Consider the following 57671-nt stretch of genomic DNA (forward strand, 5'->3'; position numbering starts at 1 on the left):
AACAGGAAGGTACTTATCCGCTTCCCGAAGCGCAGGTAGACCGTTTTATGCTGAAGGTGGTGATCTCCTATCCGTCGAAAGAAGAAGAAAAACAGATTATTCAACAGAATATTTTTGAACCGGTGACCATCGATAAGGCAGTGATCTCTACCAACGCAATTTTAGAAGCACGCAAGGTAGTACGTGAAGTGTATATCGATGAAAAAATCGGTAAATACATCGTGGACATTGTGTTTGCTACCCGTTTTCCCGATCAGTATGGAATGGGCAACCTCAAGGAGATGATCGGTTTCGGGGGGTCACCGCGCGCGTCCATTAACCTGGCGCTGGCTGCACGCGCTTTTGCATTTATCAAACGACGCGGTTATGTGATTCCGGAGGATATCCGGGCTGTGTGCCACGATGTCCTCAGGCATCGTATCGGGCTCACGTATGAAGCAGAGGCCAACAATCTCACCTCCGAAGAGATCATCAGTGAGATTCTGAATAAAGTAGAGGTGCCTTAAACGCTCGAGTCGGGTGATTCAGTATAACAAGTGCAGTTCAAATGAAAAATCCTCATGAAGAGGGTAAGATTCAAATGGAGACGACCGATCTATTAAAAAAAGTACGACACATCGAAATAAAAGCGCGTGGCCTCTCCCGTAACATATTTGCCGGCGAGTATCATTCCGCTTTTAAGGGGCGTGGTATGGCTTTTTCTGAAGTGCGGGAGTATCAGTACGGAGATGATCTGCGTGATATCGACTGGAATGTGACCGCGCGATACAATCGCCCTTATGTAAAGATATTCGAAGAGGAGCGGGAGCTCACCGTGATGTTGATGATTGACGTGTCGGAGAGCCTGGGCTTTGGTTCCCGCAAGGTGCTTAAGCGGGATATGGTGGCGGAGATTGCTGCCACACTGGCCTTTTCAGCCATACAGAACAACGACAAGATAGGAGTCCTCTTTTTTACCGACAAGGTGGAGAAATTTATTCCCCCCAAAAAAGGAAAAAAACATATCCTGTTCATCATCCGCGAGATACTGGGATTCACTCCAGAGAGCAGTGGCACAGATTTGAATATGGCGCTTCGTTATATGACCAATGCTATCAAGAAGCGGTGCACAACCTTCCTGATTTCGGATTTCATCGATTCCGATGATTACAAAAAAGCACTGCAGATAGCCAATCGAAAACACGATGTGGTTGCCATTCAGGTCTATGACCAGTTGAGTACGGAGCTTCTTCCTGTTGGGCTAATGAAAGTGAGAGACCCCGAAACGGGAGAAGAGCGGTGGATAAACACTTCGTCGCGAAAGGTAAGAGAAAGCTATCAAAACTGGTGGAACGGTTTGCGAAACAACATGAATTATGCATTCAGGCAGAGTGGCGTGGACAGCGTATCTGTTTCCACCGAAAGTGATTATGTGAGGGCATTATTGCAATTATTCCAGCAAAGAAAGTAAAAGTGAAGAGGATAAGATATCATATCTGTTTTATGCTGAAAACTGCCTTGATGGTGTGTGGTATTTCACTGTCGCTTTCGGTGACTGCGCAACGTGCCTCGGTACAGGCTACAGTGCAACCGACGGAGATTCTAATAGGTGAGCAGGCGTTGATTAATCTGAAGGTGATTACGCCTAAAGACCAAACCATACTTTTTCCTGTGTTCGAGAAAGAGATTGTTCCCGGCATTGAAGTGATTGCTATGCTTCCTCCCGACACCACGGTGGAGAATAATGTAATGACACTGAATTTCAAGTATGTCGTTACCTCTTTTGATTCTACCTTGTATCATATTCCCCACATGTCGGTTTTCGATGGTACGGACACCATCTATTCAAACTCGTTCGGACTGAAAGTGACCTCACCCCAGCTATTGGATTCCACGCTGGCGTATCTGGAGAAAATAAATAAGGGAGAGACTGATTCCATCGATTTTGAACAGTTGAAGCTACACGACATAAAACCTGTACGGAAAACGCCTTTCGTGTGGACCGATTATCTGTGGATCCTCTGGATCGTGCTGGGTATCATGTTGCTTGTTGCATTTATCGGACTTGTTATCTGGTTGATACTAAAGAAGAAACGCAAAGGTTATATTTTCAAGCCACCGGTGATTCTACCGGCACATGTGCGGGCTATCAGGGAGCTGGACAAGCTGAAGGAGGAGAAAATATGGCAACAGGGAAGGGAAAAGGAATTTTACAGCAGACTTACCGATATTCTTCGTAGCTATCTGTTTGAGCGGGAAGGAATCAATGCCATGGAGATGACTTCCGGTGAAATTTTGAATGAGATGCGCAAGCTGTTGGAGGGAGAATCAGTTTACAACAACTTGAAACAGATTCTTTCTACTGCCGATCTGGTGAAATTTGCCAGGTACAAACCCTATCCAGATGAGAACGACCTTAGTATGGTGAATGCCTATTTCTTCGTGAACCAGACCAGAGAGCCTGATCCGGTTCCAGAAAAAGAGGAACTACAAAAAGAAAACAATGAGGTGCCGGAACAGGGTACCGCAAAGAGTAAGTAAAAAGCATGGAATTTCTGCATCCTGAATATCTCTATCTATTGCTGCTGCTCGTACCGCTGATTGTGTGGTATATGATACGGCTGTCGAAGACACAGGCTTCCTTTAAGCTGGCATCTACAAATGCTTTTAAAGGGATGAAGGCCGATTTCAGGGTCTACATGCGACATCTGCCGTTTGTATTGCGGTTGATTTCCATCGCACTGGTCATTATCGTGATTGCCAGACCACAATCGGTCAGCAGCTGGGAAGAGACCGAAACACAGGGAATAGACATTGTAATGGCACTGGACGTGTCAGGATCTATGCTCTCTCAGGATCTGAAACCCGACAGGCTACAGGCTGCCAAAAAGGTGGCGGCTGAGTTTATAACAGACAGGAAGAATGATAACATCGGCTTGGTGATATTCGCCGGTGAAAGTTTCACGCAGTGTCCGCTTACCACTGATCATAAAGTGCTGTTGAACCTGCTGAACGAGATTAATTTTGGAATGATTGAAGATGGAACTGCCATCGGACTTGGATTGGCAACTTCCGTGAACAGGCTGAAAGAGAGTGATTCCGACTCGCGTGTGGTGATCTTGCTCACCGACGGGACAAACAATAGCGGACAAATAGCGCCGCTTACAGCAGCCGATCTGGCCCGTTCATACGGGATCCGTGTCTATACGGTAGGTGTGGGCACCAAGGGGATGGCTCCCACGCCGGTGAATACGCCGTATGGTATCAGAATGCAGAATATGCCGGTGGATATCGATGAGAAAACACTCACTGAGATCGCTGCCATGACCGGGGGGCAATACTTCAGGGCGCAGGATACAGAAGGGCTCCGTCAGGTATATGAAGAGATTGATGAAATGGAAAAATATCTGATCAGCGTCCAGAATGTGACCCGGCGCCAGGAATTATTCCTTCCCTTTGCATTGTTTGCCATGGGGTTGATATTGATTGAGTTATTGTTGAGAAGAACCTGGTTGAGAAGTATCCCATAAATACCCGGGGAAATAGAAGGGTAAAAAGTTAAAGTAGAGACATGTTTAGATTCGGAAATCCGGAATATTTATGGTTGTTCATTGCCATGCCTTTGTTGCTGGCGGTTTACATCTACCTGAACATCAAAAAGCGTAAAGCAGTACAAAAGATGGGTATCCTTTCCACGCTCAAGATGATGATGCCTGAATTATCGCTAAAACGTTCTTACCTCAAATTCTGGCTCATTTTTGCAGTGCTTTGTACGGGCATTTTCATGATTGCACGCCCTCAGTTTGGTACCAAAGTGGAAAAAGTGGAGAAGGAGGGCATAGAGCTGGTGATTGCTATGGATGTCTCCAACTCTATGCTTGCCAAAGATGTCTCACCCGACAGGTTGTCGCGTGCAAAACAAATCCTGTCGCGCCTTATTGATGTGCGGAGAAATGACAGGGTGGCTTTGATTGTCTTCGCCGGAGAAGCATTCGTACAGATGCCACTCACGTCGGATACCCAATCGGCAAAAATATTCCTGAATACTATTGACCCGAGCCTTGTTCCTATTCAGGGAACGGCCATCGGTGAGGCGATCCGTCTTGGAGTGAGTTCCTTCTCGAGCGACAAAGATATCAGCAAGGCCATGGTGATTATTACTGATGGGGAGGATCACGAGGGTGATGCGGCGTCAGCGGCCGCCGATGCGGCAAAGGCCGGTGTGATGGTAAATGTGCTTGGAATAGGTTCTCCCGACGGTTCTCCCGTGCCCTCACTTGAATATGGAAGTAATTTCATGACTGACAATGAGGGTAATGTAGTAGTCTCACGCCTGAATGAACAAATGGGGATGGAGATAGCACAAAATGGAGAAGGATTTTATGTGCGCGCCGATAACTCTAACACGGCGATCCGTGCACTTGAAACACAACTCGATGAGCTTGAAACAGGAAAGTCAACCAGTCTCTCCTATTCGGAGTACGATGAGAAATTTCCCTTTCTCGCCTGGATGATGCTGATTATCCTGTTGATTGAGATTCTTGTATATGATAAGAAAAACCGCTTGTTCAGAAATGTGAAACTCTTTAAATAAGCCGTCAGTACTCAGCTTAAGAACCGGCGAGTGATTGACCGGAGCCGGAGAGGAATATGACCGTAAAAAAATGAAAAGAAAATGAACAGACTGTTTGTAAAATATGGATTATTATTGTTGCTGATGCTCTTTCCCTTGTCCGTTTCCGCGCAAAAGGAAGTGCGTAAAAATATCCGTAAAGGAAACAAGGAATATAGTCAGCAGAAATATTCGGAAGCCACTGCCTCTTATGAAAATGCGGTGAAGGGAAATCCCTCGTCCCGGGAGGCAAACTACAATCTTGGAAACACATTGTATAAGCGGAAAGAGTGGGATAAATCCATTGAACAGTATAACCATTTCATCTCATTGGAACAGGAAAATCCTACGGAGGCTTCTGCTGGTTGGTATAACACCGGAAATGCCATGTTGCAAAAGAAAGAACTGCAAAAATCAATGGAAGCTTACAAAATGGCATTGAGACTGAATCCGGAGGACGATGAAGCACGCTACAACCTGGCTGTCGTACAGAAAATGATACAGGATAAGGAGCAACAGGATCAGGGCGAGGGAGAGCAGGAGCAGCAGAAACAGGAACAACAACAAAATAATAATCAGCAAAACCAAACTCCACAGAATCAGAATGATAAGGAGAAGAAAGCAGAGCAGTCGGAACAGCCGGAACAGATGTCGCGTGACAATGCGCGTCAGTTACTTCAGGCCATAGAACAGGATGAGAAGCAGACTCAGGATAAGGTTCAGCAGATTAAAGCCCAGGAGAGGGAGGAACAGGCTGAGAATAACAGAAGAAACAATAAAAACTGGTAGTAGTGTGATACAAATGAATCAGAAACAACACGGCATGATTTTCCTTTTTTTCGTGACACTCTTGTTCACGGGCAAGGTAACCGTGTCGGAAGCGCAGGTGACATTCAAGGCTGCGGCACCTGCGACGGTTGTACAGGGAGAGCAATTCAGGTTAAGTTATGTGTTGAATAAGGAGGGAAGAGATCTGCGTATGCCCGATATGCCCGACTTCGACCTTCTCTTCGGACCCAGTACTTCCACCAGCTACAGTCAGCGTACTGTCAACGGAAAGACTACTTCCGAGAGCTCGGTAACTTATACATATATTCTTGCGGCGAAGAAAACGGGGTCATTCACCATTCCTGCAGCGTCAATTACTGTGGATGGAAGCCACTATCAATCTAATACGCTTCAGATCACCGTGCTTCCGCCCGATAAAGCATCATCTCGGGGTGCCGTGCCGGGCGAAAGACAACAGGGTGAGCGTGCTACTGCAGGTACCGTCTCTGCCCGTGATGCATTTATAAGGGCTATTGTTTCCAAAAACAGTCTCTATGAACAGGAAGGATTCACCGTTACCTTCCGTCTATACACTACATTGAACATTGTGAATTTCGGAAAAATACAATTCCCCGAATTTGAAGGATTCATGGTTGAAGAGATACCCTTGCCGGTGAATCAGCAGCTCCAGATGGAGCGTTACAACGACAGGAACTATTATACGGCAGATCTTAGAAAAACGTTGCTCTTCCCGCAGCGTTCGGGTCAGATAACCATCCCTGCCGGCAATATTGAAATGGTCTTCTCCGTTCCTTCGGGAAAGAGCGTTTCCACTTTTTTTGGTTCACAGGAGGTAATGGCAGATGTGAAGAAAAATCTGACGACGAATCCCTTGACAATTAATGTGAAACCATTGCCCCCTAACAAACCGGCCGGTTTTGCCAATGCGGTAGGGACCTTCACGCTGAATTCATCCATCAGCTCTGAAAAAATCAAAGCCAACGAGGCGCTTACTCTTACACTTGAGATCTCCGGTACAGGTAACATAAAGCTTATACGCAACCCCGAGATTGCTTTTCCCGATAATTTTGAATTGTATGACCCCGCCGTTGATAACGCGTTGAATGCAACTACAAACGGGCTTACCGGCATCCGGAAGATTTCCTATATGGCTATCCCACGGTATGAGGGAAGTTATTCAATACCATCTGTGGAATTTACCTATTTTGACCCCGGGACAAGCAGCTATAAAACGCTGACCACACCCCAATACAATTTACAGATAGCCAAAGGAGATCCCGGAAGTGCCGCCGGTAACTTTGTAAACCGGCAGGATGTAGAGGTAGAGCAGGATATACGCTTTCTGAAGACTGGTGATCCGATCTATCTCTCACGCACAGAATTTTTTGCAGGGTCTTTTGCATACTGGTTGTGGTATCTGGTTCCTCTGATATTGCTGGTTTTATTTTTCGTGATCAACCGGAAGCAGGCGCGGGAAAATGCAAATGTTGCGCTGATGCGTACAAAGAAGGCCAACAAGATGGCCATAAAACGATTGAAAATGGCAGGAAAATACCTCAGGGAGCACGACAAGGAGAAGTTCTATGATGAAGTGTTGCGAGCACTATGGGGGTATTTCAGTGACAAGCTCTCCATTCCTGTGGCACGGCTTTCTAAACACAATATTGAGTCGGAATTATCAAAACAGGGTGTCAGCGAAGAGCTTGCAGGCAGGTTCTTGCAGATTCTCGATACCTGTGAGTTTGCCCGTTATGCCCCTGCAGAGAGTGATGCCGGCATGGACCGGATTTATCAGGCTACTGTGGAGACAATAGGTGAGATGGAGAATAAGTTGAAAAAAAGAGTAAGATAATTGTGAAAGTAAAGAGTGAAAAAATCGTATGAAACCATTCCAATTTATACTTATACTACTGTTTGTTTTTCCTGCAAGCATCAGGGTGTGGGGGCAGGAAAGCGAGGCTGCTCAGGCATACAGGAATCAGGACTACAAAAAAAGTATTGAATTGTACGAACAGCTCGTAACACAAGGTATCCGCGAAAATAAGGAGTCGGCGCAACTTTATTTTAATCTTGGCAATGCTTATTTCAGAGACAATAAAACAGGTAAGGCTATTTTGAACTATGAAAGGGCTCTCCTGCTGGATCCCGGCGACGGCGATATACGACACAATCTTCGTTTTGCCAGAAACAGGACTGTAGATCGTATTAACACAGCAGGTGACTTGTTTATCACAAACTGGTTTCACGCTGTACGTAACCTATACAACTCCAATGCATGGGCAAATATTGGCATCATGTTTTTTATTCTTTTTTTAATAACAGTGGGAGTTTTTCTTTTTATTCGCATTCTGTGGATCAGGAAAAGTGCCTTTTATACAGGCATTGTGCTTTTTGTTCTGATGATTATGACAAATATATTTGCCTTCAGTCAAAAAAGCGAACGTATTCACAGAAATTATGCGATTGTCATGACGGGAGCAGCCCGGGTAAATGCATCACCCGACGAAAACAGCAACGCTCTTTTTGAACTGCATGAAGGAACAAAAGTGAAGGTCAGGAGTAGCGATGCCAACTGGTACGAAATTGAGATTGCAAACGGCAGCGTGGGTTGGACATCAAAACAAAACGTGGAGATTATATGAATGAGGCCATAGACAGACTGTTGCCGTTGGAACGAAACTTGTTCTTTGCACTAAACGGCAGCGATTCGCAATTTATTGACAATGTGATGTGGATGCTGAGTGGCAGGCTGGTATGGATACCTCTTTTTTTGTTCATTATTTTTCTCTTCTTTTATAAAACCAACTGGAAAGATGGTTTGCTGGTAACCCTGTTTTTTATCTTGCTATTTGCCGCATGCGATCAGTTGGCGTCTTCATTCTTCAAACCATTGTTCGAGCGTTTTCGACCCACACATCATCCCGACTTCAAGGAACTGGTCGACATTGTGAACGGTTACCGGGGAGGCCGCTTTGGTTTTATTTCCAGCCATGCGACAAACAGTTTCGGACTGGCTGTCTTCCTGAGTCTGCTCTTCAGGTATCGCCGGACAACAATCGTTGTATTATTATGGGCCTTGCTGAACAGTTATACCCGTATTTATCTTGGCGTACATTTTGTTTCTGACATTCTGGCCGGTATGATAGCAGGCTCAGTACTGGGTTATCTGTTTTATGAGCTGCTTCGTTTAACGAGGTCTTTTCTGCTACATCTTCCAGAATCGAAAAATATCCCTCTATATAGTCGTCCGCACGCTCACCTTTTATCCATTTTTATTCCCTCCTATCTTCTTGTCTTGATTATTTTTAGTTCATTTTTAGCAACTTTACCTCATTGAATATGTTCTATTGACAGATACGAAACATTTTCGTAAATATTTTTAGAAATAGTTTGGGATATCTTTTTTTTTGTGTAAGTTTAGGGCACGAAATGAATCCTGAATGTATTATCAACATAAAAATAAAAAGCCATGGCAAGAACAATTACTTTTAATGAGTTGCGAGAACTGAAAGACAAACTCCCTGATGGTAGTATCCACCAAATAGCTGCGGAATTGGATATGAAACCTGAAACAGTCCGGAATTATTTTGGTGGATACAACTACAAGGAAGGGAAAAGTGTGGGAATACACATTGAACCCGGACCAAATGGTGGTATTGTTGTGCTCGACGATACCACAATTTTTGATAAAGCGTTGAGAATACTCGGACTTGAAGATTATCCTCAACCCGATGCTGTTGAAACGACAGAAGTAGATTAAAAATAGGAGGTAACCCGGTATTTTATGCAGAGACAGCCGGATGTGGGGTTACCTGGTCTTTGTCCCAACCCGTTGTTTATGGTTACAATCCATGGACACGCAAAGAATATACAAGTATGGAAAAAGATGGTAAAAAGAAAAATTCGCACGATGAAAAACTGGTTACTGTGGCCATTCATTCCTATGAAAAAGCCCACATCTTAAAATCTATCCTTGAGTCGGAAGGTATTCCGGCAGTGATACATGGAATTAAGATGATTGATCCAGTTATTCCCGGTAACGTGCGTGTACGCATAAATGAAACCGACCTTTCTGAGGCACTCCGTATAATTGAAAAGGTTGATTTTACATCCCAGGCAGATAAAGAACTGGAACGGGAGATAAGAAAAGAAATTCTTGTGCCGGTAGATTTTTCCGAATACTCTCTTGCGGCATGTGAATTTGGCTTTCGTCTGGCACAGGACTTGGATTGTAAGGTGAAACTCCTGCACGCTTTTTTTACACCTTTTTACCCGGGTGCAATACCTTTTGGCGACTCTTTTACCTTACAGGCAACCGACAAAGAAATTTACCAGGATATTAAAAGCAAAACGGAGAGCGAGATGCAGAACCTGGTTAAAAAAATAGAAATGGAAATAACAGCAGGAACACTTCCGAGAGTCTCCTATCAGACGGTGCTATTGGAAGGTCTTCCTGAAGAAGAGATTATTTCCTACTCTAAAAAGATGCGACCTACGGCCATTGTAATGGGCACAAGGGGAAAGAATGCCAAAGAGCTCGATCTGATCGGCAGTGTGACTGCAGAGGTAATGGAAGGCTGCAGGACACCAATATTTGCCATTCCCGAGGGTGCAAAGGCCAGAGATCTTTCAGCAATGAAGAACATTGTTTTTCTGACCAATTTTCAGGAGCGTGAATTCAAGGCTTTCGATATTATGATGCGTTTCCTGAAGAAATATCCGGTAAAAGTATATCTCACCCATATTGCAAAAAAGGAAGATGTATGGAATGAAATAAAACTATCGGGTATTCAGAAACGTTTTTCTGATTTATACCCTCAATTGCAGACCGAATACAGGCTGATTGAGCATAATGAAGGGATGGAGGAGTCTATCGATAAATTTGTGAAAGAGCAAAATATTGACATAATCTCTTTATCGAGTTCCCGTAGAAACATCTTTGCGAGAATGTTCAACCCCGGTATTGCCCGCAGGATGTTATTTCATTCCGATACGCCGCTGCTGGTGATTAAAGGGATGTAGTGTTATTATGCAAAACCCGAAAAAGGCAGCGAAGAGCTGCCTTTTTCGGGTTTTGTACGTGGGTCAGTTTTACTTCAGACCCAGTTTGGTCTTTACATTGGATGTAATATTTGTAGCTGTGGGGCTCACATACACAATAGGTGATTGCATGGTGGAGACATCGAAAACAAAAGTATATTTGTTTTCATCTCCCACTGCTTTGATAGCATCGGCAATTTTTTTGTTGACCGGTTCCAGCAATTTTTGCTGTAATTGTTGCATCTCCTGCTGGCTGTTTTGCAGGTAAACCTGATATCTTTCCTGAATCTGGGCAAGTTGCTTTTGCTGATCTTGCTGTATCGCCTCAGACGAAGCTGGAGTTTTATTGAATTCTTCTGATTTTTTGTTGAACTCATCAACCAATGCTTGTCCGTTTTTGGAAATTTCCTCCTGCTTGGTATTGAGTTGCGTCTCAATGCCGGCCAATTCGGGCATTGCCGAGAAAATCTCCTGTGCATTAAGGTATGCCAGTTTCACATCTTGTGCCACAGCTGCTATGGGAGCCAGTGAAATAAAAAAGATCAATAATTTTTTTAACATGATTTCTATTTGTAATTTATTATTAAAAATTCCTGGTTAAAACGTCACAAAGATAAACTATTTATTATTAATAGCCCAGCCTCGAAAGCACCTGATCACTAATATCTATAGATGGTGAGGCGAAGATGATAGATGTAGCAGAAGCCCTGTCGACCACTACCGCGTAACCCTGCTCCGCCGCAATCTCTTTTACCGCGTCGTAGATATTATCCTGTATGGGTTTGATCAATGATTCCTGCTGTTTGAACAACTCTCCCTGAGGACCGAAATACTGGTTTCTCAGTTCCTGAATTGCATTTTCCTTTGTGACGATTTCGTTTTCACGTTTGGTCTTTTCCGCTCCCGAAAGTAATGCAATATCCGCCTGATATTTTTTATACATGGCATTTACAGCTTCAACCTGTTCGTCCACCTTGCTTTGCCACTGGGTGGTTAAGCTCTCAAGCTGTTTGTTGGCACTTTCATAGGCAGGTATCCTGTCGAGAATGTATTCCATGTCAATAAGCGCATATCGCTGAGCATAAGTACTGCTTATTGCAAATGATATAAACAATCCAATTATTAACAGAGTCTTTTTCATTATGTTTTCTCCTTTCATTTTGGTTGGTTGATCACAGGATTTTGTATGCTGTTGCTTGTTGTTATGTAAGACGATCTTATAGTACAAACGTTTACAACAGTCTCCCTAAAAATAATTAAAAAAGAGATGGGCCATTTCTTCCAGTTAAAATTCCTGTCCGATAATAAAGTGGAACTGGCTTCCTCCTCTTTGTCTGCTTCCGTTTCCAAAGACAGTGTCAAACCCGTAAGCCCAGTCTATACCCATCAATCCAATCATCGGCAGGAATATACGTGCTCCTACACCGGCTGAACGTTTTAAATCGAATGGATTCAAATCCTTCACATTATACCATGCGTTGCCGGCTTCCAGAAAAGCCACTCCGTAAATTGTAGAGTTTGGTTCCAAGATGAAGGGATAACGCAATTCAAGCCCTAAACGGGTATAGGCGCGAGCCTGGGTGGCAATGGAGTTATTTTCATAACCTCTCAGTGCAATATTTTCGGTAGCGAACGAACTGGTATAACCACTCATGCCGTCACCTCCCACATCGAAAGTTTCAAAGGGTGTCAGTTTGTTTTTGTTGTAATGTCCAAGGACACCAAACTCCACACGCGTGGCCATCACTGGAGTGCGGGTCACCGTGGAGGGTGTGAGCGGCGTAAAAGTACGAATTTTCAATTTCCACTTGTGGTATTCGTTCCACTTGTATTTATTCGGGTCACTGTATGCCATGGCTTTATAATCATTTCCGTCCCACAAAGAGAAGGGAGGAGTGGCATTCACGCTTAACGTAAACTGGGAACCTGTCCGTGTGTAGATAGGGTTATCAGTGGATATGCGCGACAGAGTGAGTCCGAAGGTGATGCTGTTGCTCACACCGGTCTGGAATGGAAATTGATTGTAGGACCAGTTTTTAAGACCATAACGTTGATAACCCAGTTCAGCCATGAACTGAAAGTAATCGTCGGGCCACTCGAGTCGTTTGCCGTAACCCAGCGAAAGACCTACCATGCTGAAGACCTGATCAGGGTCATAAGCATATTCTGCCATATCCTGATATCCGTAACCGCCGTAACCGCCGTAACCGCCGTAACCACCATAACCGCCGTAACCGCCATATCCAGGATATCCGCCATATCCACCGTATCCGTACATGTAAGGATCGTAATAGCTGTTTTGGGAATAATAATTGGTGTTCAGACCTGTGTATCTGGAATAATAGGCGCTCACCGACAGGTTGTTGGGCCTTTTTCCCCCAAACCAGGGTTCCATAAACTGGAACTGATATGACTGATAATAACGGCCATTCGTCTGGGCGCTCAACACAAGGGTCTGCCCTTCTCCCTGGGGGATAATACCTCTGTGCATGGAGGGATTTAGCATGTTCTTCAGGGAGAAGTTATTTAGCTTCAAGCTGAGTTTGCCCACCAGCCCGGTCACACCCCAGCCGGCAGAAAATTCTATCTGGTCGTTTCCTTTCGAAGTGAGAGGATAGGTAATGTCTACAGTTCCATCTTCGGGGTTAGGATTTATTCCCTGTCCGATATTGGCAGAGAGTGCTTCCGGGTCGAAGTGTCCTGTCTGGGCAATTTCACGCACAGAACGCAGCAGGTCCTCCTTGCTGAATATCGCTCCAGGTTTGGTCCTCAATTCTCTTCTGATCACATCTTCATATAACCGGTCATTTCCCTGAATAATAACCCGCTTGATAGTCGCTTTGGGTCCCTCAACCACGCGAAGTTCCAGATCTACGGAATCGTTCTCAATGTTTATCTCCACAGGATCTATGTTTGAAAAGAGATATCCGTTATTTTGGTACAGGTTCACTGCCGCATCTTCATCGGAGACCAATCTTTCCTGCAGTTTCTTTTGGTTGTATACGTCGCCCGGTTCCATATTCAACAGTTGTTCCAAACGAGCCGATGGATACTGCGTGTTACCAACCCAGTTAATGGAGCGGATATGATAAAGGGGACCTTCATCTACCAGCAGTTCAATATTTACCGTCTTTTCATCGTGTTTGTAGACGGTGTCACGTAGAATCTCCGCATCGCGGTATCCCTTTTCCTGATATTTGGTAATAATATTTTTCTTGTCGGCTTCATAAAGATCTTCGACAAATTTCTTTGTGCGAAACAGATTTCTGATTTTTCCCTTTTCGTTGGTCTTCTTCATCGCCCACTTCAGTTGCTTGTCTGAAAGCGCTTCGTTTCCTTCTATTACGATACTGTTGACCTTGAGCTTTTCTTTCTTATCCACATCCACTTCCAACACTACATGATTCTTCTGTGTACTGTCGGGTCGCTGGAAGATTCTCACTTCGGCATCACCGAATCCTTTCTCCTCATAAAAGCTTTTAATGATTGTCTCAGCCCTGTCAATCTGGGGAGGAGTAATCTGGTTCCCTTTTACAAAACCGATCTTTTTCTCGATATCCTCCTGTTCGCTCTTTTTCATACCCAAATAGCGAATGTTGGCAACACGGGGACGATCGGTGAGTCTAATCTCTATCCAGACACTGTCACCTTCAACCTTAGACTGCAGTATTTTTACGTCTGAAAAGAGACCCTGCTTCCAAAAGCGTTTCAGGGCATTGGTAATCTCCTCACCAGGGATCTGAATTTCCTGTCCCTTTGCCAGACCGGAAAAGCCAACCAGCACAAATTTCTGATCTTCATACATGGTGCCTTCCACCCCGGTAATATCGATATCGGCAATATAATATTTTTTTGGGGGAGTAGTGTAGTTGACATTTAATTCACCCAGGGGGGCTGTATGTATACTGTCAGTGGTCTGCGCCACTGACAACGCCTGTGAAAGCAGGGTGAATAATAAAAGTAAATTAAATGTTTTCTTCAACATTGTGATATATCTTTTCTCTGACTGTCTTTGGTTCAGTGTGTAGCGGTTATTTTTCTGATTATATCTGTTCACTTGTTTTACCGTATCTCCTTTCACGGCTCTGGTAGTCTAGAATTGCTTTGTAAAGCGCTTCCTCGCTAAAGTCGGGCCAGAAGGTTTCTGTAAAATAAAATTCAGCGTAAGCACATTGCCACAGCAGAAAGTTGCTGATTCGCTGCTCTCCGCCCGTCCTGATTAAAAGGTCAGGGTCGGGAAATTCGCTGGTGGTGAGATACCTGCTGATGGTATCTTCGGAAATGTCCTCTGCTTTCAAAACACCTTTGATCACATCGCCGGTTATTCTCCGTGTAGCTTCTGTAATTTCCCATTTGGAAGAATAACTTAAAGCGATTACCAGTTTGAGGTTTCGTCCTCCTTCCGTTTCGCGGATACATGATTCGAGTGCTTCCCTTACATTTACGGGAAGGCGACTTAAATCCCCGATGGAAGCAATGCTTACACCGTTTTTTTTCAGGTCTGCTGTCTCTTTGGCAATAGCATATACTATTAAATCCATCAGTCCGTCTATTTCTTCCGTCGGACGATACCAGTTCTCAGTAGAAAAAGCATACAGGGTGAGGGTTTTGACCGATGTCCTGATGGCTGCTTCCACCACTCTCCTGATGGCACTTACGCCTTCCCGGTGTCCTTCGGCTCGTTCCAGCCCTCTGGCTTTAGCCCAACGCCCGTTTCCATCCATGATGATGGCTATGTGGGAGGGAAGACGGTGATGATTAATTTTTTCAAATAGTGACATCTTTTTTGCGGCTAATAAGTTAATTGCCGTGACAGGGATCTTCTCTCAGTCCGAAGTCCCAGGTAAGGCAAATCATTATAATCGAATACCAATCCTGGTTTTTGATGATGCTGCTCCCAATGCCGTAGGGTTTATCCAAACTCCACGTTTGCGCTTTTCGCGTCACATCGAAATCATCAGCAAACAATTTCCGCATTGAGCATTCGAGGGCAACATTCAATCTGTTTTTTAGTTTGACTTTAAATCCCACGCCAAAAGGCATGTTTGGCCCTATATAGTCAGTCTCTCCCGCTGCATATGTGATCCCTGCGCCGACAAACAGGTAAGGAGTATAGGGTTTTGTACCCGTATACCGATACTTGTCACTGTAGGGCAGGAAGTTAAATTCGGTTTGTACACCTGCTTCTGCAAAAGTACGGCGAAAAGCTGCCTTTTGACCTGAAGGGAAGTTATTTCCCGTATTCCAGGTATCTCCGGAGACCCTCCCGGCCAGCAGGTTTGACTTTAACGCCCAATGAAAATTGATATTGTACCGGAAAAGTAAACCTGTAACGATGCCCGGGTGATATGTGAAACTTGTCTTGTTGGCGTCTCCCATGTAGGAAGAAATCCCTGCCGCAGCTCCTGACTCAAACTTATACTCCTGAGCATAAATACCGGAAGCGACGGGTAACATCAAAAAGCCTGTCATCATCACAAAAAGTGGTATTCCCAGAATCTTCATACCTTCATTCCTTTAATCCTGTTTCCAAGAAAACGGATATTGAGGTAATAAATTATCTTACGTTCAACAAAAGTGACAATCCTTTTCAGTGAGAATCATATTTACTGAGTCTGCCTTTCCAAACATCGGCCAGTTGCGTTTGCGTGGCAGATATTCCGCCGAATATCCATATATAATTATCTGCATCAGTCAGGACCGACGCGTTTGTCCGTTCGGCAAAGCCGGAAGGAAAATCCTGATTTTCTGCTGCCTTAATCCAGTCAAGACCCGAGTTGTCAGAATACATCAAACTGTTTTTTCCGGATGATGTAATCATCAGATAGGGTTTATTATCATAAAAAAACAAATTGCTGCCATTGACCGATATCGTGCCCGGAATTCTTGACAGGATATGAGTGATGACGCCGTTGTTTTCAAGTAAAATCCAGATGTTGTTATTGGATTTATTCTCCGAGGTAGTTCCTCCCGACAAAATAAGGTACTTTGAATAGGATGTGGGTATGTCTACTTTTGTAGCAGAAAAATCCTTTAACGGCAAATTTGCCGGGAGTCGATTCAGAGGCTTCAACACGGAAAAATTTTCAGTTTGTACGAAGGTAAGCATACCGTTAATTTCTGCAGCAGCCAGGATATTGCCGGGGGTTGCCTGAGGAAGTTCTCCATAAATGGCTTTTATTGTGTGTGCGGTGACAATCCTACTCCAGTTGGCGCCGTCGGCCGATTGATAAACCGCTCCTGTGGTTGTGTCGAGGCCGTAAGCGGCATTGTTGACAGTTATCAGAGAGGAAAGCTGCAGTGTGGAAGGAAGGCCTGTCAGGGCTACCGTAGCCCAGTCTGCTCCGTTATTGCTGTTGGCAGACTTCGCCTGTATGGCCGTACCGGTATTGAAATAAGTGATGAACCGGTTTTTGAGAGCGATAGTTTTCTGAGACACAACAAGGGCAGGCAGATAACCGGAACTTCTTTGCTCCCATCCAAGAAAATAGGGATCTTCCTGATATATATTCAGTTGAAATTCATATGATTTTTTTGTGATGCCGTCGGGGGCTGTTGTGATGATCTTCTTTAACCGGGCTATCGCCACAGAGTCTGACTGTATCCAATTATATGTACTGTCGGGATCCAGTGTGAGTTGTACCAAGGCATAGGGGCTGTAGGTGCTGACGCCAGTAATATTGAGCAACACACTATCTGCCCTAAACAAATATGGCAGCGGATCCTTGTTGAATATTTTCCCGTTTATCTGATCAATGGTAAATTTAGTGGCAGACAATACGTCGGATGTGTCGGTAGCAGATGAGAGTGAAAAAGCATAAATTTGTGCATCAGGAGAAAATTCCGTCTCCTCAACATCTGAGTTCAGGCAGGAGGAGAGAAGCAACAGGTTAAGAACAAGCAACCATGCCAGGGAAAAATATTTGGATATCATTCGTTTCAAAAATATTGTACAGCACGTTTAAGATATGCAAAAGTAGAAAGATTTTTCGCTTTAACCATATTAAAATGAATATTTAAAGAAAATTTCGAGTTATTTGGCACTTTAAATGAAACTGTACCGAATTTAAATATCTTTTGGCACTTACTTCTTCCCCCTCTATTTCAGGTGCTTTGGTGCCATTATATAGCTTTTTATCCGAGATCTCCACGTAGGCTTCATCCCATATGTTCTTCCTGATGAAAGAGGATAACAAATGGGCCCCGCCTTCCACAATCAAAGAGTAAATTCCTTCCTGGTAGAGGCTTTGAAGGATTTGCCGGTTAGTGTCGCCGCAAAAATCCATCATAATTTGTTTTATCCCCTTATTTGGCAAGTCAGTGCGGACTGTAGCAGTGAACACTATTGTCGCTGTTGTTCCGTCGAACAAGGCCGAGGTAGCCGGTATTTTATTTTCCCTGTCTATTACGATGCGCACCGGGTGTTGCCCGTACCATTTCCTGGCAGTCAGCCGCGGGTTGTCGAGCATTGCCGTCCGGGTACCCACAAGAATACCCTGTGCCTGTGTACGGATCTTATGAACCAGGGTTTGAGTGAGCCTGTTGGAGATAACCGCAGGTGTCTTTTCTTGGAGCGATGTGCGCACATAGTCCATAAAATGATCTTTGCTCTGTGCCCATTTCAATATCACAAATGGTCGTTTATACTGCTGATTTACGAAAAATATCCTGTTCAGCTCTCGCGCCCCGGTCTCTAAAGTCCCAACGGCTACTTCGACACCCTGTTCTTTCAGTATCCCAATTCCTCTGCCGGAGACGATGGGATTAGGATCCTTCACGGCAACAACCACCCGGGGAATATTCCTGGCAATAATCAATCCGGTACATGGAGGTGTTTTTCCCTGATGGGAACAGGGTTCCAGTGAGACATACAGTGTGGAGTCGGTAAGCAGTGCCTTCTCTTTCACAGCCATGATGGCATTCACTTCTGCGTGCGCTTTTCCATATTGCCTGTGATAGCCCTCACCTATGATACGGTTGTGATGTACAATCACTGCTCCCACCATGGGGTTGGGAAGGGTGTAGCCTTCTCCTTTGCGGGCAAGCTGAAGGCATCGTTCCATAAATACGGGATTTATTTCCATTTTTTTTATCTTTGTTCTGTCAAGTGACTTTCAATACAGAATTGTTATTATGCAGCAATACACTCAGCATATCCGCCGTGAATTAAACCGGTTATATACTTCTTCCGAAATCGCAGTACTCACACGCCTCATTGTGGAAGAGCTCCTCGGTGAACAGAATGTCCTTATCACGTACGACAAAATTAATCATTTATCCCGTTTGCAGATCGAAAAGATGGATGATATTCTGTCCCGCTTAAAAAACGGTGAACCTTATCAGTATGTATTCGGCAAGACTGAATTTTATGGAAGAATATTTAGGGTTACGGGCGATGTACTTATTCCACGTCCCGAAACGGAAGAACTGGTCGAGTGGATTGTGTCGGAGCCGTATGACGGTACTCGTCTAATTCTGGATATAGGTACCGGCAGCGGTTGTATTGCAATAACCCTGGCCAGGGAAATTGCACATGCCCGAGTAGATGCGTGGGACATCTCGGAAAAGGCCCTGGAGATTGCTGCAGAGAATGCCGCCTGGAATAGTGCCGAAGTCCGCTTTTTACGCGCAGACATCTTTCAAACGCCTCCCCGGTGTGGAAAATTTAATCTCATTGTGAGTAATCCTCCCTATGTGACAGAATCTGAAAAGAAACAGATGGAGCGGAATGTTGTCGATTTTGAACCACATGAAGCTCTTTTTGTGCCTGATAACCGACCATTGCTTTTTTATGAGCGGATTACATCTCTTGCCGGAGAGCTCCTTGAGGACGAAGGGAGATTGTACTTCGAAATAAACAGGAATATGGCAGAACCAGTGGCTGGATTACTTTATGATGCAGGATTTCATGCTGTGGAAATAAAAAATGATATCTCTGGAAATCCCCGGATGATTCGTGCCATAAAATCTGCAGGACATGGACAAACCTGAAAAAATAACAACCGCGGAGCATGCGTTTTTGCAAATGTCCCGGCTCTGCTCAAGGAAAGAATGCTGCGTGTGGGAAATACAGCAAAAGCTACAACGGATGTGCATCTCCGATGGGAATGCAGAACAGATTATTCTCCGTTTAAAGAAGGGCCGTTATATCGATGAGGCCCGTTATGCCCGGAATTATATCCACGAGAAATTGACTTACAATAGGTGGGGCAAGATAAAGATTGTACTTTCCCTGCGTCAAAAAAAAATACCCGATGAAGTAATCCAGACTGCATTTGCTGAGTTCTCCGACAATGAACTTAACGCTTCGCTTCAGCCACTACTGGAATTCAAAAGAAAAACTGTAAAGGGAAGCTCTCACTTTGAAATAAACGGTAAATTAATCCGTTACGCATTGGGAAGAGGATATCCAATGAAAGAAATTCTGAGCTGTATGCGGAAGATGAACCTTGATGAACTGCCAGATGAGACGGAATGACCTGTTAATGGAATTTTTCCATCTTTTTTTTCCTGCCGTCTGCATGGTGTGTGGTGAAGAGTTAATACAGCCGGAGGAGTGTATCTGTCTGCGTTGTTTATACAAACTGCCCCGAACCCACAACTTCAAATATCCGGACAATGCCGCTGAACGGCTTATGGCCGGGAGAATACCCTTCGAGCGGATCGCTTCATTTTGTGTTTATGCCAAGAAGGGAATGTTGCCACCGTTGATTCATCAACTCAAATATCATCATCATAAGGAAGTGGGCATCCTCCTGGGAAAAATATACGGTGAAGACCTTCAGGGAAGTGATTTTCTGAAACCTGTTGATGTCATTGTCCCTGTGCCCTTGCATCCGAAGAAAGAAAAAATCCGTGGTTATAATCAAGCGGAAATAATTGCCCGTGGCTTGTCGGCGACTACTTCCCTTCCCCTGTCAGTGGGAAACCTCATCAGGGTGGTCTATAATCCCACTCAGACAAAGCGAACCAAAACACAACGCTGGGAGAACGTGAAACATATTTTCCATGTGAAGAATCCCGGTGAATATGCACAAAAACATCTGCTGCTTGTAGACGACGTCATCACAACGGGTTCCACCATGGAAGCATGCGCTACAGCGCTACAAGGGTGCCAGGGAGTAAAAATAAGCGTGGCAACACTGGGTGAAGTTTTTTAAACTCTTTTTTCGTGAATTGAGATGTTATTAACTCCGAAAGCTGTATTTTTGTGATCAATCAGCAAAAAAAAAAGATAAGATGAACTCTGTACATAAATTAACTGCCGAGAAACTTCTCAAGATTAAAGCAATCAAACTCCAGCCGTCAAATCCTTTTACCTGGGCGTCGGGCTGGAAGTCGCCCATATATTGCGATAACCGTAAACTTATGTCGTATCCTGCTATTCGCAATTTTATCAAGGTGGAGTTTGCCAGGATTGTCCTCGAGAAATATCCCCAAACCGATGCAATCGCCGGCGTGGCCACAGGAGCCATCGCTCCCGGAGCGCTGGTAGCCGACCTGCTCGACTTACCTTTTGTATACATCCGTTCCACTCCGAAGGATCACGGACTGGAAAACCTTATTGAAGGAGATCTCAGGCCCGGACAAAAAGTGATCGTGATTGAAGATCTTGTTTCTACCGGAGGAAGCAGCTTGAAGGCAGTGGAAGCCATACGCAGCAACGGATCGGACGTACTCGGCATGTTGGCTGTATTCACTTATGGGTTCCCATATGCACTAAAGAGGATGCAGGATGCAAGGGTGGAACTGACAACTCTCTGTGGCTACGATGCAATTCTGGATGAAGCTCTGCTAACTGATTATATCGATGAATCTGAGCTGAAAACATTGCAGGAGTGGCGCCATGATCCCGAGAACTGGGGACAGCCAGTAAAAAAAGTAAAAAAATGACCGAATTTGTCAGCGATGTAAAAATAATTCCGTACAGCAATACCGAGGTATTTCGTGTCCTTTCTGATCTGAGCAAGCTGGAGTCTCTTAAAAGCAGGATTCCCAATGATACGCTTCGTGACTTCACGTTCGATGCCGATAGAGTTTCTTTTAAGGTAGATCCAATAGGAAAGGTCTCCTTTCTCGTGGAGGAAAGGGAACCGGATAAACTGATAAAATTCAAATCGGAGAAATTGCCTTTCGATATTTTTATCTGGATTCAACTGGTGTCAAAAGCGGAAAATGATACCCGGTTGCGTCTTACGCTGCGTGCCGATCTAAACCCTTTTATCAGGGGAATGGCAGAAAAACCGATACGCGAGGTCGTGGATAAAATCTCTGAAGCGCTGGCCCACTTACCATACGACCGTATGTAAGATATGCCGGCCTTGCCGGATCCAAGCCGTATGAATAAATGAATAACCGGATGATCTCTTCACAGGGACCATCCGGTTTTTGGAAAATCAAAAAGTCATATAAGAAATAGAACTAATTACATTGTGGTTGCTTCATTTAATAGTATTCACTCGATGAGATAACAGGTATTGGCATCTCTGTTACAGCTTGCTGTATTACCTGGTTGTACCTGTAAACCACATCGTAAGTTATTACTCTTGTTTTTTCCTTCACGCGGACTGACAGCTTTACGGAGTCTGAGTTTTCGTCCCGCAACGGTTTCAGGTCGAAGCAAACAAAACCTTCATAAAACTTGTCACGTTGACTGTTGTAGGAGTTGTGGCGAAACTCCAGATCAATAACATCGGACAATGATTCGGACGGCAGTTCCTTCTTCACTAAATTTATTGCATGCGGTTTAACCCCGCCATAGTTGAACATGAATGAGACATTCAGGTAATCTCCGCCTATCCATACGGCATTGGCTTTTACCGGATCATTGCCGATACTGTCTGCATTTTGGGCATTCAGTTCAATGATCTGCTTCGTGAGAATATTCCAGATATCATTTATTTTGATGTAACGGTCATATCCGTTTTGAGCTCCCGAAAGAATGGTGTAGTTGAGAAATACGCGCTGATTGTATGAAGGGTGGTATGTCATGGCAGTGGCAGCAGGCCATAGCCTTTCGCCATTGTCAAGTAAAAGTGAGTATGCATTTTCTCCACCGGGGACTATGGTTGCTATGTTAATGCGAAACTCCCCCAAAGAACTGGAGTTCTCGTCGCATGATAACAGGAATAAGAAGATTCCGATTGATAAAATACTGATTGTAAAAAAGATTTTTCTCATACAATTTGCTTCTTATACCCGTTAGATGCAAAAAATTAAAAAACGCTGCATGAAAAAAAGACAATCCTCTTTTTTTAACAATGGTTAACGAAAATATGATGTCTGCACGGATAATTTATCCCTTCGGATACAGTCTGTAAATGAGATCCGGTCTTTTCATCCGTTTGAGTGCGCGGAGTATGGAATGTTTGTTTTGCGGATCATGCCAGAAGAAAAAAAGACGTTGTCCGTTTTTCTGCTCTTTCGTTCTGGCCGTATATACAGGTTGCAGGGTGTAGGGATGGTATCCGGTGTAATAGATTTCAGTGGCCAGCGTCATGGGTGACGGAGTAAAGTCCTGTACCTGTTCCAGCTTAAAGTTGAGGTTTTTGGTGATGGCTGCCAGTTCGGCCATCTCTTCTTCGGTGCAGCCCGGATGTGACGAAATGAAGTAAGGTATAAGCTGCTGGTTGAGTGCCTCTCTTTCATTCAATTCATCAAAAATTCGTTTGAACTGTGAGAACAACTCAAATGAGGGTTTTCGCATTGTCTGCAACGTCTTTTCGGAAGTATGTTCGGGGGCCACTTTAAGTCGCCCCGATACATGTAGTGTAATGAGCTCGCGAAGATAACTGTGTGCGGAATCATTGGCTTTTTCGTCGTTACTCCTGTACAGGAGCAAGTCATACCGGATACCGCTGCCAATAAACGATTTCTTCACGCCTGGCAGTGCGTCCACCGCGTGATAGATCTCCAGCAATGGGGTATGATCGGTATTCAGATTGAAACATACCTTCGGGAAAATGCAGGAAGGTTTCTTGCATTTTTCGCATATTGTTAGATCTTTTCCCTGCATCCTGTACATGTTTGCCGAGGGACCTCCAAGGTCACTGATATATCCTTTGAAGCCGGGCATGCGGATGATCTTTTCCACCTCCGCCAGGATGGATGCTTTTGAACGGGAAGCAATGAATTTTCCCTGATGTGCCGAGATGGTGCAGAAGGAACAGCCACCGAAGCAACCCCGGTGGAGATTTACCGAAAATTTGATCATCTCATAGGCAGGGATTGTTTTTCCTCTGTATTTGGGATGAGGCAGACGGGTATAGGGCAGATCGAAAGTGGCATCGATCTCGGCTTCTTTCATTGGAGGGTAGGGAGGATTGACCACCAGTATCCTGTTGTCTACCTCCTGCAGGATGCGTGCGGCGCTGAGACGGTTGGACTGTTCCTCTACCACGCGAAAGTTTTTGGCCTGTTTGAGTTTGTCACTTCGACAGGCATCGTGCGAAAAGAGTGTCACTTCTTCGCCGAATGGATTGGGTGTCACTTCTTCCTTTGTACAAAGAAAAGCTGTTTGCGGGATGTCCCGTATTTCTCTGAATTTTTTCCCGCTGCGAAGACTTTGTACCAGTTGTTTCAGCGGCAGCTCCCCCATGCCGTAGATCAACAGGTCGGCGCCCGTATCAGCAAGAATGGTCTTGTGCAGGGTATCGTCCCAGTAATCATAATGGGTGACCCTCCTCAGCGATGCTTCTACTCCTCCGAGCAACAGTGGTACATCGGGATAGAGTTTCTTAAGAATGCGTGAGTAGACTGTCACTGCTCTGTCGGGTCGCATATCTGATCTGCCGTCGGGAGTATATGCATCATTTGAACGCAGGCGCTTGCCGGCAGTGTAATGGTTGATCATGGAATCCATCACGCCGGCGGTAACTGCAAAGAAATAGCGCGGAATCCCCATCTTTTTAAAGTCCCGCAGATCATCCCGCCAGTTGGGTTGCGGCACGATGGCCACTCTGAGACCTTCACTTTCGAGGAGTCTCCCAATGACGGCGGTGCCAAACGATGGATGATCCACATAAGCATCACCCGAGAACAAGACCACATCCATCTCATCCCATCCCCGAAGTTCCGTTTCCTTCTTCGTGGTAGGGAGCCAGTCCGTGAGTTGAAGTGATCTTTCTTCCATCAGTGATGTTTGTGTTTGTGCTCTTTTGCCAGTCCGGCATCTATCTCACGGGCTCTTTCAACGGCCAGGTGGATGTGCGAGCATATATTTTCCTCACCTACAATCCTGGGGATATCAGATTGGTATAAACTCTCGCGTATATTCTCTTTTACACCGGAGAGAATGACATGGATTTTCTCTTTCTTGGAGTTGCGGCACAAGGTTTCCAGGTTGTTTAACCCCGTGGAGTCAATAAACGGGACTTTACGCATTCTGATAATCCGAATGTTAGGGTGGTCTCCTATCTCTCGCATCTTCTCGTCGAATTTGTTGGCCACACCAAAAAAGAAAGGTCCGTCAATCTCGTAAACTTCCACTCCGTCTGGAAGATAAAGTACCTCTTCCTTCATATTCCCCGAGTGGGATTCCATCTCCTTCGAGATATCGATGCTGCCGGTGGTATGAGATATTTGCGTGCTTTCATTCATCCTTTTCAGAAAAGCGAAAACAGCCAGCAGCAATCCTACGGCGATGGCGACAGTAAGATCGAATATCACCGTAAGAAAGAAGGTTGTCAGCAGGATGGCGCGCGTGGCTTTCGCTTGTTTGTTGAGTGATAAAAAGGTGCGCCATTCGCTCATATTATAAGCTACAACCACCAATACGCCGGCAAGGCAGGCCATGGGAATATGTTTTGTGAGATCTCCGAGAAACAGCACGATGAGTAACAGGACAATGGCATGGATGATACCGGCAACAGGGGTACGGCCACCGTTGTTGATGTTGGTCATGGTGCGCGCGATGGCACCGGTGGCAGGAATGCCGCCAAAGAAGGGTACAACGATATTCGCGACTCCCTGTGCCACAAGTTCCATGTTTGAATTATGCTTTTTACCGGTCACCCCGTCGGCCACCGTGGTAGACAGCAACGACTCTATGGCGCCGAGCATGGCGATGGTGAAAGCGGCCGGGAACAACAGGCGTACACTGTCGAGATTCAATGATATGGTCTGCACTGTGGGGAGCTGGCTATTAATGGTAAAGCGGTCACCAATGGTTTCAATTCCCTCTATATGGCCGTATGTTTTCATCAGATAGGCGACAATTGTCATGATGATGATTGCCACGAGTGATCCGGGAATCTTTTTATAAATTTTCGGTGTAAGAATGATGATGGCCACACTTGTCACGCCAATCAGGACAGCCCACCAGTTCACGGTAGAAAAATACTGGAAGTAGACCGCCCATTTTTCCACAAAACCGGATGGTAACTTGGGTAAGGTCAGCCCGAAAAAATCTTTTATCTGCGTGGAGAAAATGGTTAGCGCAATACCGCTGGTGAAACCCACGACAATGGGGTAGGGTATAAAACGGATGACTGCACCCAGCTTTAAAAAGCCCATCATCACCAGCATGATGCCGGCGATGACCGTGGCCATAGCCAATCCCTGTACTCCGTATTGTTCCACAATCCCATATACGATCACAATGAAGGCTCCTGTAGGGCCGCCAATCTGCACGGTGCTGCCGCCCAGGAATGAGATGATGAACCCGGCGATAATAGCAGTGTAGATACCTTTTTCGGGTGTTACGCCTGAAGCAATTCCAAAAGCGATGGCCAGTGGCAATGCCACGACTCCCACGATCAGTCCGGCCATAAGATCGGCCACAAACTTTTCCTTGTTGTAGTTTTTTAAAGATTGAACGAGCGTGGGTTGAAAGTCCTGAAGAAAATTTATTTGCATACGTCTGAAAAAAAACGGTGCAAAGGTAGCAAAAAAATCAGACATTACCTTGTTCCACGAGAACACATACTCTTTCGGTCACACGATCTTCACCATAGGGATTGTATCTTGTTTTCAGGCTGTTCCCGAATAATCCGGCAAACACATTGTAAGTCCAGGCTTTAAAACTGCCCATAAATGCATCAATGATATGATAAGAAGAGGAGTTGGTTTCCCGGTCTACCAGTTTCATAAGCAGCTGTCCTTGTGAACGGGTTAGTTTTTTCATTTTGGGCGTGTAGGTATCCATCAGGTATTTCTCCATCTTATTCAGATGTTTTTGCCGTGCATTGTCATCGGGAAGCGTTTCCATGTACTCATAGGTTTCGGTGATGATTTCGGCAATTTCCTTGGCATAGGGTAGCGTCTTCTTTACATCGCGGATCAGCTTGTAATAAGCCATCTGATCTTTGGTACTGCGAAAGGTAAGGGGTGAATACTTGATGAAGTCAGTGAGCCACATACAGGCAACGGTGTCGCCCTCCAGAATTACGGCCGGATATATATTCGGCATTAAGAAAATGGTGGAGACTGGTCCGTTGTTTCCGGGGGCCACGTTGGCAGCGTAATAACCTTGTGCTTTCACCGCAGGAGATGAAAGCGCCATACAAAGCACCGCAAATATGTGGATAAGTCTTTCCATAACAACACAAAGATAAAATCAATGTTTTATTTTACCATGAAATGACACGTTAAGTGTAGTTAATTAACCCACGCGTTTATAGAAAGTTAACCGAAAATAAATCGTTAAAAACCGCACCAAAAGCGTTCAAAAGTACAAAAAAAAAATAGATTTTGCTAAAAATTTCAGGAAGAAAGTGTACATTTGAGTAAATAACAGGAATTTTATGGATTACTATCATCTGGGTGAACTTGTTCACAAAAAGGCACAGATACTGAAAAACAAGACAGTGCTGAGATACCAGTCGGCAGGCGGAGAGTGGCTCGATCTCACATGGAAGAGTTTTTCCGATAAGATAATGAAGGTTGCCCAGGCAATGGCAGAGATAGGCCTGCAACCAAATGACAATGTGGGCATTTATGCTCAGAATATGGAAAAATATCTGATTACCGATTTCGCCGCCTATGCCAATAAGGCGGTGATGGTGCCCATGTATGCTACCTCTTCGCCGATGCAGATTGGATATATTATCCAAGATGCAGAAATTAAGCTTTTGTTTGTGGGTGAACAGTTTCAGTACAATAATGCCTATAAGGTGCAGCAGGAACTGCCTGTATTGGAGAGGTTGATTATCTTCGATCCAAAAGTAGTACTGCAACCCGATGATAAGACATCGGTTTACTTCGATGATTTCATTGCAACCGGTGACAATTCCGAGTCGGTGGCATTGGTGAACTCAAGGCTGAAACAGTTAAAAGAGAGTGATCTTGCCACCATCATCTACACTTCAGGTACAACAGGCGAGCCCAAGGGTGTGATGCTCACCCATGCCAATTATATTAAAGCATGCCATATCCACGATATGCGATTGACAAACCTCTCGGATAAGGATCTTTCCATGTGCTTTTTGCCTTTAACCCATATTTTTGAAAAGGCATGGACCTATTACTGTCTCCACAAGGGTATTGCCGTGGCCATAAACAGAGATCCGAGCGAGATAAGAAAGACGCTCAAACAGGTTCGTCCTACACTGATGAGCAACGTGCCCCGTTTTTGGGAGAAAGTATACGAAGGCGTCAGGGAAAATATTGACAATGCTTCCGGTATTACAAAATGGTTGTTTAACGATGCAGTGAAGACGGGCAGGCGACATAATCTGGAGTACGTAAACGAGGGTAAAAGGCCTGCGCCGGGTAATCGGGTAAAATTTTTTCTTTATCGGCATACGATCTTTTATCTGATCAAACGGATTATCGGAATTGAAAGAGGAAACTTTTTTCCTGTGGCAGGAGCTCCCCTCTCTGACGCGATCAATGCATTTATGCAGTCGATCGATGTGCACCTCATATATGGTTATGGTCTTACCGAGACGACCGCCACGGTGAGTTGTTTTCTTAACAAGGGTTTTCGTATCGGTACTGTGGGAAAAGTGATGCCCGATATGGAGGTGAAGATCGGTGAGAACAACGAGATTCTGGTGAAAGGGGAAACCGTCATGTCCGGTTATTACAAAAAACCGGAAGCGAACAAAGCTGCCTTTACCGACGACGGTTTTTTCAGAACAGGCGATGCCGGCTCACTGACCGGTGACAATGAGATCATTCTCACAGAACGGATCAAAGATCTTTATAAAACATCCAACGGTAAATATATTGCCCCGCAAATGATTGAAACCCGTATTACTGAAGACAAATTCATTGAACAGGTAGCTGTGATCGGTGATGACCGCAAGTTTGTCAGTGCACTGATTATTCCTGTTTATGAGGCTCTTATGACTTATGCACGGGAACAACACATCGCATTTGAAAACATAGAAGAATTGGTCGGTAACCCACTGATTCACAATTTTATATTTGGCCGTATCGAGCTACTGCAATCCCAGTTCACCTCCTACGAAAAAATAAAGAAAATTACATTGTTGCCTAACCCGTTCAGTGTGGAGAACGGAGAACTGACCAATACTCTCAAGCTGCGCAGGAAGGTGATCCTGGAAAAGTACGCCGATCTGATTGACAGGATGTATAGTGTGTAGTTGTTACGTATGAAGCACTACTCATGATGTAGCCAACAAACGTGTGCAGCACGAATATCATATTAAATCACTATCTTTGCACCGTTTTTAACGGAGTAACGGCATGGATTACAATTTTAGAGAAATAGAAAAACGGTGGCAACAGTACTGGGCCGACCATCACATCTACAAAGTAACAGAAGAGAGTGCTAAACCCAAATATTACGTGCTCGACATGTTTCCCTATCCCTCGGGGGCGGGACTGCATGTGGGACATCCCCTTGGGTATATCGCTTCGGATATCTTTTCGCGATACAAACGACTGCAGGGATTTAACGTGCTCCATCCCATGGGGTACGATGCTTACGGACTGCCTGCAGAACAGTATGCCATTCAAACCGGACAGCATCCTGCCATCACCACTGAGAACAACATCAACCGTTACCGGGAGCAGCTCGATAAAATAGGATTTTCATACGACTGGAGCCGTGAGGTACGTACCTGCGATCCGGATTATTATAAGTGGACCCAGTGGGCATTCATCCGCATGTTCCATTCCTACTATTGCAACCAGGCGCGACAGGCCCGTCCTATCACGGAGCTGGTAGAGGTGTTTTCCCAACAGGGTACTGTCGGACTGGATGTTGCCTGCACCGAGCCGATGACATTTACCGCTGAAGAGTGGAACAGCAAGACAGAAAAAGAACAGCAGGAACTGCTGATGAACTACCGCATAGCCTATCTGGGCGATACCATGGTAAACTGGTGTCCGCAGCTGGGTACCGTACTTGCCAACGACGAAGTGAGCGAAGGCCTCTCCATCCGGGGAGGTTATCCGGTGGAGCAGCGCAAGATGCGTCAATGGTGTTTGCGCGTTTCTGCCTATGCCCAGCGCCTGCTGGAGGGACTCGACACGATTGCCTGGAGCGACTCGCTCAAGGAGACACAGCGCAACTGGATCGGGCGCAGCGAAGGGGCTGTCATGCATTTCAAGACTTCAGAAGAGATCGCTTTCGATATTTTTACTACCCGTGCCGATACCATCTTCGGGGTGACCTTCATGGTGCTGGCTCCCGAGAGTGAGCTGGTGGAACAACTTACTACCGCTGAGCAGCGTGATGCAGTGAATGCCTACATCGCCAAGACAAAGAAAAAGACGGAACGGGAACGCATGGCCGATAAAACAGTGACCGGTGTCTTCTCGGGTTCTCATGCTACCCATCCTTTTACGGGCGAACCACTTCCAATATGGATATCCGATTATGTGCTGGCAGGATATGGTACGGGTGCCATCATGGCCGTGCCGGCGCACGACAGCCGCGACTATGCCTTCGCCCGTCATTTTAATCTGCCCATCATCCCTCTTATAGAAGGCTGCGATGTCTCGGAAGAGAGCTTCGATGCCAAAGAAGGTATCATGATCCACTCCGGCTTCCTGAACGGCATGACGGTGAAACAGGCCATCCCGGCGGCCATCGACGAGGTGGAGAAAAGAGGACTGGGATACCGCAAGATCAATTACCGCCTGCGCGATGCCATCTTCTCGCGGCAGCGCTATTGGGGTGAGCCTTTCCCGGTCTATTACAAGGAAGATATGCCCTACACGCTCGATGAAAGCGAGTTGCCACTGGAACTCCCCGAAGTGGATAAGTTCCTGCCTACCGAAACGGGTGAACCACCGCTGGGAAGGGCCCAAAACTGGCAGACGAAGGAGGGTTACCCCCTCGAGCTGAATACCATGCCAGGCTTTGCCGGCTCGTCTGCCTACTACCTGCGCTACATGGATCCGCACAACAACGCGGCACTGGTTTCGGAGAAGGCGAATACCTACTGGCGCGATGTGGATCTTTACATCGGCGGTACCGAGCATGCCACGGGGCACCTTGTGTACAGCCGCTTCTGGAATAAGTTTCTGTTCGACCTGGGTGTCTCCTGCGAGGAGGAACCTTTCAAGAAGCTGGTGAACCAGGGAATGATTCAAGGACGCAGCAACTTCGTGTACCGCATCAAAGGATCCAATACTTTCGTATCGTATAACCTTCGGGACCAATATGAGGTGACCCCTATCCATGTGGATGTGAATATTGTACACAACGATCTGCTTGACCTGGATGCTTTCAGACAATGGAGCCCGGAATATAATACAGCCGAGTTTTTGCTGGAGGATGGCAAATATGTATGTGGATGGGCCATTGAAAAAATGTCGAAATCGATGTACAACGTGGTCAATCCCGATGATATTGTCGAAAAATATGGAGCGGACACACTTCGCCTCTACGAGATGTTTCTGGGACCGCTGGAACAATCCAAGCCCTGGGATACCAATGGGATAGACGGTGTGCACCGCTTCCTGCGCAAGGTGTGGAACCTGTTTTACAAGGAGGGAGTGCTGGCGGTGAACGATGACGAACCCGCGAAAGAAGCTTTGAAGGCGTTGCACAAACTGATCAAAAAGGTGTCGCACGACATTGAAAATTTCTCTTTCAACACCTCGGTTTCCGCGTTCATGATTTGCCTGAATGAGCTCACGGCACTTTCATGCCGCGAGAGAGTTATATTGAGTGACCTGACGGTCTGCCTGGCACCTTTTGCGCCGCATCTTGCGGAAGAGTTGTGGCATACACTGGGGAATGAAACCTCGGTCTGTGATGCGGCATGGCCTCTGTGTAACGAGGAATATCTGAAGGAAGATGCCTTCCCGTATGCCATCTCCTTCAACGGGAAATCACGCTTTATTATCGAATTCGCTGCCGATGCGGCCAATGAGGAGATTGAAAAAGCGGTGCTGGAACATCCCCAGTCACAGAAATGGCTGGAGGGCAAAACGCCGAAAAAGGTGATTATCGTACCGAAAAAAATCGTCAATGTGGTGATATAACCCATGGACCGGTGACTTAATAATAATTTGGTGATTTCCGAAAGTTCACTTGCAGCCACTGCATGTGTAAAATTTGTTTCTGAAAAGCCAGATGCCGACCACTAAAATTTTAATATAGATGGATAAATTGCCAGAATTTAGCCTGAAGAAGTTCTACTGGAAAGATTATCTGACAATTTTTCTGGGGACCTTCATGTATGCATTGGGGGTAACGCAGTTTATCATGCCCCATCAGTTTGTCATAGGCGGCCTTACCGGTGTGGCAGTACTGATCAATTATGCGTTGGAGTGGCCCGTGTCAGTCATGGTTTTTGTGATGAACGCGATATTGCTGTTGATTGCATTCAGGATACTGGGTTCGGAGTTTCTTGTAAAAACCATTGTAGGTGTGGCCTCACTGACTGCTTTTATTGGCATGTTCGAGAGTTTTCAATGGCCGCCGATTATGACAGAGGAGCCGCTGATGGCGGGACTCATTGGCTCCATCGTGGCAGGCGCAGGCGTGGGGTTGGTGATGTCAGTGAACGGTAGTAGCGGCGGCACCGATATCATTGTGCTGGTGATCAATAAATACCGTAATATCACTCCCGGACGTACCATGCTTTTGGTAGATCTGTTTATCGTCGCTTCCTCTTACATGATTTTCCAGAGCGTGGAAACCATTGTTTTCGGCGTCATCATCATTGCGGTCATGGCTACTTCTGTCGATTGGGTGTTGAACGGTATCCGCCAGTCTGTCCAGTTTTTCATTGTCTCCCAGAAATACGAGGAGATCGCCACACAGATCAACCTTCAGCTCCACCGTGGATGTACGGTGCTCGATGGTACGGGATGGTATACGAAGAAGGTACAAAAGGTGTTGCTTGTTATGGCGCGGCGAAATGAATCCACGTCCATCTTCCGGCTGGTGAAAAGCATCGATGAAAATGCCTTTATCTCTCAAAGTAACGTTATTGGCATCTACGGACAGGGATTCGACCGGATGAAATAAAAACAGTTTTAGGATATGCCGTTGTTCAGCGGGTTGCTTTATCAACAAGGTAGATGGCCGACTGGTAGGTTATGCCACTGTTGAGGGAGAGCCCGATTTCACAGGTGCGGCTATTGGAATATCCCTCTTCTGCATCCTGGATACCTTCTTTCAGCGCCGACAGTGCCGAGTTATTCAACCCGGGATAGAAGAATCCCCTGTCACCGGCCCACCCACAACAAGCCACATTTTCAGGAACAATAACCTTTTCCGCACACCGGGATGCCACAGCGAAGAATTTATCAGCTAGTTGCATTTTCGTGGAACTACAGGTGGTATGTATTGTTATTGTTACCGGACGAGGAACGAAATGCAGACGATCCAAAAGAAAATCAAGGATAAACTCCACCTGGTCATACAGCTTTAAGCGTTTGTCGAGTGTTTCCCGCATGTGCAGAAGGCATGGACTCATGTCGCAGACGACCGGCAGTTCTCCGTTGCGCGTTATTTCCAGCAAGGCTGCATTTAATTCCTGCTCCTTCCTTTTTGCTTCCTCGCGAAACCCTTTGCTGGCAAACGCCATTCCGCAGCATAACCTGTCTGCCTTATTGGGAAGCAGGACGTCATAACCTGCTTTGTGCAACACCGATAACATCTTGGAAGGCAGATCCTCCCTTTCTTCGTATCCGAATGAAGGTCCTCCCATTGAGCGGGTGATACATGCCGGAAAATAAACGACCACGGGAGCACCGGAGACACTTGCCGGGTAAAACCGCTTGCTAATCTTTCTGCTGCCAGAAGGCGTATATCGTGTCCACAACGGAAAGATGCCGGCGCCCACACGGTAAAGCCCCCGCGTCACGCTCTCCGTTGCTCCATAGCCAACTATTCCAGCCACTATATGCGGTACACGCAGTAGGCTGCGCAGCAACGCGACGGTTACACCCGTGTGATTTGCAATGAACCCCGCCATATATTTTGTAAAACGGCCGTTTTGCTGCCAGCGGAGCTCCTTCACGAGTTTTCCCGTGTCGATGCCAACAGGGCAGGCTATACCACACAAACCATCGGTGGCACAGGTCTGCACGAGCGGATATGAGATGGCTTTTACCTGTTTCAGAATGGAAAGGTTGCGCTTTTTACCCGACGCCATGCTTTCGGCAAGGTAGCGATAAGCCACGATGCGTTGCCGCGGGGTCAGCGTAAGGTTTTTGGAGGGACAGACCACCTCACAGAAGCCGCACTCAATACATTTATCGATAATGGGATGGGCTTCGGGGATTTGTTTCAGGTTTCTGATGAACACATCCATGTTGTCGTTGATCACTACACCCGGGTTCAGGATGCCATCGGGATCAAATGCCTTCTTTATCCTTTTCATGAGCGCATATATGTCGGTTCCCCATTCTTTTTCCACGAATGGAGCCATATTGCGTCCGGTGCCGTGTTCAGCCTTCAGACTTCCTTCATACTTCACCGTTACCAGATCACACAGGTCATTCATGAAAGAGGCGTATTTCTGTATTCCTGCGGGAGTATTCATATCGGGAAATATGGTGAAATGTACATTTCCGTCCAGCAGGTGGCCCCACATTACCGCATCATCATATCCACTTTTCACGAGAAGTGTCCGGACATCTGTCAGCGCATCGCCCAGTACCTCTCCCCTGAAGGCGATATCCTCAATGATGCAGGCCGTATGGGGTGGGCGGGTGGCAGCTGCTGAGGTAAACAGCCCGTTTCGCACGTTCCAGTAGAGGTCGTAAAGATGTTTGTCGGTGGTGAATTTGACAGGCCTGAGGGCATGGAGGTGTGCCAGTTTTTCTTCAATCTCCTTTATTTGAGACAGCAAGGTTGTCTCATCGTCGGCAGAGGTATCGATCAGCAATGCGGCCGCCCCCGCGGGCAGCGACTTCAGCTCCTCCGGCATGCCGGGCTGGTCCTCCACAGCCTGCAGGGCGTTTCTGTCCATGAGCTCTGCCGCGCTCACCTGGCATTGACGGAGAGGTATGATGGCCTGGCTCACGTCGCGCAGGTTGGCAAAGTATGCCATGGAGGTGGCTTTGAGGGGTGCGTCGTGCACGGTTTCGAAAGTGGCCTGCGACACAAAGCCGAGTGTTCCTTCGGAACCGATCATCAGGTGCTGAATGATCTCCAACGGATCATCGAAGTCAATCAGCGCATTGACCCCATAGCCGCAGGTGTTTTTTAATTGAAACTTGCGGGTAATCCTGTCATTGATAGCTTTATTTTCCGTAGCCTCATGATGAAGCCGGGTGATCTCGCTGATAAGTGCCGGATGGGCGGAAATAAATGCGCGGCGGCTTTCACCGTCGCCCGTATCGAGTAGGGAGCCGTCGGCAAAAACAATGCGCATCGACTTTACGGTATTGTAGCTGTTGTGTCGGATGCCGTAGCTCGATCCGCTGGCATTGTTTGCAATGATGCCGCCAATCTTTGCCGAATTAATCGATGCAGGCTTTGGACCCAGTTTTCGCTGATACTGCATCAGCATGCGATTTGCCGTGCTGCCTGTTAGCCCACATCCAAAAGTGGCGGTGGCGCCGTGGTTGGTGATGGCTGAAAAAGAGAAGCCCTCGCCTGTCTCCATCAGTACGGAGTCCGATATGGTCTGCCCGCTAAGGCTGGTACCGGCGGCTTTGAAGGTGACCGGAACTTTTTTACTGCGACAGAATTGCAGCAGGCGCATCACCTCTGCCTCGGTGTTTACTTTTACTACAGCTTTGGGAATGAGCCGGTACAATCCTGCATCGGTGCCTTTGGTAAGACGCGATAGTTCATCTGTAAATAACTGTTCTTTTGGGAACAGCCGTGCCAGTTGCAGGTGTAATTTTTTGTCATCGGGCATGGTATTGAAGAAGTGTCATGGCGACCTCTTTCTATATTCATTCCTCTCAAGAATGTAGTTTTCTGTTAGTTCAACGAAATATAAAGTTCTTTTTCTACTTCTTCCAGCGAAATTTTTCCTTCCCTGGCAAGCCAGCCGATTGCTGCGTAGAGGTCCTTATCCGTCAATTTCGTCGTTTTTTTGACTTCCTTCACATTCTGGCGACCTGCTTCATCGAGCACGGTCCACACTTTTCCGGCGTTAAATCCGATTTTTTCAATCATAGATTTGATATTTAAATATATAAACTTAGTTTAACCCTCGGCAAATTTACAGGAAAATTCTTAAGAAACAATATTTTCGGATAACTCCTTCATTATTTTTGCTACCTGCAGGATCAATGAATGGTGATTGTCGTTGCAAATAGTAAAATCTGATCGTCTGATCTTTTCGTCTTCGGCCAGCTGGGCATTCATACGCTCTTCTACCTCGTCTGCAGATGCCAGGTCACGGGCGATGGTCCGTTGCAGACGGAGATCTTTTGGTGCATACACCGTGATTATTTTATCGAGCCATCTGTGAAACCCCGCTTCAAAAAGCAGAGCGGCATCAATTATTACCATGGGATAATGCTGCTCCTGTCTGCTGCACCATTTCAGAAAATCCTTTGCCAGTTCCGGATGAATGATTGCATTGGCTACTGCGAGTTTCTTTTTATCCTGAAAGATGATTGATGCGAACATCCGACGGTCGAGTCTGCCTTCCCGGTATAATTCTTCACCGAAATGACTGATGAGTTGGGAGCGAATCACGAGAGAAGTATCGTTGAGTTCTTTGGCTTCACTGTCGGCATCATAAACAGGAATACCATGCAGGCGGAAGATGTCGCAGACTACCGACTTGCCGCTCCCTATGCCTCCCGTGATACCTATTGTAATCATTCAAAATGAAATTAAAGAGTGATGTACCTTCGACAGCTTTACAAAATCAATGTCTGGCCTTGTTTTCAAACAGGAACTCCACTGAAGAGGGCGAAATCCGTGTGTTGTGAGCTGATGACGGGCTCTTTGTAAGTTCCAGTTCCACCCGTCCTCCTTCGTTCTCGTGAAAATCCCGGTAGTTGAGCTCAATTTCAAAATCTTCCTGTGTAATCTTTTTGTAGTCTTCCAATGTTACAGAGAAGGATATTTTTGCGCGGGAAGGAAAAAACTTCACGTCGAGGTCCGACGGCAAATGTGTGGCAGTAACGGGAATCTCAAATGTACGTTCTGTGAATTCCTCCACTGGAATATAGATTTCGACCTCTGCCGGTACAAACTTGACATCCTTCACAGGATTAATTCTTATTGGAAGCTGGGAGGTGGCTCTGATGTTTTTAAACAGGGTATATTCGGTAACTGCTGTCTTTAGCTGTTTGAGCGACTCACCCGAACCATAGGCCATCACCGTTTCGGGAAAAAACCAGGCACTGTCGGCCACCAGGTTGGCCCTGCTGGTGGTTATCTCGCCATCAAATACTACCCGTAATTCCTTGCGTTCCAATTTGGAGGTGGCCAAAGAGATACTCATGGGATAATAACCCCGTATGTTCGTGCTTGGAGCCAATCGGGAGCGGATGAGCTGGCGATACTGATCGCCCTGAAGCTCGGAGGTACCCCCAGCGGTTAGTTCCTTGACGTCAATCTCCAATGAATCTTTTTTTCTTACATCGAGCAGAAACACTTCCACGCCGTTGTCGGCGACACTGATTTCTATGAATTCAGGCAGGGCATTGTCAAATACTACATCCTCCGGAATATTCGTGTATTTTAACGGAATACGGTAAGTGCCCTCCACATTTTCCTTTTGGAAAAAAAGCATCAACCAGAAAATAAAGGCCAGCATGAGGAAAAATAAAAAGAAGAGCAGGTTTTTCCACGGAAATGTGGAAAAATATGCTTCTGCTTTGGGTGCCCATTTCCTGATGAAAGCCTTTATTCCCATGGCAAAAAGGTTAGTTCGTAGTCACGTCGGCTGAAGAGGCAAAGACCGATGCTTTTTCGAATTTTATTTTCACACCGTCGGCTACTTCTACCAGGAACCAGCTGTCGCCCACTTCCCTGATTCTACCATGGATACCGCCTGAGGTAACCACTTTATCACCCACCTTCATCGCTTCGCGGCTTTTCTGCAGTTCTTTTTGTTTTTTCTGCTGCGGACGGATCATGAAGAAATAAAATACGGCGATAATGGCCACCATCATAAACAGTGTACTGCCCATACCACCCATTCCACCGGCCGGAGCTGCCTGTAATAAAATATTCATAAATTGATGATTAAAGTTGATAATTGAAAAATTAATTTTTAAAGATACGATTTTCTTCTTTTATTTCCTGCACAATGGCATCCAATATTCCGTTAATAAATGTACTGCTTTTGGGAGTACTGTATGATTTGGCGATCTCGATATATTCGTTCAGCGAGACGCTCGTGGGAATAGATTCGAATGTAAATATTTCTGATAGAGCGACCTGCATTATGATAAGATCCATGAAGGCAATGCGTTCAAAATCCCATTTGTCGGTATGCTTGTCGATCAGTTCCCTGTATTTTTTTTCATTCAGGATAGAGTCATGCAACAGTCTGAGGGCAAACGTCCTGTCTTCCTCGTCTTTAAACATCGGAAGCAGCGGCTGATTTGTGCCTTTCTCTTCGGAAAACCTTTTGATTGTTTTCAGGACAAAGCTCTGCACAATCTCTACATCGTCGTTCCAGTATATACATTCATCCTCGAGAATATCATCCAGTTCCTCATTCATATAGATAAACTGTTTGAAGGTCTTTCTCCAGAACTCGCGATCCTCATCGTAGGTGGGAGAAGCGTTTTCTGTGTATTCTCTGTAGGTGTCAGATGCCAGGATGGTATCCAGCAGATTTTTCACGAATGCCTCGTTGGCTTCCCACATCATGGGGCGTTCCGTAAGCTGCTTCTGAAACTGTGCGTTCTCCCTGAGTTGAAGTATGAATTTGTTGTCGAGCAGGTGGGTATTGGGATGCAGATCTTCTTCCGAAGGCAAATACTTGTTTCGTTTCATCTCCACCCTGTTTTCATATGCCCTGGTCAGTTCCACCATTAACAGCAGTAGATAAAAATAAAGATCGTAAGATTTTTGCAAGCCGAATAAAAGCTCTTTTTCGGTGTTCCGCAAATCCCTATTCGTATTTTGGTACCAGGAGTAAACAATCTGAACAATCCTTATACGAATTAAATTTCTGTTTATCATTGTTTAAATGAACTTGTTTTGAAACTGCAAAAGTAGTGTTTTTTTTCGGTATTTCGCATAGGTTTAAATTGAAAAGGCACATTAAATATCTCATTAAAATCGATAAATCTTATTGTATTGCTCCCTTTCCCTTCCCCCTTCTCACTTTTTTTTGTTTTACTGAGCAGCTTTTCTCAGAAAAAGAAGGTTTTGACCCTATAGGCTCATGCAAGAATTCCGAAGAAGTTTCGCAGTGGTCGCCCGCAGAGGAGAAAGACTGGAACTGGTTCGTCGCAAAAACCGAAAGCCATTTTGTGCGGTTCAGCTATACAAAAACCAAATACTCGCCCGCCATGTACAATCCTGTTGTCTCTGTAAACAAAGAATGAGACGCCTACTATGTGTGTCTTGCATCGGAGATTAAGGGACTGGATATATATATATATATACCGGTTTTGATGATTCCGTGTCAGACAACTTCTATCCGGAACACGGCGGAGTGCTGAGAGTGTCCAAAGATGCCTGTATTGTGTGGATTATTTCTTGCCACGGTGACAGGCCTATTATACGTTCGATGAGTATAACGGGAGAGGATTTGAAAAAAAAGAGTGGGATAAAAAAAGAAATGAATGGTTGTGCAATAAAAAGAAAATCACTATCTTTGCGCCGCTTTTTTGAAAGCTCCCGTGTGATGGGAAATAAAGAAAGCAACTTTATTTTGAGTAACACAAACAACAATTAAAAATGAAGACATTTACATTAAAAGGCGAGATCAGGGATGATTTCGGGAAGAAGGCGGCAAGGGCCTACCGCAGTGAGAACCTGATCCCTTGTGTAGTATACGGTGGTCACAACGAAGAAAACCTGAATTTTGTCGTAAAGAGCGGTGATGTACGCAATCTGATATACACACCTGAGGTATTCTTGGTGGATCTTGATCTCGGAAAGACAAAATTGCAGGCCGTTGTAAAGGATGTACAGTTTCATCCGGTGAAAGATACCATCCTGCATATCGACTTCCTGCATGTATTCGAAAAAGTACCTGTGGTAATTGAGATTCCGGTACGCCTGGAGGGACTTGCGGCCGGTGTGAGAGCCGGTGGTAAGCTGTCGCTCGATATACGTAAGCTGAAAGTAAAAGCGGTGCCCGCTAAATTACCCGAAGTTTTGGTGGTGAATGTGGAGAAGCTGGAGTTGGGTAAGTCAATACAAGTTGGACAGCTGAGCTTCGAAGGTCTGGAGATACTGAATGCCAAAAATGCCGTGATTTGCCGCGTTCAATTGACGCGCGCAGCCAGAGGTGCGGCCGCCAAAGCGGAATAATAAATGAGTTAGTCGATGAAATATTTGATTGCGGGGTTGGGAAATATCGGACCCGATTATGAACAAACCCGCCACAATATAGGCTTTATGGTGTTGGACGCTTTGGCAAAAGCGTCCAATGCTATTTTTGAGGATAAGCGGTACGGTTTTGTGACCGAAATGCGACTCCGGAATAAATCGCTTCTGCTACTCAAGCCCTCTACATTTATGAACTTGAGTGGCAATGCCATCCGGTATTGGATGCAGAAGGAGAAAATTGAGACGGAAAACCTGTTGGTGGTGGTAGACGACCTGGCACTACCGTTTGGAACACTACGGCTCAAATCGAAGGGAAGTGATGCCGGACACAACGGACTGAAGCATATTCAGGAGCTGATCGGACAGAGCTATCCCCGGCTTAGATTTGGTATAGGCAATGATTTCCCGCGCGGAGCGCAGGTCAATTACGTGCTTGAAGAATTCTCTCCGGAGGAGAAACTGCTCCTGCCGGATCGTATTGAAAAAGCAGTAGATATTATTCGCAGTTTTTGTCTTGCCGGGATCAATATCACAATGAACCAATACAATAACAGGTAAACGATTGCGCGATGGATGAAGTGCGGATTGACAAATGGTTGTGGGCCGTACGCATTTTTAAAACACGTACGGTGGCTGCCGAGGCATGCAGAAAAGGGCGTGTTCTGATTGGTAATGCACCGGTGAAACCTTCCCGGAACATTCGCACGGGAGAGATCATTCAGGTGCGCAAGACACCAGTAACCTATTCCTTTATGGTGCTTGCACTGGCCGACAAGCGCATGGGCGCCAAGATGGTGCTGCAATATATGGAAAATGTGACACCTCCCGACCAGTATGAATTGCTGGAGTTGAATAAGATCAGTGGATTCGTAGACCGGCAACGCGGCACGGGGCGTCCCACCAAGAAGGAACGGCGTGACCTGGATCAGTTTGCTGGGTCAATTGATTTCGGTGAGTTTGATTGGGATGAGTGAGGGCCCATTATAATATCCTGAGCTTGTTGTCTTCTTTGTGGTAACAAGGTACCACCGGCACGGTGTTCTTCTGCAGGCAGTAGGCTACATCCCCTTCCGCACCATTGTCGATAAGCCGTTGATAATGGTCACTCTGTCGCAGATAACCCTGAGGATTGCCTTTTGCCTGTTGCCACAGTGTCAGGGCAATTCTTATGGCATCAGAACCGAAGATCACCTCATTTTTTTTCAGCAGATGCTCTGCAAAAGCGCCCCCGAAGAGGGTATCCTCCATATTTATCCGGCTGTTCCATCCGGCGCAGATAATAACAATCCGATCTGACGAATTCATACATCTGTCGGCCAGCGCATCAATATTGGAGAAGGTTCCGATAAATAAATGCTTGCTGTCCCTTCCCATTTCTATGGCCATTGTGCCGTTGGTGGTGGTAAATACCACCTCTTTTCCGGTTACGATTTCACGGATATAGTCGAACGGCGAATTACCAAAATCGGCAAAATCGCATTTGCGTGTTTTTCTTTCCGCACCAACCAGAAACCCTTCCTGTTTGTACCGTCTTGCCTCTTCAATATCCGCCACAGGAATAACAGCTGCTGCGCCGTTATGCAGCATGGCACACATGGTGGCCGAAGCCCTGAAGACATCGACCACGACCACGGTGTCGTTTTCCTTCTTATAATGGGGATAAAGAACAGGAGAGGGACAGAGATCGAGTATCATCTTTTTTTTGCAAAGATAGCAATAACAAACATTTGTCAAAAATACGGTTATTCCTGACGCATCATTTTGCCCTCTTTTTCATATTCCTTCCGGATTCCTTTTAACAAATCATCCGCCGATATGGTGGCCGATTTTTTTTCCAGCGTTTGCAGTCCCGCAAACTGAATGACATTCACAATATTTGCTCCTGTAAGATGATATTTGCGGGCAATCTCTTCCAGATCAATTTTTGTTTTTCTTTCGGGCGTAGTCGGAAAATAGTTTTTCCAGAGCTGTAACCTTTCCGTGGCATCAGGATGATCGAATTCGATGATCGAGTTAAACCTCCGCGTGAAGGAGGAGTCGAGATTTGATTTCATGTTAGAGGCGAGGATTATCAGTCCTGCATGCGACTCAACTCGCTGAAGGAGATAGGAAACCTCCTGGTTGGCATACTTGTCATGGGCATCGTTCACATTTGTCCGTTTGCCGAAAAGGGCATCTGCCTCATCGAAGAACAGGATCCATTCTTTATTTTCTGCTTTGTCGAAAAGCCTGGAAAGGTTTTTTTCGGTCTCTCCGATATATTTGGAAACCACCATGGAGAGATCAATCCGGTATACATCACGGTGGGTATATTTACCCAGCAGGGAGGCTGTCAGTGTCTTGCCGGTGCCCGAGGGACCATGGAAAAGTACACGGTAACCGGGTTTGATTTTACCCTTCATTTTCCAGCCATAAAGTAACTCATCGTTGTAGCGGAGCCATGTCTCAATCTCCTTGATCTCACTCAGTGTTTTCTCCCGGAGTACCAGATCATCCCAATACATCTCCGTCGTAATCCGTTCTGCCGGAAAATCGCTGCTAAGTTTTGGTTTGGATATTTTTCCGGTGGTAAACAACTGTACATATTCTTCGTCCATTAGTAGTCGGCCACTCATACGGGGTTCGTGATGTTCCGGTAGCTCAATGGAAAGTATATTCTTTTTAGCAAACAGGTGATCTTCCTCAAAATAGCGGTAAAGCGCTATCCGTTTCGCGGGATCATTCCCTGCCAGAACGAACAATACTGTCTCGCCTGTCGGCAGTATTCCCCGGTGATTTTTGCCTTTTGTCCCGCCAAACTCCGGAAAATCGCCGCCATTTGGAAGAAAAGGGGCGATGACCGATTGGAAAAAACCGGGATCCAGATGTGGCACCAAGGCCAGCAACAGAATAATTGTTTCCTCGACATTCATACTCTGTAGATTGATGAAACGGCCCAGTTCCGAATGCATATCCGATGGAGGATATAACGAAAGAGGGGTATCATTCCCTTTGAATATCTTTTCAAGTCGGCTTTCAATCACATTTCTCAAAAAATCCAGGTAATTTGCATTGTACATCATTAGAAACGGGTTGTTTATTCCATTGATTCAACTTAGGTCGTATTCCTGCACTGAATATCTATTTACACGCTTATCTTGTTTGTGCAAATTCTTCATACATCCTCAGATGAAGTAATGCCTGTATTGTCCGGTCTTCCGTAGATTTCTACCTGAAAAGGGATGTCAACGTAGGGCAGCTGCATGCTCCGGACCAAAGAACTCGAGGGTGCATCCCCCATGTACCATAGCACTGTATCCTGATCGACAGATGAAATGACTACTCTCTCAATCATGTAAACAATCTCATGATTTGGATCCGGATGTTGTTGCAGTCGGATAGTCTGACCGATAGGAAACCGCTCTGCAGCAAGTTTGATAATCCCTTCCATTCCATCAGAACCATATATTGTCTCAAGTTCGTCCAGAAAAGTGAGTCCGTCAAAATTGATGATAGTTTTGTCATTCATTTCTTGTTGAATTACTGTTTTCAGAAAAGCATAAACGGCATAGTTTGTGGAAATGTTTCAAAGTCAATAGTTTGGTAAGTCATAGGTTAATGTCCCAATGAAAAATGTATAGTTCTGGTGTTGTCTCCCTGCCAGGTGAGCTCCCCACTTTACGGGATTAATGATGTCCCAGTTGCTGTAGGCAGCTTCAGCAGTACAATCAATATTTACTCTTAGAGAGGCCAGATATCTGGTAACCGACTCTCGACTGACAGCTGAGGAGCCTGCGCTCAGCCCTCCACCGGATGATCCACTGCTACCACTGGTATGCGAGTCGCTCAAGCCTACTGTTCCGCTTCTGCTACTACCCGCTTCTGCACTGACAGGTCCTGACTCTACCCCAACAGAACTGCTCGATCCGCCTGTTACCGAGACGCTCGATCCGGATGTGTCGCTCAGACTACTACCCAAACTGTTAGAGGAAGATCCCCCGGAAGCATTGGTGATGTCTCTTTGTTCAGTGGGTCTGGAGGTCCTGTTTGCACCTGTCTGGTCAAAATTGATCGTGACCGACCAGTCGCAATCTAACCCGGCGTTGTCTCTCCAGGTATGAGTAATGGTTCCCAGTGATCTTCCCCGTAGTTGCTGGGTTATCACTCCCAAAAACATGTTCCTCCAGTTTACACTACTGTACTGACGACTGGTAGCACCAGCTGTGGCAATTAAGAGCTGAAGTACTGTTTCAGCCGACGCATTTACATCCAGAATGATCGCACTGGCTGGGATGGGCTCTCTTTGAATCACTCCGAAGCGCTGAATATCATGAACAGACTGATTACTGCTCTTATGAACTGGACGAGGATGTATGTCGTTGGTATGTAATGCTTTATTTCCCATTTCTGTTGCTTCCTGTTCGAGTGTGACATTATCATTGATATGATCTCTTCCCAGTCTTCCTGTAGGAGTCACCCTTCCCTGTTTCTGCTGTATTACATGCCACGCTTCATGTGGCAGGAGTTTTTCCTGTCCAGGGGCGATGTATATATCCGTACCCTGTGTGTATGCAAGGGCGTCGAGTTGCTTGGGACGTGAAGAGTTTCGATGAACTTTCACATCTGAAATACTTATTCCTGATAGATTTTCAATGCCGTTCTTTAACTGATCGGGTATTCCCGTGTTGTTTTGAATCATGTCACTCTTCTCTCGGGCTCGAAAAATAGACTCGTTCTTGAATGAATTTTCTTGTGGAAAGAATGAGCTACTCGCCTTCTTAGTGAAAAACGGCTTACTCGTCACATTATTTGTGACACCGGTATTCGGCGTCTTCTGAGATTTTTGTATCGTCTTTGTCATATGATCTGTTTGTTTTCAATTTATCAGTATGAAATTACGTATTGTCCTGTACATGCTTATTTACTTACCACTCCACAAATAATAGCTCTGTTCTCCATGGAATTTTTGCCAACGAGCTATTCCAGTTCAATTTGTCGAGCAGGATGTCCTGGGCTTTCCGTTCCATCAGCAGTTTATAATGGTGTTCTTCCTGTACCAGTTTTCCGTCTCGTTGGATAAACAGTTGGCGTAATCCATCGGGTGAACTGTTTTTTAATGCAGGCCACTGTCTGATTACTTCGCGTAAAAGTTGTCCGCATTCCTCCTTTATATGCTCAGAAAGCAGACTTTCTCTTTCCACGGGCATTGCGAGCGATACGCCACAGAGGAATTTTTCAAAAAGGAGGTCGCCTTCAAAAAAATCGCAATTGCCTGTAGCCAGGTAATGCAGTGCCTGAATGGCCACGTGATATGCTGATTTTTTTATCCGCTCTTTTTCATCAAGAATTTCAATTGCCCTGAAAAACTGTTTCAAGAATGGATGCAGTAATATGAGTCCCCCGTTTTGTACAGCGATTCCTTCTTCACCCGTTTCCGGAAATAGTTCCACTGTATCTTTATTTGTTCCCGAAAGTTTTTCCACATCTTTCTCTTCATTTTTCACCGGAAGTTTATGCAGACCGTCCTTTCCCCGCAGTACGGTAATGTCAGCCTCATATTCTGTGACAGACGCTGATAAAACAGTTTTGATCTTCTCTTTCTCCTGATCAGATAAATGATTACTCTTTTGCACGAGTCCGGTCAGTTCAGTGAAAAATTGCCTGTCCTGGTCATCATTTTGTTTTCTCAATATATCTCCCAGTGATTCAATCAATTGATGCGAAGAGAAAATCAACTGATCAATTTCAATTCCTAAGGAGACATCCAGTATAAACCGGTAAAAAATGTGATGAGTCACGGGTGAAAATTTGTCAAAGAACCCATAAAGTGTAGCCACCTCTTTTCCGGCTATCGGATTGAGTTGTTGAAGAAACTTTTTTTGATGTTCATCGTCGATTTGAAAAATAAACCGATCGCGTATACTGGTTTTCGATTTCAATAAACGGATCAGCCGGCTTAAAAATTCAGGCTTCCCAAGATGATTCTTCCAGTGCTGTGACTGTAGTAATTCTTCAAACTCTTCCCTGGAGGCATACCATGGCAGATAACCCTTTTCAAGAAAATGGAAAAAAAGCTCCTCTCTGTTTTTCTCTACCGGAATAATCTCCATTTCTGTGTGAACCGTATCGCTGCCCCATCCCCTTTCCAGGGATACTGTTATGGCCGCTATCTCCTGGGAAAGCTGACCGGTCAGTGCCACTTCCAGTCTGTTAAGTAAATCGTCTCCGGGGATGCTTATGTTCAGATCGAAAGTATGAAAACGTATCACCCTGTCTTCTGAATTCAGTTCATCCAGCATTTCTGCGAGTTTGGGAAATATACGTTGCTCCAGCAGACCGGCAATGTTGTCCCTGATCGCTGTGGCAGTCTTCATGTTTGCCGTGTTCACCTCGACAAACACTTTTTCAATGATATGTGGGCTTACTTTCAAATTATACTAGATTATCGTTTAATATAGATTTGACATGTTCTTCCAAAATCCCCTTGCCGGATACTCTTTTTGCCCATTCTTCCAAAAATGGACGGAACGATTCCGGCAGTTTAATGTCACGTTCCCGCAAATTTTTGAGCATGGCAATGATCTGTTCCAGCAAGCGCTTCAGCATTTCACCGGATACGTCGAGTACATCGTTGCGCTGACATCCGGTTAGATTGTAAAACAGGCGTATTTGTAAACTAAATATTTGCACCAGATGCTGAAACTCCTCACTGTCGGGATTGCCGGAAAGCTCCATGATCCACTTCGATGTCTCTTCCCATAGATGGGAGAACATTTCCTCCAGTCTGTCGTTGTGATTCCCGGTCAGGAAATTGTCTGCATCGTCGAGTACTCCCTTTCCAAAGTTGGCTGTTCCACCATATAATTCACTGGTAGAAACCCAGACCGGTACCACAAAATTGGAACCGGGAAACTGCAGCGTCTGTAAGTTTTTGAGATCAACCCGCATGCTCTCTTTGGCGCTTTCCATACAGGTGCCTATCGGTGGTTCCTCCGTTTCAAAGAGTTGGATCTTATGTTCCGCTGTGGCTGTGCAGACACCATTCGGGCCTGTCACGGTTAGTTTTACCACAACGATATTATCGTTGGTTCCCGGTAACGCTTTGTATGTGTGGGTCGGGCTTTCTTCTGCGGATGTGCTGCCGTCACCGAAATACCAAAGGAACGAAGCTCCTCCGGTATCGCCGGATGGTTTGAATATAATCTCCTGCCCCACCGGAGCTTTTTCAGGCGCTTCGAAAGCGGCCTGTGGCGCTTTGTGTACAGTCAGCAGCGCATCGGTTACCTGTTGGTTCACGGTGAAGTGAAGGGTCTGGCCAAACCTGTCTGCAGGGAATGTTGCGGGATCGATCGTGATCTTTCCTTCTCCAATGGTCAGCCCTTCTGTGGTAGGGGCGGTTGCTATGACTCCATCGGGCGGTGAAACGTCATAGAGAATGACACCGGGCTCATCTCCAAGGCACCAGCTGTCTTTCTCGAGCCGTAATCTGGCAGGTGGCTTCTGTATTATAAAATTTACCGGGGCACAGTCGGAACAGCAGAGATACGGCAGGGAAAAGTCGGCTACCACCGTATTGTCCGGAATATTGGCATATGCCGGGACTCTTCCCGAAAGCCGGGACCGTTCTTCTTTCATCAGCGTTTCAATTCTCAATATCTCTTCGTCGTCCGGATTCTCCTTTTTCAGATATTCTGTGTATCTCCCGAACAGGGATAATCGTTTTTCTGTCTCTTCGAATGAAGATGACTTAATCCCTGCAACTGCAAGGTTATCAGCTATGTCATGTCTCTCTGGATTTATTGTACGTATCGGTTTGGTCTGAATTTTGTTGAGGTAAACCAGTACAAAGGTACCGCCGGGTTGTACACCTGCCTTGTGCTCAAGGCCCGGATGTTTTTCGATAAACCGGGTCAGCTGCAGCCGGAGCAGAATCCTTTCCTTTCGGTTGTCGATCTCTTCGAACAAAATTTCAATCTTTTTACCCGAGCAGCAGACATGGGAAAGCTGGTTAATCAACAGGTCCATGAATAGTTTCATGCTTTGGCTCAGTTCGATCTGCTGATAGCGGTTCTTCATCAGCTTGACCCGTTTACATAGTTCCTCCAGGGTAAGCTTGTACGTATCGACCTGACTTATTGTGAAATCCCGAATGCTCACCGGCATTTTCGTTACGAGTTCGTTGGACCATGCCAGCAGTTCAATGGATTGATCTATGACAAATGTTTTCATCTCGGGTTGCTCTCTCCATGTCTCATCGGAAAGCTGCGATTCCACCATGGTTCTGGATTTTGCAATCACGTCGTTGACCGACCCGCCTCTTGTCTCTTCATAAGCTTTTACCAGTATGCTTCCAAGTGCATCTTTTTCAGTGGTAAAGCTGTCGGCAATGGTTGTCATACGGGGGAAGGCGGCTTTATTTACCGCAAAAGCATTTTTTTTGGTACGGTGTGTCAAAACGGGATCCTTTACATTTGCGCCCGGTTTTACAAGACTGAAACCGGAGAAAAATGAGGAAACCTGGGCGAGGATACATTCCTGTTCGGCCGTCCAGGCATTTAATAGTACCTTCAGATCTTCAAATTCGCATTCATACTGATTGATATTCAGACTTTCGGTGTTCAGGCTTATTGACAATGCTTTTACGTCGAATGCCAATCCGTACCGTTCTTTTTGATCGTTAATCTCATCAAGCGCTGTTTTGTAATCTTTTCCCTGATGCCCTTCGATCCGGTAAAAATCGAAGCCGTCGATGTTGTAGCTCAGCGGATCCTGGATATGCGGCAGTTTGGCCAGCCTTTCACGATGATAGCCCAGGTTGGTATCCGGGGAATTTTTTTTGGTCTTGTCATAATTCCAGTATTCCAGTAATGAGTGATCTACAGTGTAATAAAACGGAATGGCGCGCTCGCCCGGCGTCCCCATTTTTTTTGAAGGAGTGATTTTTATCTCTCCCGTTTTTTCGCCGAATCTGCTGATGATCTCGATCAGTCGCAGCACCAGGCTCCTGCATTCTTCGAGTTTTCCGGAGCCACACGAGAGTGATGGAGATTTGTAAAACCCATGCCGGAAATGTTTTACGGAGCTCTCTGTTTCATCGAGGCTACCGAGGAGCAGATGTTTGGGAAAAGCATGTGTATCGGGGCAGCACTCTTCTCTTAATGAGAGAATATGCGCCTTGATTTCCAGGTATATATCCGTCACATCTTTAAAGAAGTCGTATCGGTACTGTACATTAAACGGAATGTTGAAACTGCCGGTTCCCGCAATTTCATTCAGTTTAGCCAAAAGGGACGCCAAACTGTTTTTAGGCAATTTCATTTGCAGGATGGTGTCAAAATCTTTCAGGATTTTTGTAATCCCCACAGAGAGGTTACTGAAGAATACTTTGTTGTTGATTGCCTTGTGAAAAGCCAGTTTGAGGTTTTCATAACTGGAAGTATTGTTCGGATTCAAGATCACGCGGGGAACAGCCACTTCGGGGAGATCGAAATATTCATCGATTCGTTCATATTTGGAAAAGAGAGTGTCCCTCTTGACCATGTACGTTGCATCTTCCTTTGAAATCAGCAATACTCTGAGCCGGGCAACCTGTTCGATACCCTGGTTGTCACAGTCGATACTGGTACACAAATCACCCTCTCTGGCATAGGATTCAAGGTACAACACTACTACCTTGTTTCCCACGTCGGGCATTTCCCCCAGCGGTTTCTCCCCTTCGGTTTGCTCAGGCAGTATCTCCCATAAATCCATGATGGTTTCTGTTTCGCCACCATCCTCTTTTTTCCTGAAAAAGGGGTAATTCGCAAAATTATCCCCGAACTTCCGGAAATGGGTAAATTGAATCTCCTTCAGGTCGATGGATTTTTCGGACGATCCCGCGATATCCTTACGGAGCAGGATCAGGTCTCCGTCAGTAGTAACGCCCACACCACGGGATAGGGTCACTGTTCCTTCCGGACTGTTATGATGCAGCTTAAAGCCGCAAACAGTACCTACCCCGTGCAGGAAAACACGTGACAGCCGGTGCTGATCTTCAAAATAATCGATGAACCCATTCAGTTGATCTTTTGTCAATACCTGGTTATCGACGAACATATGGTACTGTGTGGTAATGCCACTTAATTTCTCTGCCATAGCTTATGTATTAAATATTTCCTATGTTGGTACGGCCAAGGATAATCTTGCCTTCCAGTATTTCATTTTCCTCATTGCAATCGATCAGTCTACCTGTGGGATAAACAGAACTTAATTCATTCAATACTTTATTTAGTTCTTTTAATTTCTCTTTATCCTGTTTCTGTCCCAGATTAGTTTTTGCCAGAAGGAATGCTTTGTACGCCTTTTCCAGCCGGAGCATATCATTGTCTTCATCGGGAACCTGCCCCTCACGGTAACCTACCCAGCAAATACGGGCCAGCACGTGAGCAGGTAGCTCTTTGCGGATAAGTTCTGCAAGGAAATTTCGAAAATCGATGTTGGCAAAGCGGTATGTCCACCCGGGCAAGACCACGGTAACCCTGAAAGAATAAGGATCAATGGGGTGACACCCCCTACAGTCGTCGTCGCAGATCGTCATAAACTGATCCTGTGATACTGTTTCGGTTGTTACGTCGGGGCGTAACAGGATATGTTCGATCAAGAACATACCTTCTTCACTGAACATGTCCGTCATGAATGCGATAAGTGCAAGAATGGCTTCCTTGATTTCCTCTTCTGTTTCGTGGTAAGTATACTGTCGGGCAATCACCCTGTCGGGTCCATCAGGATCGGCTTCCCTGTCAAGCACATTGAAGGAATATTTACCGGTAGCTGAAATCTGTATTTCAAAATTTCCCACTACCGTTTCGTCGGCGATTTCACTTTCAAATGCTGTATCGATTGACCCGGAAGAAGTCGTCACTATTTTCACCATGGCATGATAAACTTCGTCCCGGGCTTCCTGTGGTGTGTGATAATTTTCGGTAGCCGACAGAATAATGTTACCTCCCGTGTCAAAAATTCGCCAGCGGTACACGGTGATACCGTCAGCATCGACAAGATCATAAATCTCAATCAATGATCCCGACAGATCTCTCCGTGAATAATCTCTGATACCGGCAAGACGGGCAATTCGTTTTTGCACACCCGCCACATTTTCTGTGTCCCATAGATCCTCTGCAGGTTGCCGATAATAATTGAATGCACTACCCCGCCCCCGGCTGGTTACATCGTAGTCTTTCAAAAAGCCTTGTTTCGACTGAAGGATTGCCATGTCGGCATAATCGGCATACAGTTGTTTCATCAGGAAGGCATAGTCGGTGAACTTCTCGGCAAAACGGGCCACAAGATGATCGAGGATCTTATTTTTACGCTGCACATCGTTGTCCAGATCACCAAGCAGCTTATGGGTCAGTTGTTCCGGATCGCCTGCGGGATAATCTGCCACCAGTTCCTCAAAATCCTTGATATCCTGTACCGCCTGAGTGAAGTATGTCTTCTTCAATCGTTGATCGACAGAGAGAAGATCTTTCACCTTTCCGAGGTGTGCAAAATAAGTGGCCAGCACCTGATCGAAAAAAAGCAGATAGGCTTTCAGCTGTTTTGCCTGTGATTTCCTGGCGGTGGGTACCTGTGGCGGTAACCCGTTGCGCCCGATACCATAAGTGTCCGGGAAGTCGTTCTGGATGGTCGTCGTCTCATTTGTGTTGGCATAAACTCCCTGCGGCACCTCAATCTCCATTCCCACCTTGGCACTTTTCTGTGCTTCTCTTTCCTCTTTTTTTATTGTATCGAGGTAATGCTCCACTTTCTTTTTGTTTACGTTCACCGGTAAAACGTTCTTAAAGTAGCTGTAAGCACTATCTGAACAACGTACCGGCTTCTTGCCCGGCTCCACGCAAATTATCCATTCACCCGCATCGTCATCCGGGTTATTACAGTCTTTGATCGAAATATCCTTTATGATTTTTACACCATCCACCGCCATGATTAACTGTATCAGATCGGACAGTCGTACTTCGGTACGAAGGACAGCTGACTCCAGTTCCCCTGAGTCGATGAATCCGTTTTCCAACAGGGGACCTTCGAATATCTCTTCGGAACCATACCCTTTCTCCATCATCTGCTTCAAAGAGTAAAACCTGAGCGAAGGGGAAAAATAGTGATCAATGGCGTGGATTACCTTGGCATGCACCAGTTCCTCGTTGGCTTCTGCCTCCAGTTCAATGCTTGTGCAAACGGCTACGGGGTGAATTCCCACTTCCTGAATATTAATCAGGTCTTCGCACAAGTTGCGATTGGAGTGGAACCGGAGTCTGATCTCTTTTTTTATACGCTCTTTCTCAACTTCCTGCAGCATTTCTGTTGGAAATTCATCTGTGTCCAGATCATCGAAATCAACAATTATGGTATACAACCCCTTCAGATCGAACTGCTTTTTATCGTCTGGATGAACGGCTTCGAAATCCCTCACATTGTACGACAGTTTACTGTTTTTACAGTCTACCCAGATGGTTTTAGGGTATGTTTTCAACCAGCAGTTTTTAACACCCTCAATATCGATGAACAATTTTCGGTAATCAGCCTCACTTACGGGTTTGGTGGTTAAAATATGTGATGCTGTGAAAAACTGCTCATTGATTTTCGGAGTGGTGTTATCTTTCGGGGTCAGCAGATTCTCGATGGGCATTTCGATGCGCGCTGCGAGATCGGTCAGCGCATAACTCAGCATTTCGAGCAGGGTGATACCCGGGTCGTGCACATTGTAGTCGTTCCAGACATTGCGGGCCAGTTGCTCAACATACTCTATCCCTTTTTTACGCAGGAAATCATAATCGAGATCGTCTCCGGTGGTGACCTCTTTCCTTATCGGGTGATATTTTTTCAGCTCTGACATGTTTCTTTGGTTTCTGTTTGTACTGTGCAACTTTTGATGTCGGTATCAATTTTGTGCTGTCTGGCCGATACAAGGATGGCCCTCGGACTTTCGGGTGACACACTTTTGATATTTGTTTTCCCATCCTTTTGCAGTTTTACCTCTGCTACATAATCCACATATCCCAGCTTTTCAATCCAATTGATTACCGTGCTCCGGTGCAGGGTAGCACCAAACCTTATTTCGGCGGTTCGCTCAAAGGCCCAGGGCGACAACAGACGTGTAATATCTTCATTCAGTTGCTTCTTGTAGAAACTTTCGTCATATCCATCGTGAAACTTCACTTTCAGCGATACCGTTACTTCTTCATAGTCAGGATTCCGCACTATGGCATTTACATGAAAAGAATTGAACTGATTGATAGTCTGCTGCACCTTATTCAGTAAAGCCCTGCTTACCCGTGGCTGGTAAATGTCAAATACATTTTTGTTTACAATGTCCGGGATTACGATCAGCAACAGATCGCCCGGTGACAAAAAAGAGTTTTCGGAGGTATGGTTCAGGCATTTCACTTTGTGTATTTCGGGAAATTGCTGTAACACGATATGTTCGTAATCCCAGAGAGTGATGGCCCGGTTTTTATGTCTTAGACGTTCACTTACCCGCCGGTAATAGTGGGCATCTGTCTCCCGGGAGGTGCCGCCGAAAGAGCTGAAAGGCTGAGAAACTCCCTTCACCGTGGAGATCCGTTGCACGAGTTTTGAAATGTTCCCCGCTTCCAGTCCCTTTTCGAGATGTGACAATTCATTTCCGTTGTCTGTAAAGTGTGCCTGAATAGCCTGGGCATAAATGGCAATGGCTTTACAAACCGCGTCGTAATTCTTATGGATTCTGGCTTTTACCCATACTAGTCCCCCGGGAAGCCGCATACCATTGCTGTTTGTTCCTTTGGGAATGGAAAACCGGACAATACCCGATTTCAGGAAATTATCGGTCTGGTTGATGATCATATACGCTGAATCCAATGATTTCCATTCATTGTTAAATAATACCGACCACTCTATTTTCTGTTTTCCAGTGAATGCATCGGCCTCCGGGTTCTCACTTCCTTCCAGCACCTGTACCAATAAGGAAACCTGCTGCTGAGGCAGTACATTTTCCAAACCGATATAAAGTTCCCCGCCCTTGCAATAGGTAGGCACGGAATAGATTTTTTTATCGGCTCCGCTCAGAAAGGAGAGTTGATTTTTCAGAAACGGATGTTCTTCCGACTGCCCAAAGGGATGTTCATGAAACAACTGAACGGTGTTATTCCTATACTCCTGCTCATTTGCTGTCAGGTTGAAAGTCGCTGTAGCAGTATAATTCAGCCGGATGGTTTCCACCAGGGGAGTGTAGGGTTCGTTGGGAATCAATGCTGTTTTCTCCTCACTGGCCAGGGCAAGCGCGTAAATTCGCGGAAAAAGTTCATGATAGAACGACTGTTCGAGCGACAGGCGGGCAGGACCGTTCTTCCCGGTTTCATAACCTGCATTTGTCACGGTAAAACGGGTGGCAAAACCATCTCCGTCGGGCGTAAAAAGCGTTAACCTGCCGGGTAAGGTCATCCATTCCTCTTTGTGTCTGATCTCAATCAATGCCTTGAAATAACTGTCGTCAGTGACAATTAAATTATTGGGATTTTTATTGACAACTTTGAAAGTTTTTTCCAGCGACGGGTTGATCTCCTGTTTTTCCAGCTGAATTTCGGCTGCGACCCTGTCAGAAAGGAAAATTCCGTCGAGATAAACTGATGAACTGGCCTGATACAGGTAATCGGTACGGTAAGCAAAATACAAATCGACAAAGGCATCGTAACTTCCAAGCTTCCCGGGCGTATTTTTCCAGTCTATTTCCACGTCAAAGGTTTCCCACTCCTTCCTGAAGAGTTCGGAGCAGCCGATATAAAAATTAGATCCCTTCACCGGTTTGGTTCCGAACGGGAAAAATGGTTTGGAAGCATTCAGTATACCGATATCATTTTCCAGTTCAAGACCTTCTACTTTTCGTACATCCACATCGATGGTGATTGCTTTCACCTCTTTCTCGGCCAGCCGGCGGTAAAGGGTGTGACCATCTTCATTCTCTGTCCGAAACAACACCCTGCACACTGGCAGGCCGACAGTAAAATTTTCGCCATGTATTGCCTTTTGATAACCTGCCACCGGTTTTTCCTCCTTCGGAATCTGAAAGGCGAGTGTCATTTTTTTTGTTGTCACATCAAGTCCCGATGTATAAATAATGCTTCCTCCCTCTTCGCTGAGCTGCGGTAGAACGGTAAACGGACCAAGCCATCCTTTCTCACCACTGCACCATATCTCCACATTTTCTGTCAGCATGGTTACAGGGAAAGAAACGGGTGAACTGATAAACTCAATGGTCATCCTGACATTACGCTCCCCCTCTTTCATCGCTAAAACATCGGATGCCAGGGCAAAGCCAACTTTTGCGTCGGGTAGTTCAGGATAACCGGACGCGTTATAATGACCAAAAGGCCACCATTTTATATTGTCATCTGGAAAATCTCCGCCGACGCCATCGAATGAAGCTGCTTTCTCGGATGCCTTTATTTTACTGTTGATATGGTCGTTATATACATTTTTCAGCTGGGCAACTCTGATCTGGTTGGCGATCAATTCGCCGTCCGTCTTATAGATACGTTTTTGTCCTTTGTCATCCTTGCCTCCGTCAAGCTGTGTATCATTACCTATCTGTGTAGCCACACAGTTTTTGGCCAGTTCGAATAGTACATGTACCTTATCGGGGGTGGGGGGCAGCTTTTCAATTTGGAGGATATGTTGATAATAAAAATCCAGATGCCTGCTGGTAAGTCTATTGAACCGGCTTTTACTGAATTCGAGCAACCTGATGAAGGCAATGTAAAGCGCCAGGTGTGGCTTGATGCCACCTCCTTCTCCCACACTTTGAAGGAATGTTTCGATATCTTCGTCTTTTTGAAAGAATTCCTGCCAGTCCCCCGCGGGTTCGGTATCGTCATGGGTGCCAAAATAATTCAAATGTGCTGCAAAACGGTATGCAAACTGCATCCATTCTTTCAGGCTGAATTCGTTCAACTCTACCGAATCGGGATTCAGAGCCTCAATAAACCTCTCCTGTTGGTCGGTCCCTTCACGCGTCAGTATTATTTCCTTGCCGCAGTTAGTCATATTTATTCAGGTTATAATTCGTTACCCTCTTCTTTGTAAAAAGGATACACCATATTCATTCTTGAGTTGGTTACACGTATGGTATAATCAATACGGATGAGTAAAACTCCATAAAACTCGTCGGTTTGGTCAATTTCTATTTTATTTACGTCGATACGTGGCTCATAATAAAGAATGGCCGTTCGGATCAAATCGACCACATACGTTTCTATGGTCAGATTGAGAGGGCTAAACAGTAACTCATCGAGGTTACAGCCATATCCCGGAACCATCACCCGTTCACCCGGTCTTGTAGATAACAATATATGCAGGCTGCTTCGTATGTCCTCTTCGTCTTCGAGCATTTTCACCGCCTTTGACTCCCTGTTGAATTCTGGGGGGAAACTCCAGCCCCTGCCGAGAAACGATTGATTTTCCATATTTTTAGTCTCCTATTAATACTGTTGGGTCACCGGCTACTACGGTACCTCCGTGCGCCATCGTATCGCCCATGCGTGCTGCAGGCATTCCGCCAATCAATACGGTGGCCGATCCTACGGCGATGGAATCGGGTGGCCCACTGCAGAGAGCCATGTCGCCCACCCGTGCAGCCGGCATTCCACCGATCAGTACCGAGGGGTCACCGGGTGGCAAGACAGGCCCGCCCACATGGGGTACAGTACCCGTTACCATAGGGCAGGTGTGCATATCGGTTATTCGTGCTGCAGGTTTTCCCATTTTTTAATTTATTTGAACCAGTGAACCTTTCAATACTGCTACTGCGCTTGTGGAAATTTCCGCGCCGGCTGAGCCTTCGGCCTTAAACTGTGTATTGGCTTTTGCCGATATGTTCATTCCTTCGATACGAATGTCTCCGGTGGCTTTTAGAATGATGTCTTTGGAACTGTCGAGGGTTATTCCGTCCGAATCGATCACCACCTTGTTGCCCTTCTCGTCTTCGAAATGAATGACTCCCGCATCGTCATCGAGTGTCATCTTCTTCCCGCCGGGTGTTTCCAGCGAAACTGACTTCTTCCCGTCATTGAAAATAAATCTTATATTGCTGCGGGTGATAAAGCCTTTTTCGTGGTTCTCGTCCGATGCCGTCAGTGGTGCCGGTTTGGCGCTGCTGTTCATCATGCCCAGTACCACGGCGTCATTCGGGTTATCGTTGATAAACCCCACAATCACTTCGTCGCCGATCTCGGGCCTGAAAAAGGAGCCCCGGTTTTCGCCGGCATCCAGCGTGGCTACCCTGGCCCATATCCCCTGTCCCTGGTTATCCACAACGGGAAATCGCACCAGTATACGGTCTTCGCCCTCCGGATCCGATTCCAGTTGTGTGACGATACCTACTTGCAGTCCATGTACAGCGGCTGTAAGTCCGGCTGCCGGAAGATCATTGATGTCGGCTGTTTCGATAAACCA

50 protein-coding genes (2 of these 50 cut by a window edge) are annotated in these 57671 nt (G+C 45.8%); 22 read left to right on the plus strand and 28 right to left on the minus strand.

Features of this window, described 5'->3' with window-relative positions; all coding sequences use genetic code 11:
• The 11 genes from AC1HCU_RS14225 to AC1HCU_RS14275 form a co-directional block, all read left to right on the plus strand.
• Nucleotides 1-506 carry the 3' portion of an AAA family ATPase gene (locus tag AC1HCU_RS14225; RefSeq protein ID WP_480366977.1) on the plus strand. Its footprint begins 490 nt before the window's first position, so the window shows 506 of its 996 coding nt (coding positions 491-996); its start codon lies off the left edge, out of view; it ends in the stop codon at nucleotides 504-506.
• Nucleotides 507-580: 74 nt separating this feature from the next.
• Entirely contained in the window at nucleotides 581-1450 is an 870-nt protein-coding gene (locus AC1HCU_RS14230) for a DUF58 domain-containing protein (RefSeq protein ID WP_480371240.1), read from the plus strand.
• Between the two features lie 2 nt (nucleotides 1451-1452).
• Complete coding sequence (locus AC1HCU_RS14235; RefSeq protein ID WP_480366979.1) at nucleotides 1453-2520, plus strand: hypothetical protein; 1068 nt, start codon at nucleotides 1453-1455, stop codon at nucleotides 2518-2520.
• 5 nt (nucleotides 2521-2525) lie between these two features.
• Nucleotides 2526-3509, plus strand: coding sequence for a vWA domain-containing protein (locus AC1HCU_RS14240; protein WP_480366981.1), 984 nt, complete (start codon nucleotides 2526-2528; stop codon nucleotides 3507-3509).
• Nucleotides 3510-3550: 41 nt separating this feature from the next.
• On the plus strand, nucleotides 3551-4573 hold the full coding sequence (locus tag AC1HCU_RS14245; RefSeq protein WP_480366983.1) for a vWA domain-containing protein: 1023 nt from the start codon (nucleotides 3551-3553) through the stop codon (nucleotides 4571-4573).
• An 81-nt stretch (nucleotides 4574-4654) separates the two neighbouring features.
• The gene (locus AC1HCU_RS14250; RefSeq protein WP_480366985.1) at nucleotides 4655-5380 is read left to right on the plus strand and encodes a tetratricopeptide repeat protein; all 726 of its coding nucleotides are present in this window, start codon (nucleotides 4655-4657) and stop codon (nucleotides 5378-5380) included.
• Nucleotides 5381-5393: 13 nt separating this feature from the next.
• Nucleotides 5394-7232: a BatD family protein gene (locus AC1HCU_RS14255; RefSeq protein WP_480371242.1), complete on the plus strand. Its 1839-nt coding sequence runs from the start codon at nucleotides 5394-5396 to the stop codon at nucleotides 7230-7232.
• A gap of 28 nt (nucleotides 7233-7260) precedes the next feature.
• The gene (locus tag AC1HCU_RS14260; RefSeq protein ID WP_480366987.1) at nucleotides 7261-8022 is read left to right on the plus strand and encodes a tetratricopeptide repeat protein; all 762 of its coding nucleotides are present in this window, start codon (nucleotides 7261-7263) and stop codon (nucleotides 8020-8022) included.
• Nucleotides 8019-8717, plus strand: coding sequence for a phosphatase PAP2 family protein (locus tag AC1HCU_RS14265; RefSeq protein WP_321722019.1), 699 nt, complete (start codon nucleotides 8019-8021; stop codon nucleotides 8715-8717). Before AC1HCU_RS14260 ends, AC1HCU_RS14265 begins: the two co-directional genes overlap by 4 nt.
• A 132-nt stretch (nucleotides 8718-8849) precedes the next feature.
• Complete coding sequence (locus tag AC1HCU_RS14270) at nucleotides 8850-9140, plus strand: DNA-binding protein (protein ID WP_480366989.1); 291 nt, start codon at nucleotides 8850-8852, stop codon at nucleotides 9138-9140.
• Between the two features lie 116 nt (nucleotides 9141-9256).
• Nucleotides 9257-10402, plus strand: a complete 1146-nt coding sequence (locus AC1HCU_RS14275) for a universal stress protein (RefSeq protein ID WP_480366991.1) — start codon at nucleotides 9257-9259, stop codon at nucleotides 10400-10402.
• Nucleotides 10403-10471: 69 nt separating this feature from the next.
• Here the strand turns inward: AC1HCU_RS14275 and AC1HCU_RS14280 are convergent, their stop codons facing one another.
• The 7 genes from AC1HCU_RS14280 to ribD all read right to left on the minus strand — a co-directional run bounded on the left by AC1HCU_RS14280 (nucleotide 10472) and on the right by ribD (nucleotide 18483).
• A complete protein-coding gene (locus AC1HCU_RS14280; protein WP_321722018.1) occupies nucleotides 10472-10981 on the minus strand; it encodes an OmpH family outer membrane protein in 510 nt (169 codons plus the stop codon).
• Nucleotides 10982-11048: 67 nt separating this feature from the next.
• Nucleotides 11049-11561, minus strand: a complete 513-nt coding sequence (locus tag AC1HCU_RS14285; protein ID WP_480366994.1) for an OmpH/Skp family outer membrane protein — start codon at nucleotides 11559-11561, stop codon at nucleotides 11049-11051.
• 144 nt (nucleotides 11562-11705) lie between these two features.
• Nucleotides 11706-14405: a BamA/OMP85 family outer membrane protein gene (locus tag AC1HCU_RS14290; protein WP_480366996.1), complete on the minus strand. Its 2700-nt coding sequence runs from the start codon at nucleotides 14403-14405 to the stop codon at nucleotides 11706-11708.
• A gap of 58 nt (nucleotides 14406-14463) precedes the next feature.
• A complete protein-coding gene (locus AC1HCU_RS14295) occupies nucleotides 14464-15201 on the minus strand; it encodes an isoprenyl transferase (protein ID WP_480366998.1) in 738 nt (245 codons plus the stop codon).
• 19 nt (nucleotides 15202-15220) lie between these two features.
• On the minus strand, nucleotides 15221-15925 hold the full coding sequence (gene porG / locus AC1HCU_RS14300) for a type IX secretion system protein PorG (protein ID WP_480367000.1): 705 nt from the start codon (nucleotides 15923-15925) through the stop codon (nucleotides 15221-15223).
• An 85-nt stretch (nucleotides 15926-16010) separates the two neighbouring features.
• Complete coding sequence (locus AC1HCU_RS14305) at nucleotides 16011-17354, minus strand: DUF6242 domain-containing protein (RefSeq protein WP_480371245.1); 1344 nt, start codon at nucleotides 17352-17354, stop codon at nucleotides 16011-16013.
• Between the two features lie 82 nt (nucleotides 17355-17436).
• On the minus strand, nucleotides 17437-18483 hold the full coding sequence (ribD, locus tag AC1HCU_RS14310) for a bifunctional diaminohydroxyphosphoribosylaminopyrimidine deaminase/5-amino-6-(5-phosphoribosylamino)uracil reductase RibD (RefSeq protein ID WP_480367002.1): 1047 nt from the start codon (nucleotides 18481-18483) through the stop codon (nucleotides 17437-17439).
• A gap of 70 nt (nucleotides 18484-18553) precedes the next feature.
• Between ribD and prmC the strand changes: the two genes are divergently transcribed.
• From prmC to AC1HCU_RS14335, 5 genes are all read left to right on the plus strand, one after another.
• The gene (prmC, locus tag AC1HCU_RS14315) at nucleotides 18554-19411 is read left to right on the plus strand and encodes a peptide chain release factor N(5)-glutamine methyltransferase (protein ID WP_480367004.1); all 858 of its coding nucleotides are present in this window, start codon (nucleotides 18554-18556) and stop codon (nucleotides 19409-19411) included.
• A complete protein-coding gene (locus AC1HCU_RS14320) occupies nucleotides 19398-19898 on the plus strand; it encodes a regulatory protein RecX (protein ID WP_480367006.1) in 501 nt (166 codons plus the stop codon). The genes prmC and AC1HCU_RS14320 overlap by 14 nt, the downstream gene beginning before the upstream one ends.
• Nucleotides 19885-20580 (plus strand): ComF family protein, encoded by a 696-nt coding sequence (locus AC1HCU_RS14325; protein WP_480367008.1) that lies wholly within the window; start codon nucleotides 19885-19887, stop codon nucleotides 20578-20580. The genes AC1HCU_RS14320 and AC1HCU_RS14325 overlap by 14 nt, the downstream gene beginning before the upstream one ends.
• A 79-nt stretch (nucleotides 20581-20659) precedes the next feature.
• Entirely contained in the window at nucleotides 20660-21313 is a 654-nt protein-coding gene (pyrE, locus tag AC1HCU_RS14330; protein ID WP_480367010.1) for an orotate phosphoribosyltransferase, read from the plus strand.
• Nucleotides 21310-21729, plus strand: coding sequence for an SRPBCC family protein (locus tag AC1HCU_RS14335; RefSeq protein WP_480367012.1), 420 nt, complete (start codon nucleotides 21310-21312; stop codon nucleotides 21727-21729). Before pyrE ends, AC1HCU_RS14335 begins: the two co-directional genes overlap by 4 nt.
• A gap of 136 nt (nucleotides 21730-21865) precedes the next feature.
• Here AC1HCU_RS14335 and AC1HCU_RS14340 read toward each other — a convergent pair whose 3' ends face one another.
• The 4 genes from AC1HCU_RS14340 to AC1HCU_RS14355 form a co-directional block, all read right to left on the minus strand.
• Nucleotides 21866-22600: a NigD-like protein gene (locus tag AC1HCU_RS14340; protein ID WP_480367014.1), complete on the minus strand. Its 735-nt coding sequence runs from the start codon at nucleotides 22598-22600 to the stop codon at nucleotides 21866-21868.
• Between the two features lie 115 nt (nucleotides 22601-22715).
• Nucleotides 22716-24551, minus strand: coding sequence for a YgiQ family radical SAM protein (locus AC1HCU_RS14345; protein WP_480367016.1), 1836 nt, complete (start codon nucleotides 24549-24551; stop codon nucleotides 22716-22718).
• Nucleotides 24551-26275 carry a SulP family inorganic anion transporter gene (locus AC1HCU_RS14350; RefSeq protein ID WP_480367018.1) on the minus strand — a complete coding sequence of 575 codons (1725 nt, stop codon included), beginning with the start codon at nucleotides 26273-26275 and terminating at the stop codon, nucleotides 24551-24553. Before AC1HCU_RS14350 ends, AC1HCU_RS14345 begins: the two co-directional genes overlap by 1 nt.
• A 37-nt stretch (nucleotides 26276-26312) precedes the next feature.
• Entirely contained in the window at nucleotides 26313-26957 is a 645-nt protein-coding gene (locus AC1HCU_RS14355; RefSeq protein WP_480367020.1) for a DUF4294 domain-containing protein, read from the minus strand.
• Between the two features lie 205 nt (nucleotides 26958-27162).
• On the opposite strand from AC1HCU_RS14355, the gene AC1HCU_RS14360 reads away from it, so the two are divergent.
• From AC1HCU_RS14360 to AC1HCU_RS14370, 3 genes are all read left to right on the plus strand, one after another.
• Nucleotides 27163-28968, plus strand: coding sequence for an AMP-dependent synthetase/ligase (locus AC1HCU_RS14360; RefSeq protein WP_480367022.1), 1806 nt, complete (start codon nucleotides 27163-27165; stop codon nucleotides 28966-28968).
• Between the two features lie 103 nt (nucleotides 28969-29071).
• Nucleotides 29072-31825, plus strand: coding sequence for a leucine--tRNA ligase (leuS, locus tag AC1HCU_RS14365; RefSeq protein ID WP_480367024.1), 2754 nt, complete (start codon nucleotides 29072-29074; stop codon nucleotides 31823-31825).
• 118 nt (nucleotides 31826-31943) lie between these two features.
• Nucleotides 31944-32816, plus strand: coding sequence for a YitT family protein (locus AC1HCU_RS14370; RefSeq protein ID WP_480367025.1), 873 nt, complete (start codon nucleotides 31944-31946; stop codon nucleotides 32814-32816).
• A gap of 25 nt (nucleotides 32817-32841) precedes the next feature.
• On the opposite strand, the gene AC1HCU_RS14375 is transcribed toward AC1HCU_RS14370, so the two are convergent.
• From AC1HCU_RS14375 to nusB, 6 genes are all read right to left on the minus strand, one after another.
• Nucleotides 32842-35664, minus strand: coding sequence for an FAD-binding and (Fe-S)-binding domain-containing protein (locus tag AC1HCU_RS14375; protein WP_480367027.1), 2823 nt, complete (start codon nucleotides 35662-35664; stop codon nucleotides 32842-32844).
• Between the two features lie 65 nt (nucleotides 35665-35729).
• Nucleotides 35730-35927 (minus strand): winged helix-turn-helix domain-containing protein, encoded by a 198-nt coding sequence (locus AC1HCU_RS14380; RefSeq protein WP_480367029.1) that lies wholly within the window; start codon nucleotides 35925-35927, stop codon nucleotides 35730-35732.
• Nucleotides 35928-35987: 60 nt separating this feature from the next.
• Entirely contained in the window at nucleotides 35988-36584 is a 597-nt protein-coding gene (gene coaE / locus AC1HCU_RS14385; RefSeq protein WP_480367031.1) for a dephospho-CoA kinase, read from the minus strand.
• 46 nt (nucleotides 36585-36630) lie between these two features.
• Entirely contained in the window at nucleotides 36631-37626 is a 996-nt protein-coding gene (locus AC1HCU_RS14390; RefSeq protein WP_480367033.1) for a YbbR-like domain-containing protein, read from the minus strand.
• A 10-nt stretch (nucleotides 37627-37636) separates the two neighbouring features.
• On the minus strand, nucleotides 37637-37948 hold the full coding sequence (yajC, locus tag AC1HCU_RS14395; RefSeq protein WP_480367035.1) for a preprotein translocase subunit YajC: 312 nt from the start codon (nucleotides 37946-37948) through the stop codon (nucleotides 37637-37639).
• Between the two features lie 31 nt (nucleotides 37949-37979).
• Complete coding sequence (gene nusB / locus AC1HCU_RS14400; protein ID WP_480367037.1) at nucleotides 37980-38906, minus strand: transcription antitermination factor NusB; 927 nt, start codon at nucleotides 38904-38906, stop codon at nucleotides 37980-37982.
• 723 nt (nucleotides 38907-39629) lie between these two features.
• Here nusB and AC1HCU_RS14405 point away from each other — a divergent pair.
• Genes AC1HCU_RS14405 through AC1HCU_RS14415 form a run of 3 tightly spaced genes read left to right on the plus strand, consistent with a single transcriptional unit; the run spans nucleotide 39630 to nucleotide 41200 of the window.
• Nucleotides 39630-40208, plus strand: coding sequence for a 50S ribosomal protein L25/general stress protein Ctc (locus AC1HCU_RS14405; RefSeq protein ID WP_480367039.1), 579 nt, complete (start codon nucleotides 39630-39632; stop codon nucleotides 40206-40208).
• A 15-nt stretch (nucleotides 40209-40223) separates the two neighbouring features.
• Entirely contained in the window at nucleotides 40224-40784 is a 561-nt protein-coding gene (pth, locus tag AC1HCU_RS14410) for an aminoacyl-tRNA hydrolase (protein ID WP_480367041.1), read from the plus strand.
• An 11-nt stretch (nucleotides 40785-40795) separates the two neighbouring features.
• Nucleotides 40796-41200 carry an RNA-binding S4 domain-containing protein gene (locus AC1HCU_RS14415; RefSeq protein ID WP_480367043.1) on the plus strand — a complete coding sequence of 135 codons (405 nt, stop codon included), beginning with the start codon at nucleotides 40796-40798 and terminating at the stop codon, nucleotides 41198-41200.
• A gap of 7 nt (nucleotides 41201-41207) precedes the next feature.
• Here the strand turns inward: AC1HCU_RS14415 and AC1HCU_RS14420 are convergent, their stop codons facing one another.
• From AC1HCU_RS14420 to vgrG, 11 genes are all read right to left on the minus strand, one after another.
• The gene (locus tag AC1HCU_RS14420; RefSeq protein ID WP_480367045.1) at nucleotides 41208-41921 is read right to left on the minus strand and encodes a 2-phosphosulfolactate phosphatase; all 714 of its coding nucleotides are present in this window, start codon (nucleotides 41919-41921) and stop codon (nucleotides 41208-41210) included.
• Nucleotides 41922-41968: 47 nt separating this feature from the next.
• Nucleotides 41969-43288: an ATP-binding protein gene (locus AC1HCU_RS14425; RefSeq protein WP_480367047.1), complete on the minus strand. Its 1320-nt coding sequence runs from the start codon at nucleotides 43286-43288 to the stop codon at nucleotides 41969-41971.
• A gap of 92 nt (nucleotides 43289-43380) precedes the next feature.
• Nucleotides 43381-43734: a hypothetical protein gene (locus AC1HCU_RS14430; RefSeq protein WP_480367049.1), complete on the minus strand. Its 354-nt coding sequence runs from the start codon at nucleotides 43732-43734 to the stop codon at nucleotides 43381-43383.
• A gap of 63 nt (nucleotides 43735-43797) precedes the next feature.
• Entirely contained in the window at nucleotides 43798-45066 is a 1269-nt protein-coding gene (locus AC1HCU_RS14435) for an eCIS core domain-containing protein (protein ID WP_480367051.1), read from the minus strand.
• 64 nt (nucleotides 45067-45130) lie between these two features.
• Nucleotides 45131-46636 (minus strand): contractile injection system tape measure protein, encoded by a 1506-nt coding sequence (locus AC1HCU_RS14440; protein WP_480367053.1) that lies wholly within the window; start codon nucleotides 46634-46636, stop codon nucleotides 45131-45133.
• 1 nt (nucleotide 46637) lies between these two features.
• Entirely contained in the window at nucleotides 46638-50339 is a 3702-nt protein-coding gene (locus AC1HCU_RS14445; protein WP_480367055.1) for a PKD domain-containing protein, read from the minus strand.
• 10 nt (nucleotides 50340-50349) lie between these two features.
• On the minus strand, nucleotides 50350-53079 hold the full coding sequence (locus AC1HCU_RS14450) for a hypothetical protein (protein ID WP_480367057.1): 2730 nt from the start codon (nucleotides 53077-53079) through the stop codon (nucleotides 50350-50352).
• On the minus strand, nucleotides 53067-56264 hold the full coding sequence (locus AC1HCU_RS14455) for a hypothetical protein (protein WP_480367059.1): 3198 nt from the start codon (nucleotides 56262-56264) through the stop codon (nucleotides 53067-53069). The genes AC1HCU_RS14450 and AC1HCU_RS14455 overlap by 13 nt, the downstream gene beginning before the upstream one ends.
• 11 nt (nucleotides 56265-56275) lie before the next feature.
• Complete coding sequence (locus tag AC1HCU_RS14460; protein ID WP_480367061.1) at nucleotides 56276-56683, minus strand: GPW/gp25 family protein; 408 nt, start codon at nucleotides 56681-56683, stop codon at nucleotides 56276-56278.
• Nucleotides 56684-56687: 4 nt separating this feature from the next.
• Nucleotides 56688-56981, minus strand: coding sequence for a PAAR domain-containing protein (locus AC1HCU_RS14465; protein WP_480367063.1), 294 nt, complete (start codon nucleotides 56979-56981; stop codon nucleotides 56688-56690).
• Between the two features lie 3 nt (nucleotides 56982-56984).
• Nucleotides 56985-57671: the 3' end of a type VI secretion system tip protein VgrG gene (gene vgrG, locus AC1HCU_RS14470; protein ID WP_321721972.1), read on the minus strand. The gene runs 1053 nt beyond the window's last position; only the last 687 of its 1740 coding nucleotides appear in the window; its start codon lies beyond the right edge, outside the window; its stop codon occupies nucleotides 56985-56987.

The organism is Proteiniphilum sp. LBM24028, assembly GCF_056629195.1.

Bases quoted from the DNA above. Each gene is read 5' to 3' on its own strand.
- AC1HCU_RS14230 (WP_480371240.1), top strand. From the start codon at position 581: ATGGAGACGACCGATCTATTAAAAAAAGTACGACACATCGAAATAAAA.
- AC1HCU_RS14240 (WP_480366981.1), top strand. From the start codon at position 2,526: ATGGAATTTCTGCATCCTGAATATCTCTATCTATTGCTGCTGCTCGTA.
- AC1HCU_RS14245 (WP_480366983.1), top strand. From the start codon at position 3,551: ATGTTTAGATTCGGAAATCCGGAATATTTATGGTTGTTCATTGCCATG.
- AC1HCU_RS14250 (WP_480366985.1), top strand. From the start codon at position 4,655: ATGAACAGACTGTTTGTAAAATATGGATTATTATTGTTGCTGATGCTC.
- AC1HCU_RS14255 (WP_480371242.1), top strand. From the start codon at position 5,394: ATGAATCAGAAACAACACGGCATGATTTTCCTTTTTTTCGTGACACTC.
- AC1HCU_RS14260 (WP_480366987.1), top strand. From the start codon at position 7,261: ATGAAACCATTCCAATTTATACTTATACTACTGTTTGTTTTTCCTGCA.
- AC1HCU_RS14265 (WP_321722019.1), top strand. From the start codon at position 8,019: ATGAATGAGGCCATAGACAGACTGTTGCCGTTGGAACGAAACTTGTTC.
- AC1HCU_RS14270 (WP_480366989.1), top strand. From the start codon at position 8,850: ATGGCAAGAACAATTACTTTTAATGAGTTGCGAGAACTGAAAGACAAA.
- AC1HCU_RS14275 (WP_480366991.1), top strand. From the start codon at position 9,257: ATGGAAAAAGATGGTAAAAAGAAAAATTCGCACGATGAAAAACTGGTT.
- AC1HCU_RS14280 (WP_321722018.1), bottom strand. From the start codon at position 10,981: ATGTTAAAAAAATTATTGATCTTTTTTATTTCACTGGCTCCCATAGCA.
- AC1HCU_RS14285 (WP_480366994.1), bottom strand. From the start codon at position 11,561: ATGAAAAAGACTCTGTTAATAATTGGATTGTTTATATCATTTGCAATA.
- AC1HCU_RS14290 (WP_480366996.1), bottom strand. From the start codon at position 14,405: ATGTTGAAGAAAACATTTAATTTACTTTTATTATTCACCCTGCTTTCA.
- AC1HCU_RS14295 (WP_480366998.1), bottom strand. From the start codon at position 15,201: ATGTCACTATTTGAAAAAATTAATCATCACCGTCTTCCCTCCCACATA.
- porG (WP_480367000.1), bottom strand. From the start codon at position 15,925: ATGAAGATTCTGGGAATACCACTTTTTGTGATGATGACAGGCTTTTTG.
- AC1HCU_RS14305 (WP_480371245.1), bottom strand. From the start codon at position 17,354: ATGATATCCAAATATTTTTCCCTGGCATGGTTGCTTGTTCTTAACCTG.
- ribD (WP_480367002.1), bottom strand. From the start codon at position 18,483: ATGGAACGATGCCTTCAGCTTGCCCGCAAAGGAGAAGGCTACACCCTT.
- prmC (WP_480367004.1), top strand. From the start codon at position 18,554: ATGCAGCAATACACTCAGCATATCCGCCGTGAATTAAACCGGTTATAT.
- AC1HCU_RS14320 (WP_480367006.1), top strand. From the start codon at position 19,398: ATGGACAAACCTGAAAAAATAACAACCGCGGAGCATGCGTTTTTGCAA.
- AC1HCU_RS14325 (WP_480367008.1), top strand. From the start codon at position 19,885: ATGAGACGGAATGACCTGTTAATGGAATTTTTCCATCTTTTTTTTCCT.
- pyrE (WP_480367010.1), top strand. From the start codon at position 20,660: ATGAACTCTGTACATAAATTAACTGCCGAGAAACTTCTCAAGATTAAA.
- AC1HCU_RS14335 (WP_480367012.1), top strand. From the start codon at position 21,310: ATGACCGAATTTGTCAGCGATGTAAAAATAATTCCGTACAGCAATACC.
- AC1HCU_RS14340 (WP_480367014.1), bottom strand. From the start codon at position 22,600: ATGAGAAAAATCTTTTTTACAATCAGTATTTTATCAATCGGAATCTTC.
- AC1HCU_RS14345 (WP_480367016.1), bottom strand. From the start codon at position 24,551: ATGGAAGAAAGATCACTTCAACTCACGGACTGGCTCCCTACCACGAAG.
- AC1HCU_RS14350 (WP_480367018.1), bottom strand. From the start codon at position 26,275: ATGCAAATAAATTTTCTTCAGGACTTTCAACCCACGCTCGTTCAATCT.
- AC1HCU_RS14355 (WP_480367020.1), bottom strand. From the start codon at position 26,957: ATGGAAAGACTTATCCACATATTTGCGGTGCTTTGTATGGCGCTTTCA.
- AC1HCU_RS14360 (WP_480367022.1), top strand. From the start codon at position 27,163: ATGGATTACTATCATCTGGGTGAACTTGTTCACAAAAAGGCACAGATA.
- leuS (WP_480367024.1), top strand. From the start codon at position 29,072: ATGGATTACAATTTTAGAGAAATAGAAAAACGGTGGCAACAGTACTGG.
- AC1HCU_RS14370 (WP_480367025.1), top strand. From the start codon at position 31,944: ATGGATAAATTGCCAGAATTTAGCCTGAAGAAGTTCTACTGGAAAGAT.
- AC1HCU_RS14375 (WP_480367027.1), bottom strand. From the start codon at position 35,664: ATGCCCGATGACAAAAAATTACACCTGCAACTGGCACGGCTGTTCCCA.
- AC1HCU_RS14380 (WP_480367029.1), bottom strand. From the start codon at position 35,927: ATGATTGAAAAAATCGGATTTAACGCCGGAAAAGTGTGGACCGTGCTC.
- coaE (WP_480367031.1), bottom strand. From the start codon at position 36,584: ATGATTACAATAGGTATCACGGGAGGCATAGGGAGCGGCAAGTCGGTA.
- AC1HCU_RS14390 (WP_480367033.1), bottom strand. From the start codon at position 37,626: ATGGGAATAAAGGCTTTCATCAGGAAATGGGCACCCAAAGCAGAAGCA.
- yajC (WP_480367035.1), bottom strand. From the start codon at position 37,948: ATGAATATTTTATTACAGGCAGCTCCGGCCGGTGGAATGGGTGGTATG.
- nusB (WP_480367037.1), bottom strand. From the start codon at position 38,906: ATGATAAACAGAAATTTAATTCGTATAAGGATTGTTCAGATTGTTTAC.
- AC1HCU_RS14405 (WP_480367039.1), top strand. From the start codon at position 39,630: ATGAAGACATTTACATTAAAAGGCGAGATCAGGGATGATTTCGGGAAG.
- pth (WP_480367041.1), top strand. From the start codon at position 40,224: ATGAAATATTTGATTGCGGGGTTGGGAAATATCGGACCCGATTATGAA.
- AC1HCU_RS14415 (WP_480367043.1), top strand. From the start codon at position 40,796: ATGGATGAAGTGCGGATTGACAAATGGTTGTGGGCCGTACGCATTTTT.
- AC1HCU_RS14420 (WP_480367045.1), bottom strand. From the start codon at position 41,921: ATGATACTCGATCTCTGTCCCTCTCCTGTTCTTTATCCCCATTATAAG.
- AC1HCU_RS14425 (WP_480367047.1), bottom strand. From the start codon at position 43,288: ATGATGTACAATGCAAATTACCTGGATTTTTTGAGAAATGTGATTGAA.
- AC1HCU_RS14430 (WP_480367049.1), bottom strand. From the start codon at position 43,734: ATGAATGACAAAACTATCATCAATTTTGACGGACTCACTTTTCTGGAC.
- AC1HCU_RS14435 (WP_480367051.1), bottom strand. From the start codon at position 45,066: ATGACAAAGACGATACAAAAATCTCAGAAGACGCCGAATACCGGTGTC.
- AC1HCU_RS14445 (WP_480367055.1), bottom strand. From the start codon at position 50,339: ATGGCAGAGAAATTAAGTGGCATTACCACACAGTACCATATGTTCGTC.
- AC1HCU_RS14450 (WP_480367057.1), bottom strand. From the start codon at position 53,079: ATGTCAGAGCTGAAAAAATATCACCCGATAAGGAAAGAGGTCACCACC.
- AC1HCU_RS14455 (WP_480367059.1), bottom strand. From the start codon at position 56,264: ATGACTAACTGCGGCAAGGAAATAATACTGACGCGTGAAGGGACCGAC.
- AC1HCU_RS14460 (WP_480367061.1), bottom strand. From the start codon at position 56,683: ATGGAAAATCAATCGTTTCTCGGCAGGGGCTGGAGTTTCCCCCCAGAA.
- AC1HCU_RS14465 (WP_480367063.1), bottom strand. From the start codon at position 56,981: ATGGGAAAACCTGCAGCACGAATAACCGATATGCACACCTGCCCTATG.